This is a genomic window from Kitasatospora sp. NPDC101108 (genome assembly GCF_055584725.1).
Window position 1 is genome coordinate 113947 of record NZ_JBVJLM010000003.1, and the last position, 57171, is coordinate 171117.

General features: G+C 72.2%; 46 protein-coding genes, 2 tRNA genes and 1 riboswitch (2 of these 49 cut by a window edge). Of the genes, 23 read left to right on the forward strand and 25 right to left on the reverse strand.

Going from position 1 to position 57171, the window contains the following annotated elements:
* Positions 1-913 carry the 3' portion of an RNA polymerase sigma factor SigF gene (locus tag ACZ6Z8_RS08855; protein WP_465607666.1) on the forward strand. Its footprint begins 80 nt before the window's first position, so the window shows 913 of its 993 coding nt (coding positions 81-993); its start codon lies beyond the left edge, outside the window; its stop codon occupies positions 911-913.
* 92 nt (positions 914-1005) lie between these two features.
* Here the strand turns inward: ACZ6Z8_RS08855 and ACZ6Z8_RS08860 are convergent, their stop codons facing one another.
* Complete coding sequence (locus ACZ6Z8_RS08860; RefSeq protein ID WP_465607667.1) at positions 1006-1422, reverse strand: hypothetical protein; 417 nt, start codon at positions 1420-1422, stop codon at positions 1006-1008.
* A 50-nt stretch (positions 1423-1472) separates the two neighbouring features.
* On the opposite strand from ACZ6Z8_RS08860, the gene ACZ6Z8_RS08865 reads away from it, so the two are divergent.
* Entirely contained in the window at positions 1473-2444 is a 972-nt protein-coding gene (locus ACZ6Z8_RS08865) for a diacylglycerol/lipid kinase family protein (protein WP_465607669.1), read from the forward strand.
* A gap of 371 nt (positions 2445-2815) precedes the next feature.
* Entirely contained in the window at positions 2816-3067 is a 252-nt protein-coding gene (locus ACZ6Z8_RS08870; protein WP_014138019.1) for a WhiB family transcriptional regulator, read from the forward strand.
* Between the two features lie 483 nt (positions 3068-3550).
* On the opposite strand, the gene ACZ6Z8_RS08875 is transcribed toward ACZ6Z8_RS08870, so the two are convergent.
* The 7 genes from ACZ6Z8_RS08875 to ACZ6Z8_RS08905 form a co-directional block, all read right to left on the reverse strand.
* Entirely contained in the window at positions 3551-5071 is a 1521-nt protein-coding gene (locus ACZ6Z8_RS08875; protein WP_465607670.1) for a sensor histidine kinase, read from the reverse strand.
* Positions 5072-5503: 432 nt separating this feature from the next.
* Complete coding sequence (locus tag ACZ6Z8_RS08880) at positions 5504-6562, reverse strand: SIS domain-containing protein (protein WP_465607672.1); 1059 nt, start codon at positions 6560-6562, stop codon at positions 5504-5506.
* 226 nt (positions 6563-6788) lie between these two features.
* On the reverse strand, positions 6789-8063 hold the full coding sequence (locus ACZ6Z8_RS08885; RefSeq protein WP_465608411.1) for an extracellular solute-binding protein: 1275 nt from the start codon (positions 8061-8063) through the stop codon (positions 6789-6791).
* A 372-nt stretch (positions 8064-8435) separates the two neighbouring features.
* Positions 8436-9989, reverse strand: coding sequence for a glycoside hydrolase family 3 protein (locus ACZ6Z8_RS08890; protein ID WP_465607674.1), 1554 nt, complete (start codon positions 9987-9989; stop codon positions 8436-8438).
* A 6-nt stretch (positions 9990-9995) separates the two neighbouring features.
* Positions 9996-10823, reverse strand: a complete 828-nt coding sequence (locus ACZ6Z8_RS08895; RefSeq protein WP_465607676.1) for a carbohydrate ABC transporter permease — start codon at positions 10821-10823, stop codon at positions 9996-9998.
* Positions 10820-11848, reverse strand: coding sequence for a carbohydrate ABC transporter permease (locus ACZ6Z8_RS08900; protein ID WP_465607678.1), 1029 nt, complete (start codon positions 11846-11848; stop codon positions 10820-10822). Before ACZ6Z8_RS08900 ends, ACZ6Z8_RS08895 begins: the two co-directional genes overlap by 4 nt.
* Positions 11849-11938: 90 nt before the next feature.
* Positions 11939-13222, reverse strand: coding sequence for an extracellular solute-binding protein (locus ACZ6Z8_RS08905; RefSeq protein ID WP_465607680.1), 1284 nt, complete (start codon positions 13220-13222; stop codon positions 11939-11941).
* A 337-nt stretch (positions 13223-13559) separates the two neighbouring features.
* On the opposite strand from ACZ6Z8_RS08905, the gene ACZ6Z8_RS08910 reads away from it, so the two are divergent.
* The 4 genes from ACZ6Z8_RS08910 (at position 13560) to ACZ6Z8_RS08925 (ending at position 17549) form a co-directional block, all read left to right on the forward strand.
* Entirely contained in the window at positions 13560-14348 is a 789-nt protein-coding gene (locus tag ACZ6Z8_RS08910) for a GntR family transcriptional regulator (RefSeq protein ID WP_465607681.1), read from the forward strand.
* Positions 14349-14651: 303 nt separating this feature from the next.
* Positions 14652-14915: a DUF3311 domain-containing protein gene (locus ACZ6Z8_RS08915; protein WP_465607683.1), complete on the forward strand. Its 264-nt coding sequence runs from the start codon at positions 14652-14654 to the stop codon at positions 14913-14915.
* On the forward strand, positions 14912-16522 hold the full coding sequence (gene mctP, locus ACZ6Z8_RS08920; RefSeq protein WP_465607684.1) for a monocarboxylate uptake permease MctP: 1611 nt from the start codon (positions 14912-14914) through the stop codon (positions 16520-16522). Before ACZ6Z8_RS08915 ends, mctP begins: the two co-directional genes overlap by 4 nt.
* A 154-nt stretch (positions 16523-16676) precedes the next feature.
* A complete protein-coding gene (locus ACZ6Z8_RS08925) occupies positions 16677-17549 on the forward strand; it encodes a histidine phosphatase family protein (protein ID WP_465607687.1) in 873 nt (290 codons plus the stop codon).
* Positions 17550-17556: 7 nt separating this feature from the next.
* On the opposite strand, the gene ACZ6Z8_RS08930 is transcribed toward ACZ6Z8_RS08925, so the two are convergent.
* Positions 17557-18501 (reverse strand): helix-turn-helix domain-containing protein, encoded by a 945-nt coding sequence (locus ACZ6Z8_RS08930; RefSeq protein WP_465607688.1) that lies wholly within the window; start codon positions 18499-18501, stop codon positions 17557-17559.
* A gap of 419 nt (positions 18502-18920) precedes the next feature.
* Here ACZ6Z8_RS08930 and ACZ6Z8_RS08935 point away from each other — a divergent pair, with 419 nt between their 5' ends.
* On the forward strand, positions 18921-19415 hold the full coding sequence (locus tag ACZ6Z8_RS08935) for a GNAT family N-acetyltransferase (protein ID WP_465607690.1): 495 nt from the start codon (positions 18921-18923) through the stop codon (positions 19413-19415).
* 22 nt (positions 19416-19437) lie between these two features.
* On the opposite strand, the gene ACZ6Z8_RS08940 is transcribed toward ACZ6Z8_RS08935, so the two are convergent.
* From ACZ6Z8_RS08940 to ACZ6Z8_RS08950, 3 genes are all read right to left on the reverse strand, one after another.
* On the reverse strand, positions 19438-21132 hold the full coding sequence (locus ACZ6Z8_RS08940; protein ID WP_465607692.1) for an ArnT family glycosyltransferase: 1695 nt from the start codon (positions 21130-21132) through the stop codon (positions 19438-19440).
* A gap of 144 nt (positions 21133-21276) precedes the next feature.
* The gene (locus ACZ6Z8_RS08945; protein ID WP_465607693.1) at positions 21277-22314 is read right to left on the reverse strand and encodes a LamG domain-containing protein; all 1038 of its coding nucleotides are present in this window, start codon (positions 22312-22314) and stop codon (positions 21277-21279) included.
* A gap of 361 nt (positions 22315-22675) precedes the next feature.
* Positions 22676-23899: a GH12 family glycosyl hydrolase domain-containing protein gene (locus tag ACZ6Z8_RS08950; protein ID WP_465607695.1), complete on the reverse strand. Its 1224-nt coding sequence runs from the start codon at positions 23897-23899 to the stop codon at positions 22676-22678.
* A gap of 436 nt (positions 23900-24335) precedes the next feature.
* On the opposite strand from ACZ6Z8_RS08950, the gene ACZ6Z8_RS08955 reads away from it, so the two are divergent.
* From ACZ6Z8_RS08955 to ACZ6Z8_RS08995, 9 genes are all read left to right on the forward strand, one after another.
* On the forward strand, positions 24336-25754 hold the full coding sequence (locus ACZ6Z8_RS08955; RefSeq protein WP_465608413.1) for a glycosyltransferase family 2 protein: 1419 nt from the start codon (positions 24336-24338) through the stop codon (positions 25752-25754).
* Between the two features lie 5 nt (positions 25755-25759).
* Positions 25760-26839, forward strand: coding sequence for a glycoside hydrolase family 26 protein (locus ACZ6Z8_RS08960; protein ID WP_465607697.1), 1080 nt, complete (start codon positions 25760-25762; stop codon positions 26837-26839).
* Complete coding sequence (locus ACZ6Z8_RS08965) at positions 26836-28533, forward strand: glycosyltransferase family 39 protein (RefSeq protein ID WP_465607699.1); 1698 nt, start codon at positions 26836-26838, stop codon at positions 28531-28533. Before ACZ6Z8_RS08960 ends, ACZ6Z8_RS08965 begins: the two co-directional genes overlap by 4 nt.
* A gap of 79 nt (positions 28534-28612) precedes the next feature.
* Positions 28613-28738: riboswitch (cobalamin riboswitch) on the forward strand.
* Positions 28739-28929: 191 nt separating this feature from the next.
* The gene (locus ACZ6Z8_RS08970; RefSeq protein WP_465608415.1) at positions 28930-31350 is read left to right on the forward strand and encodes a ribonucleoside-diphosphate reductase subunit alpha; all 2421 of its coding nucleotides are present in this window, start codon (positions 28930-28932) and stop codon (positions 31348-31350) included.
* Positions 31350-32366 carry a ribonucleotide-diphosphate reductase subunit beta gene (locus tag ACZ6Z8_RS08975; protein ID WP_396476938.1) on the forward strand — a complete coding sequence of 339 codons (1017 nt, stop codon included), beginning with the start codon at positions 31350-31352 and terminating at the stop codon, positions 32364-32366. The genes ACZ6Z8_RS08970 and ACZ6Z8_RS08975 overlap by 1 nt, the downstream gene beginning before the upstream one ends.
* 85 nt (positions 32367-32451) lie before the next feature.
* Complete coding sequence (locus tag ACZ6Z8_RS08980; protein ID WP_465607701.1) at positions 32452-32925, forward strand: hypothetical protein; 474 nt, start codon at positions 32452-32454, stop codon at positions 32923-32925.
* Between the two features lie 248 nt (positions 32926-33173).
* Positions 33174-34403, forward strand: a complete 1230-nt coding sequence (locus tag ACZ6Z8_RS08985) for a serine hydrolase domain-containing protein (RefSeq protein WP_465607702.1) — start codon at positions 33174-33176, stop codon at positions 34401-34403.
* 131 nt (positions 34404-34534) lie between these two features.
* Positions 34535-35785, forward strand: coding sequence for a serine hydrolase domain-containing protein (locus ACZ6Z8_RS08990; RefSeq protein WP_465607703.1), 1251 nt, complete (start codon positions 34535-34537; stop codon positions 35783-35785).
* Positions 35786-36060: 275 nt separating this feature from the next.
* Positions 36061-37122: a ferritin-like domain-containing protein gene (locus ACZ6Z8_RS08995; protein ID WP_465607705.1), complete on the forward strand. Its 1062-nt coding sequence runs from the start codon at positions 36061-36063 to the stop codon at positions 37120-37122.
* Between the two features lie 63 nt (positions 37123-37185).
* Here the strand turns inward: ACZ6Z8_RS08995 and def are convergent, their stop codons facing one another.
* The 8 genes from def to ACZ6Z8_RS09035 form a co-directional block, all read right to left on the reverse strand.
* On the reverse strand, positions 37186-37839 hold the full coding sequence (gene def / locus ACZ6Z8_RS09000) for a peptide deformylase (protein WP_465607707.1): 654 nt from the start codon (positions 37837-37839) through the stop codon (positions 37186-37188).
* A 27-nt stretch (positions 37840-37866) separates the two neighbouring features.
* Complete coding sequence (locus tag ACZ6Z8_RS09005) at positions 37867-38853, reverse strand: tetratricopeptide repeat protein (RefSeq protein WP_380412007.1); 987 nt, start codon at positions 38851-38853, stop codon at positions 37867-37869.
* A 298-nt stretch (positions 38854-39151) separates the two neighbouring features.
* Positions 39152-40507, reverse strand: a complete 1356-nt coding sequence (locus tag ACZ6Z8_RS09010) for an HD-GYP domain-containing protein (protein WP_465607709.1) — start codon at positions 40505-40507, stop codon at positions 39152-39154.
* Positions 40504-41925: an HD-GYP domain-containing protein gene (locus tag ACZ6Z8_RS09015; protein WP_465607711.1), complete on the reverse strand. Its 1422-nt coding sequence runs from the start codon at positions 41923-41925 to the stop codon at positions 40504-40506. The genes ACZ6Z8_RS09010 and ACZ6Z8_RS09015 overlap by 4 nt, the downstream gene beginning before the upstream one ends.
* A gap of 340 nt (positions 41926-42265) precedes the next feature.
* Complete coding sequence (rsrA, locus tag ACZ6Z8_RS09020; RefSeq protein ID WP_465607713.1) at positions 42266-42727, reverse strand: mycothiol system anti-sigma-R factor; 462 nt, start codon at positions 42725-42727, stop codon at positions 42266-42268.
* Entirely contained in the window at positions 42724-43374 is a 651-nt protein-coding gene (locus ACZ6Z8_RS09025) for a sigma-70 family RNA polymerase sigma factor (RefSeq protein WP_188303068.1), read from the reverse strand. Before ACZ6Z8_RS09025 ends, rsrA begins: the two co-directional genes overlap by 4 nt.
* A gap of 455 nt (positions 43375-43829) precedes the next feature.
* The gene (locus ACZ6Z8_RS09030) at positions 43830-44468 is read right to left on the reverse strand and encodes an alpha/beta hydrolase family protein (RefSeq protein ID WP_465607715.1); all 639 of its coding nucleotides are present in this window, start codon (positions 44466-44468) and stop codon (positions 43830-43832) included.
* A gap of 22 nt (positions 44469-44490) precedes the next feature.
* The gene (locus ACZ6Z8_RS09035; protein WP_465607717.1) at positions 44491-45243 is read right to left on the reverse strand and encodes an SOS response-associated peptidase; all 753 of its coding nucleotides are present in this window, start codon (positions 45241-45243) and stop codon (positions 44491-44493) included.
* A 138-nt stretch (positions 45244-45381) separates the two neighbouring features.
* On the opposite strand from ACZ6Z8_RS09035, the gene ACZ6Z8_RS09040 reads away from it, so the two are divergent.
* The 5 genes from ACZ6Z8_RS09040 (at position 45382) to hisN (ending at position 50079) form a co-directional block, all read left to right on the forward strand.
* Positions 45382-46104: a M50 family metallopeptidase gene (locus ACZ6Z8_RS09040; protein WP_465607718.1), complete on the forward strand. Its 723-nt coding sequence runs from the start codon at positions 45382-45384 to the stop codon at positions 46102-46104.
* Between the two features lie 232 nt (positions 46105-46336).
* Positions 46337-47692, forward strand: a complete 1356-nt coding sequence (aroA, locus tag ACZ6Z8_RS09045; protein ID WP_465607720.1) for a 3-phosphoshikimate 1-carboxyvinyltransferase — start codon at positions 46337-46339, stop codon at positions 47690-47692.
* A 15-nt stretch (positions 47693-47707) separates the two neighbouring features.
* Positions 47708-48763 carry a ribosome small subunit-dependent GTPase A gene (gene rsgA / locus ACZ6Z8_RS09050; protein WP_465607722.1) on the forward strand — a complete coding sequence of 352 codons (1056 nt, stop codon included), beginning with the start codon at positions 47708-47710 and terminating at the stop codon, positions 48761-48763.
* Positions 48764-48884: 121 nt separating this feature from the next.
* Complete coding sequence (locus ACZ6Z8_RS09055) at positions 48885-49208, forward strand: DMT family transporter (RefSeq protein ID WP_402818571.1); 324 nt, start codon at positions 48885-48887, stop codon at positions 49206-49208.
* 73 nt (positions 49209-49281) lie between these two features.
* Positions 49282-50079 carry a histidinol-phosphatase gene (gene hisN / locus ACZ6Z8_RS09060; protein WP_465607724.1) on the forward strand — a complete coding sequence of 266 codons (798 nt, stop codon included), beginning with the start codon at positions 49282-49284 and terminating at the stop codon, positions 50077-50079.
* A gap of 79 nt (positions 50080-50158) precedes the next feature.
* Here hisN and ACZ6Z8_RS09065 read toward each other — a convergent pair whose 3' ends face one another.
* The gene (locus ACZ6Z8_RS09065; protein ID WP_465607726.1) at positions 50159-51634 is read right to left on the reverse strand and encodes a catalase; all 1476 of its coding nucleotides are present in this window, start codon (positions 51632-51634) and stop codon (positions 50159-50161) included.
* A gap of 105 nt (positions 51635-51739) precedes the next feature.
* On the opposite strand from ACZ6Z8_RS09065, the gene ACZ6Z8_RS09070 reads away from it, so the two are divergent.
* Complete coding sequence (locus ACZ6Z8_RS09070) at positions 51740-52153, forward strand: Fur family transcriptional regulator (protein ID WP_465607728.1); 414 nt, start codon at positions 51740-51742, stop codon at positions 52151-52153.
* Positions 52154-52247: 94 nt separating this feature from the next.
* Here the strand turns inward: ACZ6Z8_RS09070 and ACZ6Z8_RS09075 are convergent, their stop codons facing one another.
* The 4 genes from ACZ6Z8_RS09075 to ACZ6Z8_RS09090 all read right to left on the reverse strand — a co-directional run.
* A complete protein-coding gene (locus ACZ6Z8_RS09075; protein ID WP_465607730.1) occupies positions 52248-54221 on the reverse strand; it encodes a tetratricopeptide repeat protein in 1974 nt (657 codons plus the stop codon).
* A 371-nt stretch (positions 54222-54592) separates the two neighbouring features.
* A tRNA-Met gene (locus tag ACZ6Z8_RS09080) sits at positions 54593-54666 on the reverse strand.
* Positions 54667-54736: 70 nt separating this feature from the next.
* Positions 54737-54810 (reverse strand) — tRNA-Met (locus ACZ6Z8_RS09085).
* A 66-nt stretch (positions 54811-54876) separates the two neighbouring features.
* Positions 54877-57171, reverse strand: the 3' portion of a protein-coding gene (locus ACZ6Z8_RS09090) for a UPF0182 family membrane protein (RefSeq protein ID WP_465607732.1). The gene runs 729 nt beyond the window's last position; only the last 2295 of its 3024 coding nucleotides appear in the window; its start codon lies off the right edge, out of view — the gene reads right to left on this strand; the stop codon is at positions 54877-54879.

The following is a 57171-nucleotide window of genomic DNA, read 5'->3' on the forward strand; positions in this document are numbered from 1 at the left end:
CAACGACGAAGCGCACCCGAAGGACGCCCACCGGATGAGCCACCCGACCGAGCCGACGTCCGAGCCGACGCCCGCCTCCGCTCCTCCGCCGGAACCGGCGGAGGAGGCCGCGGAGTTGCACGGCGCCGTGCCCGCCCAGGGCTCGCACCGCACCGGCGCCCCGGACCGGGAAGCCGCCCGCGCGCTGTTCGTCCGGCTGTCCGCGCTGCCCGAGGGCTCCCCGGAGCGCGTCGAGCTGCGCAACCAGCTGGTGCGGATGCACATCCCGCTGGTCGAGCACCTCGCCCGGCGGTTCCGCAACCGGGGCGAGCCGCTGGACGACCTGACCCAGGTCGCCACCATCGGGCTGATCAAGTCGGTGGACCGCTTCGACCACGAGCGCGGGGTCGAGTTCTCCACCTACGCGACGCCGACCATCGTCGGCGAGATCAAGCGGCACTTCCGCGACAAGGGCTGGGCGGTCCGCGTCCCGCGCCGCCTGCAGGAGCTGCGGCTGTCGCTCACCACGGCGACCAGCGAGCTCTCCCAGCGGCACGGCCGCTCCCCTACGGTGCACGAGCTGGCCGAGCACCTGGGCATCTCCGAGGAGGACGTCCTGGAGGGCCTGGAGTCCGCCAACGCGTACTCCACGCTGTCCCTGGACGTGCCGGACAGCGACGACGAGTCGCCGGCCGTGGCGGACACCCTGGGCGCCACCGACGAGGCCCTGGAGGGCGTCGAGTACCGCGAGTCGCTCAAGCCGCTGCTGGCCCAACTGCCGCCCCGCGAGCAGAAGATCCTGGTGCTGCGGTTCTTCCGGAACATGACCCAGTCGCAGATCGCCGCCGAGGTGGGGATCTCCCAGATGCACGTCTCCCGGCTGCTGGCGCGCACCCTGGCCCAGCTGCGGGACAAGCTCCTCGTGGAGGAGTGACCCCGAGCGGGAACACCGACGGCCGCCCAGCTCCCGCTGTGGCGGCCGTCCGGCTGTCCGGAGCGCTCCGGGGCCTCCCTGCGGCCCCGCGCTCAGCCCTCCCGAGGGGCGTAAAGGGCGGCCGTGGACTTCGGGTTGAGCAGCGCGCCGATACCCACCAGGCCGAGCAGGCCGACCAGCACGCCGACCGCGATCATCGCGCCGCCGCTCTGGACCATGTAGTAAGCGACCGGCAGGCAGATCGAGTTGGTCAGCACCGCCGGACTGCGGCCCCAGCGGCGCTCCTTGAGCAGCGCCCGGGCGGCCAGCACCGGCAGCACCCCGAGCAGCACGATGACCAGGCCTCCGAACTCGTTCAGGGCGAGCTGCTTGGCCTGGCCCGACAGTGCGGACACCATGTCCGAGACGCCGACGACGGCCAGCGCGGCGCCCTCCAGAGCGGTGATGGCGGCGCCCAGGGTGAGCGAAACCGGGCGAGCGGGTGCGGGGGCGGAGGTTTCTGCGGTCACTCCAGCAGGGTAGCCGCCGGCCGGTCCGTACCGCCCCGTAGGCTTTCCCCATGCGCGCTCTCCTGGTCGTGAACCACAAGGCCACCACCACCAGTGGCCGGACCAGGGACGTACTGATCCACGCCCTGCGCAGCGACCTCAAGCTGGACGTCGCCGAGACGCAGTACCGGGGCCACGCGCGCGACCTGGCCCGGGAGGCGGCGGCGGACGGCACGGTGGACCTGGTGGTGGCGCTGGGCGGTGACGGCACCGTCAACGAGGTGGTGAACGGGCTGCTGGCCCACGGCCCGGGTGAGAGGGTCCCGCGACTGGCCGTGGTGCCGGGCGGTTCGACCAACGTCTTCGCCCGCGCGCTGGGCCTGCCCAACGACCCGGTGGAGGCCACCGGCGCCCTGCTGAACGCGCTGGAGCAGGGGCACGAGCGGCCGATCGGGCTGGGCAAGGCGATGACCGAGGGCCTGCCGGACCGCTGGTTCACCTTCACCGCCGGCCTCGGCTTCGACGCCGGGGTGGTCGGCCGGGTCGAGGAGCAGCGCCGGGCCGGCCGCAGGTCCACCCACGCCCTGTACGTCGGGCAGGCCCTCCGGCACTACTTCACCCAGCGTGAGCAGCGCCGCTCGGGCCCCGTCACCCTCGAACTCCCGGGCCACGGAGCCGTTCCGGGCCTGGTGCTGGCCATAGTCAGCAACACCTCGCCGTGGACGTTCCTCGGCAACCGCCCGGTCTACCCCTCGCCCCTCGCCTCCTTCGACACGGATCTGGACGTCTTCGGCGTCACCCGGATGACGGCGTTCGGTACTGCTCGAACGATCCGTCAGATCCTGCGGTCGCACACGCCTTCGAGCGACGGCGCCCCGCCCGCCGGCCCGTCCGGAAAGCACGTCGTCTCCTATCACGACGTCAGACACTTCACCTTGGTTTCCCAGGAACCCGTGCCGTTTCAGGTCGACGGGGACCATCTTGGAGACCGGAGGCGCGTCAGTTTCACAGGCGTACGGCGGGCACTGCGTGTGATTGTGTGACTGGAAGGGGGGTTCGCCCTTCTTCTCGAACGCACAAGCCCCCTTCACTCCATAGAAGTACTGGCTGTGAGCTAGGCGACACCGAAGAATCAAAAATTCCTCGCCGAAGGGGGTTGTATCCGAGCCCGAGGTTTGCGAACCTCTACATGGCGATCGGGACACATCGCAGCGACGGCAACTCCGGAACCACAGGAGCGCCGACCGCGGAGTGTCCCTCGAATCGCCGAATCCCCCCTAGCGCAGACCACCCGGGCCCAGCGGGCCTTTGGTCTCTTTTGCTGTTGTGGGATTCGTGAAAGCGTTCACATTCACAAGCCACATTCGATTATGCCGATCGGGCCACCCCCCGCGGCAGGAGGAGTTGGACGACCATGGACTGGCGCCACCGCGCTGTCTGCCGCGAAGAGGACCCGGAGCTGTTCTTCCCGATCGGGAACACCGGTCCTGCTCTGCTGCAGATCGAGGAAGCCAAGGCCGTGTGCCGCCGCTGTCCGGTGATGGAGCAGTGCCTCCAGTGGGCTCTGGAGACCGGCCAGGACGCCGGCGTCTGGGGCGGTATGAGCGAGGACGAGCGTCGCGCGATGAAGCGCCGTGCCGCCCGCAACCGCGCCCGCACCGCCTGATCAGCAGCGTCTGATCACACGCCGTAGCACCAGCAGTAACCGCCGTACCGATCAACACATGATCAAAGGCTTCCCTGCACCTCCTGGTGAAGCCTTCCGCAGCAAGGGCCTTGCCCGGCGAGGTCCCGCGACACAGGACCGTCCAGCCACTTGATACTGTTCACTTAGAGCAATATTGTGGAGCTGTGACGCTCACCGTGTGCAACGCACATGTCAGGTGTCGCACCACCCAGAGCCCCCGTTCCGGCCGACTCCCCCCGACGGCCGGAACGGGTTGAGAGGCCCTGTCGACCCACCCCCCCCCGGTCGACAGGGCCTCGTTTCTGTTTCCGCCCCCGGGGTTCGGTGCACCGGGTTCCGTGCACCGGGTTCCGCACCCCCGTTTCCACGCCCGCTTCCACTCACCCGTCCCGCTCCCCGGCGCGCGGAGCGCGCACCCGGCGCGTCCGCCGAACGCACGCCCCGACCGTGCGCCGCAACGCGTCAACGCACCGGGATCTCCAGGATCACCTTGGTCCCGCCTTCGGGGCCGGCCACCATGTCGAAGGTGCCGCCCAGCTCGCCGGTGGCCAGCGTCCGGACGATCTGCAGCCCGAGGTTGCCGGCCGTCTTCGGGTCGAAGCCCTCGGGCATGCCCCGGCCGTCGTCCTGCACGGTGATCAGCAGGTACTCCTCCGGCCGGGCGCCGCCGTTCCAGCTGTCCGACCAGCCCATGCCGGTCGCCGGGGCCCGTCCGCGCAGCGCACTCACCTCCAGGTTCCCGGAGGCCGTCGGACCGAAGGCGTGTTCCAGGGCGTTCTGCAGCAGCTCGGTCAGCACCATCGACAGCGGGGTGGCCACCTCGGCGGAGAGGATGCCGAAGCTGCCGCTGCGGCGGGTCGCCACCCGGCCGTCCTGGGACAGCTCCATCACCATCGCCAGCACCCGGTCGGCGATCTCGTCGAAGGCCACCTGCTCGTCCAGCGCCTGGGAGAGCGTCTCGTGCACGATCGCGATCGAGCCGACCCGGCGCACCGCCTCGTCCAGCGCGGCCCGGCCGGACTCGGACTCCATCCGGCGGGACTGCAGCCGCAGCAGGGCGGCGACGGTCTGCAGGTTGTTCTTCACCCGGTGGTGGATCTCCCGGATGGTGGCGTCCTTGGTCATCAGCTCGCGGTCGCGCCGACGCAGCTCGGTGACGTCCCGGCAGAGCACCAGCGAGCCGGTGAGGGTCCCCTTGGGCTTGAGCGGGATCGCACGCAGGGTCACCACTCCGCCCTGCGCCTCCACCTCGGTCTGCCGGGGCGCCCAGCCGCTGGCGAGCTTCACCAGCGCCTCGTGGACGGCCGAGCGGGAGGGCGGGGCGAGGTCGGCGGTGGCCCGGCCGAGGTGGCTGCCGACCAGGTCGGAGGTGAGGCCGAGCCGGTGGTAGGCGGAGAGGGCGTTGGGGCTGGCGTAGGTGACGATGCCGTCCGCGTCCAGGCGGATCAGGCCGTCGCCGACCCGGGGGGCGGCATCCATGTCGGCCTGCTCCACGCCCGGGAACGGGAAGCTGCCGGCCGCGATCATCTGGGCCAGGTCGGAGGCGCTCTGCAGGTAGGTGAGCTCCAGCCGGCTGGGGGTGCGCACGGTCAGCAGGTTGGTGTTGCGGGCGATCACCCCGAGCACCTTGCCCTCGCGCCGGACCGGGATCGACTCGACCCGCACCGGCACCTCCTCGCGCCACTCCGGGTCGCCCTCGCGCACGATCCGCCCCTCGTCGAAGGCGGCGTCCAGCAGCGGGCGGCGCCCGCGCGGGACGAGGTGGCCGACCATGTCGTCCTGGTAGGAGGTGGGTCCGGTGTTGGGCCGCATCTGCGCCACCGAGACGTAGCGGATGCCGTCCCAGGTGGGGATCCACAGCACCAGGTCGGCGAAGGAGAGGTCGGAGAGCAGCTGCCACTCCGAGACCAGCATGTGGAGCCATTCCACGTCGGCCCCGGTCAGGGTGGTGTGGCGGCGGACGAGTTCGTTCAGCGAGGGCACATGGCGAGCGTAGCGCCGCCGGCCGGGGGCGGGCTCGGCGGACCGTGCGGTGCGGGGGACGACTGTCCGGGGTTGTTTAGACCAATTTGCCAGGAGGCCTGGACAACCCGGATTGGTCTAGTCCACAATGGGAGGGCACCAAGGAGAGGCCGACCGCGCAACTGCCCTGACCGCGCGCGGCTTCCCCTCGGTCGGACGCCACCGGTCGGGGACCCCGCACAGTCCTCGATCGACACCGGTGCCCGACGACAGCTCCGGGCTGCGGTGCCGCACGGGTTGAGGGTCCCGTGTCGGCGCCGTGGCCCGTAGTGCTTTCCGGCCCGTTTCGGTGGCCCCCCGAACCACGTTCCGCCGCTCAACGGGCAGGCTCTCGTCCACAGCCTGTGGACGAGAGCCTGCCCGCTCGCGCCGCGAGCCCCGGCGGGGCGGGCCTCAGTGGGTCTCGGTGACCTTGGCCAGGGCGCGCGGAGCGTCCGGGTCCTGGCCCCGGGCGATGGTGACCTCGTAGGCCAGCTGCTGCAGCGGCAGGATCTCCAGGACCGGCTGCACCTCCTCCGGCACGCCGGCCGGCAGCGCGAAGCCCGCCGAGGCGGCCTCCACCTGGGCCCGCTGCCCGATCACCACCAGGTCCGCGCCACGGCCGCGCAGCCGGTCCAGCACCGGCTGGAGCGCCTCGCCGCCCTTGCCGTCCGGGACGATCGCGATCACCGGCGAGACGTTGTCCACCATGGCCAGCGGGCCGTGCAGCAGGTCCGCGCCGGAGAACGGGGTGGCCGGGATGTACGTGGTCTCCATCAGCTTCAGCGCCGCCTCCCGGGCGGTCGGGTAGCCGTAGCCGCGCGAGGTGATCACCAGGCGCTGGGCGAAGCGGTAGCGCTCGGCCAGCGCCCTCACCTCGGCATGGCGGGCCAGCACGCCGGCCGCCAGGCCCGGCAGCTCCTTGGCGGCCGAGCCGTCCCCGCCGCGCAGGCCCTCGACCAGCAGGTAGAGCGCCAGCAGCTCGGCGGTGTAGGTCTTGGTGGCCGGCAGCGCCTTCTCCGGGCCGGCCAGCACGTCGATGTGGAACTCGGAGACCTCGGCGAGCGGGGAGTCGGGGTTGTTGGTGACGGCGAGGGTGATCGCCCCGGCCTCGCGGGCGGCCTTGGTGGAGGCCACCAGGTCCGGCGAGCCGCCGGACTGGCTGACGGTGATCACCAGGACGTCGGTGAGGTCCGGCCGGGCGCCGTACGCCGTGGTGGTGGACATCGAGGTCAGGCCGGCCGGCTTGCCGAGCAGGATCTCGACCAGGTACTTGGCGTAGAGCGCCGCGTTGTCGGACGTGCCGCGCGCGGTGAGCAGGACGAAGCGGGGGCTGCGGGCGGCGATCCCGGCCGCGATCTCGCGGATCCTCGGCGCTCCCTCGTCGAGGATGCGCCGGAGGACGGCCGGCTGCTCGGCCATCTCCGCCGCCATGATCCGGCCGGGGACGGAACCGGTGTGCGGGTCGGACATCTGGATGCCTCCGATGGAACGGGTCGACCCCGCCCGGGCGGGTTGCCGGACGGGGACCTCCACGGCGGCGAGTCCGCACACTCGCTGCGCTTCTTCGCGGGCCATCCTACGAGCGCGCCCCCGGCGCGGCACCCCCTGCGCGGCGCCCCGCACCCCGCCCCGCCGGGCAGGGCCGGGGGGCGGCCGGAGGGGCGGCCGGGGGCGCTCGGCGTACGGATCCGGCCGGTCAGGACGGGTTGTTGATCAGCCGGTCGATCGCCGCGTCGGCGTCCTTGGTGGCCTGGTCCACCGACTTGCCCTTGAGGATCGCGGTCAGCATGTCGGGGATGATCTTCTGCTTCTCCACCGCGCCCCAGCCGGGTGCCAGCGGGGTGAACCAGGCGTCCGGGACGGCGTTGGCCGCGGCGGCCGTGGTGGGCTTGCTCTTCAGCGGGTTCAGCTGGGTGAGGTTGTTCGGCAGGATGTCCTTGTCGGCGAGCGCCTGCTCGGACCTGGAACTGGTGAACATCCGGATCCAGTCGGTGGCCGGCGCCACCTGCTGGGACTTGGCGGTGACGGCGAGGTCGGAGCCGCCGATGAAGGTCGGCAGCGGCTTGCCGTCCGGGCCGGGCATGGTGGCCACCTTGACGGCGTCCTTGAGGCCCGGGTCGCCGGTGACCGGCGCGGTGACGCTCGCCGCCTCGAAGCCGTTGCCGTAGAAGGACGCGGCGTGCCCGCGGGCCATCGCCTCGTACTGGTTCTGCTCGTTCTGCGTCAGGTCGCCCTTGTTGTACTTGCGGACGAGGTCGACGAAGTGGCTGATGCCCTGCTGGGACTTGGCGTCGTGCAGGGTGCCGTGCCAGTTGCCGGAGCTGTCGAACTTGGCGATGCTGCCGCCGTACGCGGCCACGTAGCTCATCGCGGCGTACCAGTACGGGCCGGGCAGGTAGAGCGGGGAGAAGGTCCGGTCGTTCCGGTTCCTGTCGGAGATCTTGTCCAGGACGGTCAGCAGGTCGCCCTCGGTCCTGGGGAACTCGGCGCTGCCGGTGGCCTGCTGGAAGGCGGAGGAGTTGTAGATGGCGACCCGGGCGCCGGCGTAGTACGGGACGCACCACAGCTTGTCCTGATAGGCGCAGGTGTTGGCGAGCGCCTTGATCCAGCTGTCGGAGTTGTCGAAGGTGGTGCGGTCCACCGGGGCCAGCGCACCGGAGAGCACGTACTTCATCGTCTCGGTGTTGCCGAGCTCGACCACGTCGGGGGCGCTGCCGTCGGCGAGGGCCTTGTCGAGCTTGCCGACCTTGTCGGCCCAGCCCTGGTACGCCAGCTTGAGGCTGACGCGCGGGTACTTGGCCGCGAACTCGTCGTTGACCCGCTGGACCAGGTCGGGCCAGTTCTTCTGGGCGTCGTCCATCAGCCAGACGGTCACGGTGCCGGTGGCGGCCTTCGGGTCCGCGGCCGCGCTGCCGCCACCCGAGGGTGATCCGGACGAGGAGCAGGCCGTCAGCCCGGCCGCCAGGGCCATGATTCCGAATGCGGACACGAACTGACGCTTCGTCACGTCATTCTCCGAGGTGCTAGGGCCGAGGGCGGTGCCGGGAGGGATCGGAGTGGACTTTGGCCTAGACCAACGGTGGTGTCAACGCCCAACTCCCCTTTCTGCCAAGGCCGTTGCTGTTCCGTTGTACCCCGCCGGAGTTCGGTGGCGATCGGTCGTCGGCCTGTCACCCTAAGTCGTGCTTAAGCACGATTTAGGGCTCTCTTGAGGGAACACGGTCATCCGGTGGAAGCGCGGGTCGACGGCCGGAGAACGGGACGGGCCCGCCATGCGACATGCGCATGACGGGCCCGTCGGCCGACGCCTCCCGGTCACGGCCGGTGACGTCTCCCCCGCGGTTCAGCCGATCGCTCCCGGCTGTCCGGTGAGCACCTCCACGGCCGCCAGCCCGCAGACCCGGGCGGCGCCGTGGGTGGCGATGTACAGCGCGCCGACCGGCTCGGACTGGGGCAGTCCCATCTCCACCACGGCGGCGTCCGGCCGGGCCGCCACCAGGCGGCGCAGCGCGGCGGCCATCCAGGCGTGCCGGTGCGCGTCCCGCACCACCAGCACCAGGCGGCGGCCCTCGGCGCCGGCCACCAGCTCGGCGACCAGCGCGTCCAGCAGCTCCGGCGCCGCCTGGTCGGCCGACACCTCGCGGGTGCGGCTGCCCGGGAAGCGGTCGGCCAGCATCGCGGCCACGCCCCACGGGGTCACATCGCCGACCGCGATGTTCGGCTCGTCCGAGAACGAGGCCACGTACGGGCGCTCGCTCACCGGCAGCACCTCTCGGCCCGGCGCCCGGACCACCTTCAGCGCCCGGCGGGCGGCCCGCAGGCCCACCGCGAGGTCCGGCTCGGGCTGCTCGCCCTGGGCGGCGATCCGGCCCCAGCTGCCCAGCGCCCGGACCCGGTCGGCGGCGTCCGCCAGCCGCTCCTCGCCGAGCCCGCCGGAGCGCACGCCCGCCACGATGGCGTCGCGCAGCATCAGCACGGTCTCCTCGTCGGCCAGCCCGCCGCCGACGCAGATCGCGTCCGCGCCGGCCGCCAGCGCGAGGACGGTGCCCTCGCCCATGCCGAAGGTGTCGGCGATGGCGCCCATCTCGATCGCGTCGCTGACGATCAGGCCCTGGTAGCCGAGGCCGCCGTCGGCCGGGGCGGCGCGCAGCAGGTCGCGCAGCACGGTCGGGCTCAGGGTGGCCGGCAGCTTCGGGTCCAGCGCCGGGACCATGATGTGGGCGGTCATCACGGCCTTGGTGCCGGCCGCGATCGCGGCCTGGAACGGCACCAGGTCGCGGGCGCGCAGCACGTCCAGGTCGACGTCGATGACCGGCAGGCCGTGGTGCGAGTCCACCGCGGTGTCGCCGTGCCCGGGGAAGTGCTTGGAGCAGGCGGCCACACCGGCCGACTGCAGGCCCTCCACCCAGGCGGCGGTGTGCCGGGCGCACAGCTCCGGGTCGGCGCCGAAGGAGCGGACGCCGATCACCGGGTTGCGCGGGTTGGAGTTGACGTCCGCGGTGGGCGCCCAGTTGTAGTTGACGCCGGCCGCGGCCAGCGCCCGGCCCAGCTCGCGGGCGACGTCCCGGGTCAGCGCCGGGTCGTCGATCGCGCCGAGGGCGAGGTTGCCCGGCCAGGAGGAGCCGGAGCCGGCCTCCAGCCGGGTGACGTCGCCGCTCTCCTCGTCGATCGCGATCAGGAGGTCGGGGTTCTCCGCGCGCAGCGCCCGGGTGAGCGCGGAGAGCTGGTCGAGGTCGACCACGTTGCGGTCGAACAGCGCGACCGAGCCGAGCCCGGCGGCCAGGTGGCGGCGCAGCCAGGCGGGCGGCTCGGTGCCGACGAAGCCGGGCTGCAGGACGGTCAGGGCGTCCCGGTGCAGCTGGTCGCTGGCCGGGACGGTGGGTACGAGGATGCTCACGGTGGCTCAGCCCTTCACGGCGCCGTCGGTCAGACCGCCGACCGCCTTGCGCTGCAGGAAGACGAACAGGATCAGCACGGGGATGGCGAACATCGTGGAGGCCGCCATGGTCGCGCCCCAGTCGTTGCCGAAGGCGGTCTTGAAGGAGGACAGCCACAGCGGGAGGGTCTTGCCCTCCTCCTTGTTGACGATCAGGACGAGCGGGAACTCGTTCCACGCCGTGATGAAGCCGAACAGCGAGGTCGACATCAGCCCGGGCGCCAGCAGCGGGAAGATCACCTTCACGAAGGCCTGGGTGCGGGTGCAGCCGTCCACCATGGCCGACTCCTCCAGCTCCTTCGGCACCGCGGCGATGAAGCCGCGCAGCGTCCAGATGGTGAAGGGCAGGACCATCATCATGTAGAAGAAGGTCAGCGGCAGCAGGCTGTTCAGCATGTCGTTGTCGCGGGAGATCATGTAGACCGCGATGGTCATGACCTCCCAGGGCGCCATCTGCGCCGCCATGATGACCAGCACGAAGGTCTTGCGGCCGCGGAACCTCATCCGGGCGACGGCGAAGGCCGCCAGGGTCGCGATCACCAGCGAGATCACCACCGCGCCGACCGTGACGGTGAGGCTGTTGGTGACGTACGTCCAGAAGTCCGGCGCGTCGACCGCGGTGGTGAAGTGCTCGAAGGTCGCGTCGAAGGGGACGAAGACCGGCGTCTTGCTGATGATGTCGCGGTCCTGCTTGAACGCGGTCGCGATCATCCAGTAGACGGGGAAGATGAAGAAGACGATGAGGACGACCGCGATCACGTTCGGCCAGGTACGTCCGAAGAGAGAGCGCCTCACAGCTCGTCCTCCTGCTTGATCATGATGCGGAAGTAGTAGGCCATCAGCGCTCCCAGCATCAGGATGGTGAGCACCGCGATCGCGGCGCCGACGCCGTAGTGCTGGCTGCCCGAGCCCTCCAGGAAGGCGTGCACGGGCAGGGTCCGGGTGAGGTTCTCGGGGCCGCCGCCGTTGATCGCGTAGACCTGGGTGAAGGACTTGAACACCCAGATCACTTCGAGGAAGGTCGTGGCGAGGAAGAACGGCTTCAGGTTCGGGAAGATCACCGAGCTGAAGATCTTGAGCGAGCCGGCGCCGTCCATCCTGGCGGCCTCGTAGAGCTCCCTGGGGATGGTGGTCAGACCGGCGTACATGTTGAACGCCACGAAGGGGATCGACATCCAGACGACCAGCAGGATGACGACGAAGAAGGTCGAGTACTCGTCGCTCATCCAGTTGTAGTCGGCCATCGAGTGCCAACCCAGCTGGTCCAGCAGCCAGTTGACGACACCCCACTGCTGGTCGAACAGCCAGGTGTAGACGGTGGTCGCGGCGACCACCGGCATGGCCCAGGCCATCAGCAGCGCGATCGACAGCGCCAGGCGCATCTTCTTGCCGAGGTGGTTGAGCAGCAGGCCGGTCAGGGTGCCGCCGATCATGATCAGCACCACGTTGATCAGGGTGAAGGCGACGGTGCGCCCGGTGACCGCCCAGAAGTCCGGGTCGGTCAGCTGCTCCTTGTAGTTGTCGAAGCCGGTCCACTCGGTCAGATGCATGACCAGCTGGCGCCGGTTGAGGTTCTGGAACGACAGCAGGACGGTCTTCAGCAGCGGCCAGCCCAGCAGGGCGAGGGTCGCCACGGTGGCCGGCAGCAGCAGCAGGTACGGGGCGAGGCGGGAGCCGATGCCCGGTCCGCCCGCCGGTCTGGTGCGCTTCGGCGCGGTGCCCTCGGCCCCGCCGCCGGCGGCACTGGTGTCGATCTCGGCCGCAACGGCCACCCCTGACTCCGGGGACGGTGTCTGCACCCGCTCCGAATGCACAGCCATCGTTCTCACTTCCTCACAACCCGGCCACGACGGATGGCGCCGCCCACCGGCCCCCCGCCGGGGGCCGGTGAGCGACGCCGCTCACAGTGCTTAGTTCTTCTCGTTGAGCCGCTTGGCGATCTCGTCGTCGTACTTCTTCGCGGTGGCCGCGTAGTCGCCGCCCTGGAGGGCCGCGGTCAGGAAGTCCTTGATCGGGTTCGGCTTGTTCTCGACGCTGGCCCAGTTCGGGGTGTTCGGGGTGATCCCGCCGACCGCGGTGGCGGCCTGGGCGGCCTTCGCGAAGTCACCGGTGAGCTGGCTGTTCAGGGCCGGCTTGTTCGGGATGTTCCCGGCCGCGGCGACCAGGCCCTCGTTCTTGTCGTTGAGGGCGATCTTCAGGAAGTCCTTCGCCATCTCGGTGTTCTTGCTCTGCGAGGCGATCGCGAGGTTCGAGCCACCGATGAAGACGCCGGACGGCTTGTCGGCGGTCTTGCCCGGGAGCGGGAAGAAGCCGATCTTGTCCTTCGGCATGTCCTTCTCGGCCGGCAGCTCCCAGCCGAGGGCGATCATGGCGCCGACGTTGCCCTTGGCGAAGACGTCCTTCTGCTGCGGGGTGGCCTCGTCCTTGTCCTTCGGACCGGTGACCGAGTAGCCCTGAAGCTTCTTGTAGGTCTCGAAGGCCCGCTGCGCCTCGGGCGACTCCAGGCCGCCGACCCACTTGTCGCCGTCCTTCTTGGCGATCTTGCCGCCCTCACCGGTGAGCAGGCCGAAGTAGGTGTACCACTCCTGGCCCGGCAGGTAGATCGGGTCGGCGACGCCGGGGGCGGCCTTCAGCTTGTCCAGGTCGGTGTAGAACTCGTCCAGGGTCTTCGGCGCGTCCGTCAGGCCGGCGGCCTTCCAGAGGTCCTTGTTGTAGGCGACCACGCGGTTGGAGACCCACCACGGGGCGGCGTACTGCTTGCCGTCCAGCATCGCGGCCTCGTTCTGGTTGGCGGCCCAGCCGTCGCCGCCCAGCGCGGACTTGTCCTTGGTGAGGTCGAGCAGACCGCCGGTGGCGGCGTAGCCGGAGGTCTGGGTGTTGCCCAGCTCCAGGACGTCGACGGAACCCTCGGACAGCGCGGCGGTGATCTTCGGGCCGATGTCGGTCCACTCCTGGGTCTGGAAGTCGACCTTGGAGCCCGGGTAGGTGGACTCGAACTCGTTCTTGACCGAGTCGGTCCAGCCCTTGGGGGCGGAGCCGGTCATCGTCCACACCTTGAGCGTCTTGCCCTTGTACCTGTCGGCGGACGTGGAGGACGCCTTCGAGTCACCGTCCTTCTTGCCGTCCGAGCCACAAGCCGCGAGACCGACGACCATTGCTGCGACGCCGACCGCCGCGATGAGCTGACGCTTCACGCCATCCTCCTGAGGGATGCCTGGGTTACCCCCGTCGGGCGGTAGCGGCATACCCACGCAAAGCGGGAGAAGTGGCGCCGCGGACCCCTTCGAACGGGTGGGGGGATTCATCGATACCGGCCTAGTGGTGTAGACCAGATGCCTGGAGCTTGGCCTAGACCAATGGGCCTGTCAACGGCTGTTCGACCGATCCCGACCACCCGTTATCAAGCCGACACCGCACATCGTTCATCGCGTGATGAGGTATTCGTTCCACAGCCATACATGCAACGATGTGATCCGTTAACGATGTGGCGGGGCGGCAGAAGGCCCCGCGAGAAGCGGGAGAACAGGTCCGATGAGCAGCGACGGGGGAACCACCGCCCAGGCCGACGACCCCGAGGTGAGCAACCTCCCGACGCAGAGCGCCGACCCGACCGCCCGCGTCCCCAAGTACTACGGCCTCAAGCGCCACCTCCTCCAGCTCACCGAGACCCAGCCCGCGGGCACCCCGGTCCCGCCCGAGCGCGCGCTGGCCGCCCAGTTCGACACCTCGCGCACCACCGTCCGCCAGGCCCTGCAGGAACTGGTCGTCGAGGGCCGGCTGGAGCGCATCCAGGGCAAGGGCACCTTCGTGGCCAAGCCCAAGGTCGCCCAGGCACTGCAACTCACCTCCTACACGGAGGACATGCGCGCCCAGGGCCTGGAGCCCACCTCCCGGCTGATCGAGATCGGCTACATCACCGCCGACGACCGGCTCGCCCCGCTGCTGGACATCAAGCCCGGCGGGCGGGTGCTGCGGATCGAGCGGCTGCGCCTGGCCAACGGCGACCCGATGGCCATCGAGGTCGCCCACCTGTCCGCCAAGCGCTTCCCCGCCCTGCGGCGCAACCTCGCCAAGCACACCTCGCTGTACGCGGCGCTGCGCGAGGTCTACGGGGTCACCGTGGCCGAGGCCGAGGAGACCATCGAGACCACCCTCGCCAACCCGCGCGAGGCCGGGCTGCTGGGCTCCGACCTCGGCCTGCCGATGCTCCAGCTCTCCCGGCACTCCTTCGACGGCGAGGGCGACCCGGTGGAGTGGGTCCGCTCGATCTACCGCGGCGACCGCTACAAGTTCATCACCCGGCTGAAGCGTCCGGAGTAGTCGGCGCCGCCGTTCCACCACGGGCACCGGCGCGCGCGACCCGCGCGCCGGTGGTACCCCTGCCCCGGGAGCGGGCGAGCGACGAGCGGCAGCGTCCGGATGGCGGGAAGTTGCGCCAATCCCGGTGACATGGATCACTCCATGCCCTAGATTGCGCAGCCGTACTGACTGCCGATCACCGATGGTGCTGCTCGGCGGGCTCGTGGGGGCGCGCGGCGCTTCCGGGGGCTGCGGCGCCGACGGGGAGAACCCTCCGGAGCGGAGCCGAAGATGCCCTCTGACCCATCCCCCGACCAAGCTGTCATGCCCGAGCCGACCGGGGACCCCGTCCCGGCGGTGACCCCCGAGCGGGTACTGGCCGGACTCGCCCTGCTCGTGCCGATCGTCGCGATGCTCTGGGTGTCCTCGTACGACAAGTCCGACCCGGCGGTGGCCGGGACGCCCTTCTTCTACTGGTACCAGCTGCTCTGGGTGCCGGTGTCGGCCGTCTTCACGGTCGCCGCCTACCTGCTGATCAACCGGGACGAGAAGGCCCGCAAGGCGGCCCGGAACGGCGGTGCGCGATGAAGGACGTCAACGTGCCGGCCCTCGTGGTCTTCGTGCTGTTCTTCCTGCTGGTCACCGTGATGGGCTTCCTCGCCTCGCGCTGGCGGCGCGCGGACGACGCGGCGCACCTGGACGAGTGGGGCCTGGGCGGGCGCAGCTTCGGGACCTGGGTGACCTGGTTCCTGCTCGGCGGCGACCTCTACACCGCGTACACCTTCGTGGCCGTCCCGGCGGCGGTCTACGCGACGGGTGCGGCGGGCTTCTTCGCGGTGCCGTACACGATCATCGCCTACCCGCTGGTCTTCCTGTTCCTGCCGCGGCTCTGGTCGGTCTCCCGGGTGCACGGCTACGTGACCCCGGCCGACTTCATCCGCGGCCGCTACGGCTCCCGGCCGCTGTCCCTGGTCGTCGCCCTGACCGGGATCCTGGCCACCATGCCGTACATCGCCCTGCAGCTGGTCGGCATCCAGGCCGTGCTGGACGTGCTCGGCGTCGGCGGCGGCGAGCACGCCAACTGGTTCGTCAAGGACCTGCCGCTGTTCCTCGCCTTCGGCGTGCTGGCCGCCTACACCTACTCCTCGGGCCTGCGCGCCCCGGCGCTGATCGCCTTCGTCAAGGACGCGCTGGTCTACATCGTGATCATCGTCGCGGTGATCTACATCCCGATCCGCCTCGGCGGCTACGGGCACATCTTCAGCGCGGCCGCCGACCACTTCAAGCAGGCCAAGGCCGGGTCGATGACGATCCCGGACAACAAGCAGTGGACGTACGCCACGCTGGGGCTGGGCTCGGCGATGGCGCTGTTCATGTACCCGCACTCGGTGACCGGCGTGCTGGCCTCCAAGTCCCGCAACACCGTGCGCCGCAACATGGCGATCATGCCCGCCTACTCGCTGATGCTCGGCCTGCTGGCGCTGCTCGGCTTCATGGCCATCGCGGCGGGCGTGGGCAGCGGCGTCAAGGGCTACAACTCCCAGCTGTCGGTGCCGCAGCTGTTCGCGAGCATGTTCCCGGACTGGTTCACCGGCGTGGCCTTCGCCGCGATCGGGATCGGCGCGCTGGTGCCGGCCGCCATCATGTCCATCGCGGCGGCCAACCTGTTCACCCGCAACGTCTACAAGGAGTGGCTGAAGCCCGCCGCCACCCCCGCCGACGAGACCCGGATCGCCAAGCTGGTCTCGCTGCTGGTCAAGGTCGGCGCGCTGGTCTTCGTCCTCGGCATGGACAGGCAGGCCGCGATCAACCTCCAGCTGCTGGGCGGCCTGTGGATCCTGCAGACCTTCGTGGCGATCGTCGGCGGCCTGTTCACCCGCTGGTTCCACCACTGGGCGCTGTTCGCCGGCTGGGCGGCCGGCATGGTCTACGGCACCTGGAAGGCGTACGGGCTGGCCAGCCCGGCCACCAAGCACTTCGGCGGCAACGCGGCCGAGATCCCCGGCATCGGCGAGATCGGCTACATCGGCCTGACCGCCTTCGCGCTCAACCTGCTCGTGGCGGTGGCGCTCACCCTGGTCCTGCGGGCGGTCAAGGCACCCGACGGCCCGGACGAGACCAAGCCCTCCGACTACAGCGCCGAGGCCGGCGACGACGAGCTGAAGAACGCGCCGGAGCCCGTAGCGGCGCACTGATTGGCCGTGCACGCGCCCTGTGATCGCGCCGCCTTCTCCGTGAACACTGGAGGAGGCGGCGCGATCATATGTATGAACAGGCGTGCACGCCGGGCACCACCAGACCGGACCGGCATCCGGCCGGAACCTGATCGACCACGGGGAGCTCGCGGCCATGGCAGAACTCGGAATCACCCTGAACGGCCAGCACAAGTCCACCCAGCACCAGCCCAACCTGAGCGCGGTGACCGCCGTGGGCACGGTCGGCGCGAACGGGGCTGTCAGCGCGAACGGCGCCGTCGGCGCGAACGGCTCGGCGGGCGCTGCCGGCGGCCCGGCGGCCACCCGGCTGCCGTCCGTCCTGATCGCCACCCGGCACGGCGAGTCCACCGCGAACGTCGAGTTCCAGCTGGCCGAGGCCGCCGGCGCGCTCAGCGTCCCGATCAGCTGCCGCGACGCCGACATCCCGCTCTCGCTGCGCGGCCAGCAGCAGGCCCAGGCGCTCGGCCGCTGGTGGGCCGCCCTGCCCAGCGCCGACCGGCCGCGCAGCGTCTGGTGCTCCCCGTACGTGCGCACCGCCGAGACCGCCCGGATAGCGCTCGCCCAGGCCGCCGGGCTGGGCGCCGTACCCGTCACCCTGGCCGTCCGCTACGACGAGCGGCTGCGCGACCGCGAGCTCGGTGTCCTGGAGATGCTGCCGAAGGCCGCCATCGAGGCCAAGCACCCGGAGGAGGCCGCCCGGCGGCGCAAGATGGGCGAGCTGTACTACCGCCCGCCCGGCGGCGAGTCCTGGGCCGACGTCGCCCTGCGGGTGCGCAGCCTGCTGCGCGACCTCTGCGAGGAGGAGGCCGGACGGCCCGTCCTGCTGGTCGCCCACGACTGCACCGTGCTGATGCTGCGCTACGCCCTGGAGCGGCTCACCGAGGAGCAGCTCACCGGGCTCGGGCCGGTGCACAACTGCTCCACCAGCCTCTGGCGCTCCCAGGAGGGGCGGCTGCGGCCGGACGGCTGGAACGGCGTCGCCCACCTCGGCGCCGGGACGGACTGACCGCCCGTCACCCGCCGCCGAAGCAGCGCCGGTAGGCCAGCGGCGTGGTGCCCAGCCGGCGCCCGAAGTGGTGCCGCAGCGCCGCCGCGTTGCCGAACCCGCAGCGGGCGGCGATCGCGTCCACCGACTCGGTGGTCGACTCCAGCAGCCGCTGCGCCAGCAGCACCCGCTGCCCCACCAGCCAGCGGTGCGGGGTGGTACCGGTCTCCTGCTGGAATCGCCGGGCGAAGGTACGCGGCGACATGTGCACCCGGGCGGCCAGCTGCTCGACGCTCGCCTCCTGGTCCGGGTGGTGGCGCATCCAGTCCAGCAGCGGGGCCAGCGAGTCGCCGCCCTCCGGCAGCGGGCGGTTCACGAACTGCGCCTGCCCGCCCTCCCGGTGCGGCGCGACCACCATCCGGCGGGCGATCCCCCGGGCCACCTCGGCGCCCTGCACCTTGCGCACCAGGTGCAGGCAGGCGTCGATGCCGGCCGCCGTACCGGCCGAGGTGATCACCGGGTCGTCGTCCACGTAGAGCACGTCCGGCTCGACCACCGTCTTCGGGAAGCGCTCGGCCAGCTCGTCGCTGTGCCGCCAGTGGGTGGCGGACCGGCGGCCGTCCAGCAGTCCGGCGGCGCCCAGCACGAAGGCGCCGCTGCAGATGGACAGCACCCGGCCGCCGTCCGCCACCACCGCGCGCAGCGCCTCCAGCAGCGGCTCCGGGTAGTGGGTGCGGATCGCCGAGGCGGTGACCACCGCCAGGTCCGCCCCGGCGAGGCGCTCCGGGCCGTACGGGACGTCCACCGCGAAGCCCGAGTGGGTCGCGTGCGGCCCGGGCCGGGCGCCGGCCAGCGCGAAGTCGTACGCCGGCAGCCCGTCCGTGGTCCGGTCCAGGCCGAAGACCTCGCAGGCCACCCCCAGTTCGAAGGGGTGGACCTCCTCCAGCACCACCGCGACCACGTTCTTCAGCATGCCGCCCAGGATGCCCCGCCGGTCCCGACCCGGGGAAGGGTCCGGGCTGGCAGGATTTCGCGGCAGGACGGCATTCCTGCCACTCGTGGGCCCCCGGGTCGCCCGGCCACAGTGGTGGCCATGGACAGCGACACCCTCGCCGGCGCACTCGGCCTGGTCGGCGCGGTCGGCGGCTTCGGCCTGCTCGGCACCCTGATCGGCCGCGAACTCTCCCGCGGCCCCGCCGCCGGCCGCGACAACCACCACCGCCCCGGCGGCTACCCGGCCGACCCCGACCGCGCCGACCGGCTGTACGGCACCCTGCCGGCCGCCTCCCTGCGCCCCTCCGCCGACCCGGCCACCCTCCCGGCCTCCCCTTCCCGGCACCCCCGAAAGCCCCCCGAAACCAGCACCCCCCACGGCTCCGGCACACTGGCCCGATGGACTACCTCATCCGCCACGCCCTCCCCCAGGACCTCGAAGAGGCCGGCCGGATCACCGTCGACGCCTTCGTCGGCGACGGCTTCACCGACCCGGCCGGCAGCTACGTCCAGCTGCTGCGCGACGCCGAGCGCCGCTCCCGCGAGGCCGAGCTCCTGGTCGCGGTCGACGCGGCGGACGAACGGCTCCTCGGCTGCGTGACCTTCGCCGTCGGCGGCACCGAGTGGGCCGACATCGCCACCCCGCGCGAGGGCGAGATACGGATGCTCGCCACCGCCGCCGCCTCCCGCGGCCGCGGCGTCGGCGAAGCCCTGGTCCGCGCCTCCGTCACCCGCAGCCGCGACCTCGGCCTGGCCGGCATGGCCTTCTCCACCCGCCCCGAGATGACCACCGCCCACCGCATCTACCAGCGCGTCGGCTTCCGCCGCACCCCGGAACGCGACTGGGCGCCCTTCCCCGGAATGGACCTCATGGTCTACACCATGGCGTTCTGAACCCGCGCGTTCCGGCCGCCCGTCACGGCCGCTTGTCGTACCCGGGAGCCACGTAGACGGTGTAGCGGCCGTGCTCGCCGCTCTTCACCACGGTGGCCACCCGGTAGCCGGCGGCCTTCAGTGTCGGCTGGATCGCCCGGTCGATGGCGCCGGTCTGGGTGAAGTCCAGCACCACCACCTTCCACTCGTGCGCCTCGATCCCGGCCTGGATGGCGGGCACCCCGTTCTGCATCTGGCCGGTGGCCGGATCCCGGCGGAACACCGCCACCAGGTCGTGCCACTGCTGCCAGTTGCTCTGCTTGCGCAGGTAGTAGGCGGGGACGTTGTAGTTCTCCACCAGGTAGCTGTCGTCACCCTTGACGATGTAGGGCTCCAGCACTGCGACGAACTCCTTCGAGTTCGACCACTCACCGAACATCTCCCGGCCCTGAGCCGCGCCCTCCCAGGCCAGCGGCCCCACCACCAGCGCGGCGGCCACGATCCCGGCCGTGACGTGGAAGCGGCCCCGCAGCCACAGCACCGCGCGGGCCAGCACCGCGCCCACCACGACGCAGGAGAACCAGGCGCCGAAGTCCACGTGCTTCTGCAGCGACAACCAGGTGTGGATGCGGATCTGGTTCACCGGCGCCAGCAGGCCGGCCACCAGCAGCAGCGCGGCCAGCCAGAACTCCGTCCAGGCCTCGCCGCCGCGCCGGCGCGCCAGCACCAGCTGCGCCAGCACTCCGAGCAGTGCCACCAGCAGCAGCGGGCCGACCCAGCGGGCGGCCTCCCCGGCCACGTAGGAGTAGGCGTCATGGCCCGGGGCGCGCTGGAGCGTGGTGTGGTTGAAGCCGTCGACGTACCGCTGACCGGCCGCCAGGACCGCGGCTCCGACGGCCACCGCGAAGGTGAGCAGGAGCAGCAGTCCGCGCCGCCAGCGCGCCCAGGCGCGCACCGGGCCGCCCGTCCCGGCCAGCACCGCGATGCCGCACACCACCGGCACCCACAGCAGTGCGGCGTATTTGGTCGCGCCGGCCAGGGCCAGCAGCAGCCCGGAACCGACCAGGCTGGGGTACCCGCCCCCGGTCGTCAGCCGCACCGCCAGGTAGCCGGCCCAGGCGAGGACCGCCAGCGCCATCGCGTCGTAGGTGGCCAGGCCGCCCAGGAACTGCGTCGGGCCGAGCGCCGCGAACGCGGCCGCCGCGCAGAAGGCGGCGAGCGAGCCGTGCAGCCGCCGGGTCGCCAGGTGGACGGCCGCGGTCGCGGAGAGCATGAACGCCAGGCTGAGCAAGCGGGCGCCGTTCAACCCGCCGGCGAAGTCCGCCAGGGCGACGACAACCGGATAGATCAGCGGGGAGCCGGAGAAGAAGGTCTCGTACGTCGACACCGGAGTGCCGTGCCGCAGGTGCGCGATCTCCTGGTACCCGGAGTAGATGTAGGTGCCCTCGTCGATGAAGGCGGTGTTGCTGAGGATCAGGTGGTACGAGAGCGCGCCCTGCACCAGCAGCACCGCCAGCAGCGGCAGCCAGTCGGCCCGCAGCGCCGGCCGGGGCGGTTGCGGCACTCGGGGCAGCCCGGGCTTGCGGCGCCGCCGGTCGGTCGAGGACGGCGACGGCACCACCGCGGCCGCACGGTCGGGCTCACCCAGCGCCACGCGTCCGCCGGGACGGGCCCCGGCGGGGCCCAGAACGGGCTTGCGGGTGGACTCGGGCCGGATCCAGCGACCGTCCGCGCTCATCAGTACTGCTCCTATCTGGGGCTCTGCGCCCGGATGCGCCTCAGGGCGCGACACGCTCCGGGGCGTGCGGCAGCCGCCCCGCACTGCCGTGGCGGTGCGGGGCGGCGGCTCGGCGTTCTCGGACCGGACGGGCTCCGGGCCGGTTCAGCCGTTCAGCCAGGCGCCGGCCGGCGGGACCGACGGGGGCGAGCTCGGGCCCGCCACGATCTTGACGATGTCGGCCTCCGGCAGCACCTGGCCCCACACCTGGATGTCGGCCACCGCGCCGTGCCAGGGGTCGGACCACTGCGAGTTCGAGCTCAGCCGGCCGATCTGCAGGTTGTTGTTGCCGGACGGCTGAACCCCGGCCGACTTGGCCGAGGACTGCGGAGCTCCGTTGACGTACAGGGTGAGCTGTTGCGCCGAGTCGTCGTACACCCCGGTCAGCAGCACCCACTGGTTGACCGTCGCGTCGGCCTTGGACCAGGCGATCGCCGAACCACCGCCCGGGATCTGGACCTTGAAGTACCACTGGTCGTGCCCGTTGTTGCTGGCCCGGCCCAGCGAGTACGCGTAGTACTGGCCGTCGCCCTGGCTGATCGCGCTGCGGTTGCCGTCGGGCTTGTCGACCAGCACCCGCGCGGACACGGTGAAGCTCTTGCTCACGTCGACGACCTGCCCCGAGGTCGAGGCGAAGGAGTCCTGGCCGCTGGGCAGTTTGAGGACCTGTCCGGAGAAGCCGCTCATCGTCCCCGGCTTGGCGTCGGCACCCAGGTTCAGCGCCGGGCCCTTCTTGGCCGGCAGGGTGCCGACGGTCGGCGGGCTGTCGATGCCCTTGGCCGGCGGGGCGCTGCTCGCGGAGGAGGACGGGCCGTTCGAGGCGGACGTGCTCGCCGAGACGACGGAACCCGGTTTCTTGTCGCTGTCCTTCTTGTACAGCCAGAAACCCGCACCGGCGCCGGCCACGACCACGACGGCGGTCACCGCACCGATCAGCTTGAGCCGGCGGCCGCGCTTGGCGGCCTTCTCGTTCTGCTCGGCCAGCGCCTCCCAGTCCGGCGTGCCGGCCTGGGAGTTCGGCGACGGGAAGCCGGACTGCTGCTGCCACTGCGACGCGGGCTGCTGCGGCTGGACGGGCTGCGCCTGCGGCGGGAAGGCCTGCGGCGGTTGGAAAGGCTGCGGCGCCGCAGGAGCGGGTGCCACCGGACCCGGCTGCACCGGCCCGGGCTGCACCGGGCCTGCTCCGCCCGGCTGCGGCACCGGCGGCACCGGCTGCGAACGGGGCGTCGTCTGCTGGGGAGGTGGGGCAGGTGCTGCACCGGGCGGTGGCCCGAAGCCGGTCGCGGGGCCGAATGCACCGCTCGGAGACTGCGGTGGCACACCGGTGGCCGGAGCGGCCCCCCCGGCCGGTGCCTGCTGCGGTGGCGGGTAGGGCTGCCCCGGCTCGCCACTCGGTACCGGTCGATCGCTCATGGCCGGAATGCTAGGGCATCGGCCCGGTCCCGCCCATGGGGGGTGCGCGGAGGAACCGTCGGTGCTGCCGGGGCGGCGACGAACCGCCGCCTCACGCAACCCCGTTGTACGGAATCCTCCAGCGCTGCGAGATCACGTCCGCGCACGGGCGCAGCTGCGCCGCCGTACCGTCCGCGAGCGCGCCGCCCGTGGTGCCCAGGCACAGGCCCGAGTCCTGGTGCATCAACCGCCCTCCGGTGGTGGGCGCCCAGCGCTGCCCGGAACCGCCGGTGCAGTCGGCCAGCGTGACCGAGGAGCGGTCGGCACCCGGCGCCAGGCAGGCCGCTCCCCCGCGCAGCGATCCGTCGTTGCCCACCGTCCAGCTGGTCGAGGAGCCCGGGTCGCCGCAGGCCCCGACGCTCACCGCGCCGCCCGCCCCGCCGCCCGCCGGGCCGCCACCGTGCCGCAGGCAGATCCCGGGTGCCCCGGCCGGGATCTCCCCGACCGGCAGGCCGACCCGGTTGTGGAAGGCGAAGGACTCGCTGCGCAGGCCGGTGCCGCCGCTCCACACCTCGAAGCCCGCCTGCACCCGGCACAGGTAGGAGCCCTTGGGGACGTAGCCGCGAGCCATCGCGTCGGCGGTGAACAGCCGCAGGTTGAGGCCCCGGGTGGTGTGGGTCGGCGTGGTGCGCACGTAGCTGATCACGCTGTGCGGGCCGGTGATCGGCGCCTGGAACACGTTGTACGCGGCGTCGCCGAACGGCTGGGCGTCGGCGACCTTGTCCCCGGCCGGGCGCACGCTGTCGGTGGCGTCCAGCCACACCATCAGCTCGGCGCTCTCGCCCGGCAGGCAGTTGTCCGGGCTGGAGCCGTACCAGAGGTCGAAGGACAGGTTGAAGGAGCCGCTCACCCGGCCGTTGGCGTCCCAGTCGGCCGTCGCGTCACCGAGCGCGCTGACCGGAACCGGCAGTCCGCTCGCGCCGGGGGCGGTGGAGACGTTGGGGTAGGCGCCGGGGGCCAGCGGGTTCTTCGGGACGAAGTCGCGGATCCGGGACACCGTGAAGCCGGTGTCGCCCACCGGGTCCACGCAGATGGTTCCGGCGGTGTTCCACGGGTTCGGTTCGAGGATCTTCGACCCGCCGTCCAGCGCCAGCTTGGGGAAGGGGTCCTGCGGGGTCGGGCACAGGCTCGCCGCCGCCGCGGTGGCGGCCGGCGGCTGTTCCACCGCCCCCACCCGGCCGCTGCACCCGGCCAGCAGTGCGGCGACCGCGCCGAACGCGGCGACCGCCCGCAGCCTCCGCGCCGCGCGCCCGGCCCCACCGACCTCGTTGTTCATCACGCTTCCCCGAACCGTCCTCGCCCACCTGGGCGGACAACCGTACACAAGTGCTCCGCAGGCACCTCCGTGCACATCACGATCGGAACTCGATATCGGTTCCGGACGGCCGGTGGAAGAGGGGGGAGCGAATTCGCCGCGATCGGTCCCGTACGATCCTCGCGTCCCCCGCAGCCCGACCGGGCAACGGCCGACACGCGGGGAGGGTTCATCCAATGACGGCTTCGGGGGAGTAGAGCACGTGACTGTCACCGAGAGCACGCGACTCGCGGGCAGCGGTCAACCACCCGTCTCACGTCGCCGGAGCCGGCGCGACCCGGCCGCCCGCAACCAGTGGGGCCTGCTCCCCCAGCCCCCGGACAACACCGAGAAGTACCTGTACGCGCGCACCCACCTGTGGGTGCTGACCTGCTTCTCCCTGGTCAGCTTCGGCTGCATGGTGGCCAGCGAGATCGGTCTGCTCAAGGCGACGCCGTGGTTCCTCGTCTTCGTGCCGCCGCTCGCCTTCACCATCGTCTACTACCTGATATCCCGTTGGGTGCACGGCTTCAACGAGACCTTCGACCTCGCGGCGCACCGCGCCCTGGTCAAGTCCTGGCGGCCCGAGCACTACCCGACCGTCGACATCTTCCTGCCCGTCGCCGGCGAGCCGATCGAGGTCCTGCACAACACCTGGACCCACGTCGCCCGGCTGCGCGACCAGTACCCGGGCGAGGTCACGCCGTACGTCCTCGACGACAGCAACAGCCCCCAGCTCGCGCAGATGGCCGTCGACTTCGAATTCGTCTACGGCACCCGCAACAAGCTCGGCTGGTTCAAGAAGGCCGGGAACCTGCAGTTCGGCTTCCGCAACTCCGACAGCGACTACATCCTCATCCTGGACGCCGACTTCGCGCCCCGGCCGGATCTGCTGGACGAGATGCTCCCCTACATGGCGGCCAACCCCCGCCTCGGCATCGTCCAGTCCCCGCAGTTCTTCCGCATCCTCGACTCGCAGAACTGGATCGAGCGCGGCGCCGGAGCCGTCCAGGAGCTGTTCTACCGGACGGTCCAGGTCTCCCGGCAGCGCAACGACGGCGCCATCTGCGTGGGCAGCTGCGCGATATACCGGCGGGCCGCCCTGGAGGAGAACGGCGGCACCACGCTGATCGGCCACTCCGAGGACGTGCACACCGGATTCGACCTGCGCCGCCTGGGCTGGGACCTGCAGTACATACCCGTCGCCCTGGCCACCGGGGTCTGCCCCGACAACGTCGGCGGCTTCTTCAACCAGCAGTACCGCTGGTGCACCGGCTCCATGAGCCTGCTCGGAAGCAAGAAGTTCTGGCAGGCCAAGCTGCGGCCGGTCACCCGGGCCTGCTACCTGTCCGGGTTCTTCTACTACATCCACACGGCGCTGTTCACCATCGTCTCGCCGCTCGTCCCGATCATCCTGCTGTTCGCCCGCCCCGACCTGGTCCGCTGGCAGAACACCGCCCTGGTGCTTCCCGGCCTGATCTACGCGACGGTCATCTTCCCGCTCTGGCACCGCAACCCCTACCGGCTGGAAGCCTGGGCCGCCCGCATGATGTACGGCTGGGCGCACGTCTTCGCCATCTGGGACATCGTGCGCCGCAACCGGATGGCCTGGCAGCCGACCGGCTCCAGCGGCGCCAAGAAGAACAAGACCCGCCGGTTCTGGATCGGCGTGATCGTCTGGGGCGGCGGGACCGCCCTGCTCTGGGTCGGCACCAGCATCTGGCGGATGCTCACCATGGGCCCGCTGAACTTCGCTCTCGTCCTCGCCTCCGGTCTCTTCTACGCCACCATCGTCGGCCGGGTGCTCGTCCAGCCGCGCCCCACGGAAGCAGGGTGATCGCCATGTCCGCCCATTCCCGACGGGCCGGCCTGCGCCGACTGGCACTCCCGCTGCTCACCGCCGCCCTGCTGCTCGTCACGGCGTGCGGCCCCGCCGACCCGGGCTTCGCGCTGCAGGAGGACCTCGCCCAGCCCGCACCGACCGCCACCGGCCCCGGCGCCGGCACCGGCACGGGCACCCCGGCCCCGAGCGCCCCGGCCACGACCAAGCCCCGGCTCACCGGTGTCCCCTACGACGTCACCCCGCTGCTCAAGCCGGGCCGCAAGTACCTCGGCGCCGCCCTGGCCGGCGTGCCCGCCTCGATGGACGCCCTGCCCGGCTACACCTCCGCGATCGGCAAGCAGCCCAACGTCCTGGAGTACTACGCCCATTGGAAGGGCGGCTTCGACACCGCCGGTGTGCGCAGGATCTACGACACCGGGGCGCTGCCCTTCATGGCCTGGGAGCCGTACGACCACTCGCTGGCCTCGATCGCGGCCGGCGACACCGACGACTACGTGCGCGGCGTGGCCAAGTCCGTCGCCAAGCTCGACCTGCCCATCGCCATCAGCATCGCGCACGAGATGAACGGCGACTGGTACCCGTGGGGCCGAAAGACCGCCAGCCCCCAGGACTTCGTCGCGGCCTGGCGCCGCGTCCACGACATCTTCGACAAGGCCGGCGCCACCAACGTGATCTGGGTGTGGAGCCCCAACATCACCGTCCCCGCGCCCAACACCCGCCTCGCGCCGTACTACCCGGGTGACGACTACGTCGACTGGGCCGGCATGACCGGGTACTTCACCAACGACGGCCCCAAGACCTTCGAGACCCTGTACGGCCCGACCATGGCCGAGATCCGCACCTTCAGCAAGAAGCCCTTCTTCATCAGCGAGACCGCCACCGAACAGGGCAGGCACCAGCGCGACTTCGTCGACCAGCTGTTCTCCGGGATGGAGGCGCACGACGACATCGTCGGCTTCATCTGGTTCAACATGATCAAGCGGGCGGACTGGCGGGTCGAGACCGTTCCGGACACCCTCGCCGCCTTCAAGAAGCGCGTGTCCGCCGCCCGCTACGGCTTCGACATCCGGAACCCATGATGAGCACTGAGCCCGAGTTCTCCCCCGCGCCGAAGATCCCCACCCAGCAGGCCCCCGGCGCCCGGACGCCGGCGGCGGACCCGCCCGCGAATGACCGCGCAGCCGCGGCCGTGGCGGTGGACGTGACCGTGGCCGTGGACAACCCCGACGCCGTTGAGCTGGCCCCGTACACCATCCCGCAGGTACCCGCGATCGGCTGGGACCCCGCCTCCAGCCCCCGGCGCCGCTGGATCGCCCGCGGCCTGCTCGGCGCCGTCCTGGCCGTCCAGGCCGCGCTATCGCTGCGCCTGCTCGCCGCCGCGCACCCCGACGAGGCCGTCGCCATGGTCGCCGGCCGTCAGCAGCTCGCCCACCTCCTGCACGGCACCCCGGTCACCACCGACCTGGTCGACCGCATCCCCGGCTCGCCGTGGCTGTACCCGCCGCTGGCCGGCGCAGCCGCGAACGCCGGGGGCATCTGGGGCACCCGGCTGCTCAGCCTCGGCTTCGGACTGCTCACGACGGTGCTGCTGTACTCGCTGACCCGAAAGCTCTTCAACGAACGGGTCGCCATCTGCGGCATAGCCGCCTACGCCGTGCTGCAGTCCACCGTCGTGGGCGGTTTCTACGGCGCCCCCGAGTCCCTCGCCGTCCTCCTGGTCGCCCTCGCGGCCTGGCTCACGGTGTTCACCGCCCGGCGCTCCCCGGCCCTGGTTCTGACCGCCGCCCCGCCCGTCGCCCTGGCCTGCGCCGTGGCCCACTCGGCGGTCTTCGCGGCCCCCGCCCTGGTCCTCCTGGCCCTGGCCGGTGCCTGGCCGCACCGCCGGCCCGGCCCGGCCGCGCTGCGCGCCCTGCTGCTGGGCGCCGGCACCGTCCTCCTGCTGCTGCCCTACGGCCAGCTGGGGAAGGTCGCCCACTGGTCCCCCGCGCACGGCAACGCCCCCGGCTCGACCGGCTCCATCCTGCTAGGCACCCTCCAGTGGAGCGGCCTGTTCACCCTCCTCGCGGTGGCCGGCACGGTCTCGTACGTCCGCCGCGAGCAGATGAACGAACACGAGTCGCCCGAGAATGACGGCGCCGCCACCACCCGGGGCCAGCGCGTCCTGCTCGGCACCGTCCTGACCTTCACCGCACTGCTGATCCCCGCCGCCCACCTGTGGACCGGTACCTCCGGCGCGCTGTTCCGCCACCTCGGCTACGGCATGCTGCTCGCCGCCCCGCTCGCGGGGCTCGGCCTCACCCGGCTGGTCGGCGCCCACTTCCGCCACCCTCAGCTGGGCATCCTGGTCTGGGTCGCGCTCCTGGCCCTGGGCATGGAGCAGTCCGCCCTGCGCTACCAGAACGGGCCCGATTCCGGCCGCCTGCTGGCCGTCCTGAGGGCGCACGCCGTCCCCCAGGGCCACTACCTCACCGAGGTCGACGGACTCGCCGAGTACTACCTCGGCAGCGTCAGCAAGCCCGAGCAGTGGATCTCGGCGCAGGCCGGGACGGACTACCGCGATGACGCCGGAGTGCAGCACCGCGGCACGGACGGCAGCACGGCCGCGATCCGGAACGGCTGGTTCACCATGGTCGTTCTGGACAGCACCGCGCCGGAGGCCACCGACCGCGCGCTCAGCGCCGCTCTGACCGCCAGCGGGCACTACCGGCTGATCGCCCAATTCACCTCTCCGACGGGTGATTCGAGCACGTACAAGGTGTACCTGAAGCACTGATCGGCCGCCCGGCCCGTCGACACGCGCAACACGACAGGCACAACATATGGTGCCGCCGCAGTCAGCCGGCACTACATGTATGCTCACTCCTGCTGTCGATGCAGGGGAACCCGGTGGGAGTCCGGGACTGCCCCGCAGCGGTGTGCGGGCGGCTCCAGCAGCTGCGCCCGCGAGTCCGAGTACCTGCCGACAGCGTGCGCCACGGCCCTCCCGCAGAGGCCGCGCCGGCACTGAGCACCACCCCTCCGGGCCTCGCGGGCGGGCCGGGGAGACACCTCGCGCGGCGCTGTTTGCGTCCGCGCCGTGCTCCCCTGCCCAGATCGGCCCGGGTGACCCCGATCACGCCGCCGATCGCCGCCAGGAGAGAGCGCCTTGACCACCGCTGCCTCAGCCACCCTGCCCGCCCAGGGCTCCGGTTCCGCCTTCACCGACCCGACGGTCTCCGACCCCGGGGGCGCGCTGCTGCGGCTGCTCACCGACCGCAGCGCCGACCTCACCGAGGTCGACCCCGGCCATGTCGCCGCCGCCGCGCTGCGCGGCCGCCACGCCGGCTCGGACTTCGCCGAGCTGCGCGGGCTGGCCGTGGACGCCGCCGCGTCGATGATCGCCGAGGACCCCCAGTACTCGAAGCTCGCGGCCCGCCTGCTCGCCCTGGAGATCGTCGACGAGGCGAACAGCCAGGGCTCGGTCTCCTTCTCCGCCTCGATCGCCGTCGGCCACGCCGAGGGCCTGATCGGCGACACCACCGCGGCCTTCGTCGCCAAGCACGCCGCCGCCCTCGACGCCCTGATCGACGCCCAGGGCGACGACCGCTTCGAGTACTTCGGCCTGCGCACCGTGCAGTCCCGCTACCTGCTGCGCCACCCGATCACCCGCAAGGTCATCGAGACCCCGCAGCACTTCCTGCTCCGCGTCGCCTGCGGCCTGGCGGTCGGCGACTCCGAGCAGTCGGTGCGCGAGGTGGCCGAGCTGTACGGCCTGATGAGCCGCCTGGAGTACCTGACCTCCTCGCCGACGCTCTTCAACTCCGGCACCCGGCACCCGCAGATGTCCAGCTGCTACCTGCTCGACTCGCCGCTGGACAACCTGGACTCGATCTACAACCGCTACGCGCAGATCGCCCGGCTCTCCAAGCACGCCGGCGGCATCGGCCTGTCCTACTCGCGCATCCGCTCGCGCGGCAGCCTGATCCGCGGCACCAACGGCAAGTCCAACGGCATCGTCCCGTTCCTGCGCACCCTCGACTCCTCGGTCGCCGCCGTCAACCAGGGCGGCCGCCGCAAGGGCGCGGCCTGCGTCTACCTGGAGACCTGGCACGCGGACATCGAGGAGTTCCTGGAGCTGCGCGACAACACCGGTGAGGAGGCGCGCCGCACCCACAACCTCAACCTGGCCCACTGGATCCCGGACGAGTTCATGCGCCGGGTCAACGCCAACGCCGACTGGTCGCTGTTCTCCCCGGCCGACGTGCCCGAGCTGGTCGACCTGTGGGGCGAGGAGTTCGACGAGGCCTACCGCAAGGCCGAGCTGGCCGGCAAGGCCGTCCGCACCATCCCGGCGCAGACCCTCTACGCCCGCATGATGCGCACCCTCGCGCAGACCGGCAACGGCTGGATGACCTTCAAGGACGCCTCCAACCGCGCCGCCAACCAGACCGCGCTGCCGGGCCGCACGGTGCACTCCTCCAACCTGTGCACCGAGATCCTGGAGGTCACGGACGACTCCGAGACCGCCGTCTGCAACCTCGGCTCGGTCAACCTCGGCGCCCACGTGGCTGCCGGCGCCTCGGCCGACGACCTGCTGGGCGCGATGGACTGGGAGCGCCTGGACGCCACCGTCCGCACGGCCGTGACCTTCCTCGACCGCGTGGTGGACATCAACTTCTACCCGACCACCGAGGCCGGTACGTCCAACTCCCGCTGGCGCCCGGTCGGCCTCGGCGTGATGGGCCTGCAGGACGTCTTCTTCAAGCTGCGGATCGACTTCGACTCGGCCGAGGCCAAGCAGCTGTCGACGCTGATCTCCGAGCGCATCATGCTCACCGCCTACGAGCGCTCCGCCGACCTGGCCGAGCAGCTGGGCCGCCACGAGGCCTACGGCGAGACCCGCGCCGCCCGCGGCGAGCTGCACATCGACCACTTCCCGACGGCCGCCCCCCAGTGGGCCGACCGCTGGACCGCCCTGCGCGCCCGCATCGCCGAGACCGGCCTGCGCAACTCGCTGCTGCTCGCGATCGCGCCGACCGCGACCATCGCGTCCATCGCCGGTGTGTACGAGTGCATCGAGCCGCAGGTGTCCAACCTGTTCAAGCGCGAGACGCTCTCCGGCGAGTTCCTCCAGGTCAACCCGTACCTGGTGCGCGAGCTCAAGGAGCTCGGCGTCTGGGACCAGCAGACCCGCGACGCGCTGCGCGACGCCAACGGCTCGGTGCAGGAGCTGGGTTGGCTGCCCGCCGAGGTCCGTTCGCTGTACCGCACCGCCTGGGAGCTGCCCCAGCGCGCGCTGATCGACCTGGCCGCGGCCCGCATGCCGTACCTGGACCAGAGCCAGTCGCTGAACCTGTTCATGGCGGCGCCGACCATCGGCAAGCTCAGCTCGATGTACGCGTACGCGTGGAAGGTCGGTCTGAAGACCACCTACTACCTGCGTTCGCGCCCGGCGACCCGCATCGCCCAGGCCGCCTCCGGCGCCGCGCGCGCGGCCGCGCCCGTGCCCGCCGGCACGATCCCCGTGGGCACCCCCGCCCTCACGCCGGAGCAGGAAGCCGCCATCGCCTGCTCCCTGGAGAACCCCGAGTCCTGCGAGGCCTGCCAGTAATGACCGCCGACGACCGCAAGATGCTGCTCGACCCCGGCTTCGAGCTGACCCTGCGCCCGATGCGCTACCCGTCGTTCTACGACCGGTACCGCGACGCGATCAAGAACACCTGGACCGTCGAGGAGGTGGACCTGCACTCGGACGTCGCCGACCTCGCCAAGCTGAGCGAGGGCGAGCGCCACCTGATCGGCCGCCTGGTCGCCTTCTTCGCGACGGGTGACTCGATCGTCGCCAACAACGTGGTGCTGAGCCTCTACAAGCACATCAACTCGCCCGAGGCACGGCTGTACCTCTCGCGACAGCTGTTCGAAGAGGCCGTCCACGTCCAGTTCTACCTGACGCTGCTGGACACCTACCTTCCGGACCCGGAGGACCGCAACGCGGCCTTCGCGGCGGTGGAGAACATCCCCTCCATCCACCAGAAGGCCCAGTTCTGCTTCAAGTACATGAACGCGGTCGACCACATCGAGTCGCTGCGGACCAAGGAGGACCGGCGGGCCTTCCTGCTGAACCTGATCTGCTTCGCGGCCTGCGTCGAGGGTCTGTTCTTCTACGGCGCGTTCGCGTACGTGTACTGGTTCCGGTCGCGCGGTCTGCTGCACGGTCTCGCGACCGGCACCAACTGGGTGTTCCGCGACGAGTCCATGCACATGGACTTCGCGATGTCGGTCGTCGACACCGTCCGTGAGGAGGAGCCCGACCTCTTCGACGACGAGATGGCCAAGCAGGTCACCGAGATGCTGGAGGAAGCCGTCGCGGCCGAGCTCCAGTTCGCCCAGGACCTGTGCGGTGACGGTCTCGCCGGCATGAACACCGACTCCATGCGCCAGTACCTGGAGGCCGTCGCCGACCAGCGCCTGGCCCGCCTCGGGATGCCGATCCGGTACGGGTCGACCAACCCGTTCGGGTTCATGGAGCTCCAGAACGTCCAGGAGCTGACCAACTTCTTCGAGCGCCGGGTGTCGGCGTACCAGGTCGCGGTCGAGGGCTCGGTGTCCTTCGACGACGACTTCTAGGTCGAATATCGTTCAGCAAAAACAGCGGAGCTGCCGTTCACGGCAGCTCCGCTGTCGGTTCTCGGTGTTCGGGGGAAGCGCAGATATGTCCAAGCTCCAACAGCGTGTGGTCGACGGCCCGTTCGGGCCGATACAGGTCAGTCACGACCGCTGGCCGTCCGTCGTGGCACGGGTCCAGGGGGCGGGGATGCCCACCGTCACGGTGGTGCCCGACCGCGACCACGGCGCGATGAACATCAACGGCCACAACGTGCCGACCACCCGGAAGGCACGCACCCGCACGGCGGTGCTCGGCGACCGCAGCTACGAACTGAGGTCGACCAGCCTGCGCAGGGCGGAGCTGCGCCGCAACGGGACGGTCATCGCCCACGCCCGCGGCACGTTCCGCTCGTACGCCCCCGGCCGCACCATCCCCGGCCTGGACGCGAAGGTGACGTGGTCCCAGGGCATCGACCCGACGGATGTGGCGGTCGGCCAGGCCATGGTGATCGCCTTCGGCGCCGGCGGCCCGGGTGTACTCCTGCGCACGCTCTTCTTCTGGTACGACAACCTCAGCTGAGCGAACAGCGGTGCCCCGCCCGGGGCACCGCTGTTTCATCGGTCGGTCGAGAACACCCCACCCTTGACCCCGGCGAGAAAGTCGGCCCACGCCTCACCCGTGAACAGCAGAACCGGCCCTTGGTGCCGTCGGGGGCGCCTCAGGGGCGGATCGGGGTTGATCCCGATACCGAACCGGCCTGCCACCGAACACGATTGATCATGTCGCTGAGGCCCGCTCAGCCGAGCTGATCCCACGGGGTGCTCCACATGAAGCCGTTCGTCCGTCGTGCCGCCGCCCTCGGGCTGGCCTGTTCCGCCGTCGTCGGCCTCACCGCCGCCGTCGGCGCCCAGGCCTTCGCCGCAGACAGCACAGGCGCGGGCTCCACCGCCGCGACGGCCTTCCCGCCGCTGGATCCCGCCGCGCTGCAGGCCGCCATCGAGACCCGGCCCTCCGACGACTCCGCCGGCGCGGTCGCCCTGGTCGCCGAGCCCGGCCAGATGTGGAAGGGCTCCACCGTGGACAGCCAGACCGGCCGGAAGATCCCGGAGAACGCGCACTTCCACGCCGGCAGCATCTCCAAGGTGTTCGAGACCACCGTGATCCTGCAGCTCGCCGCCGAGGGCCGGATCGACCTCGACCAGACCGTCCAGCACTACCTGCCGGGTCTGCTCCCGGACACCTTCGACCCGATCACCGTCCGCCAGCTCGTCAACTACACCAGCGGCCTGCCGAACGTGGACGAGGGCAAGCCCCCCATGAGCGCCGACGAGACGATCGCCGACCGGTACGACTACCGCACCTTCGACCAGATCATCCAGGACACCCTGCACCCCGACGACGGCCGCCCGGCGCCCGGCCCGCACTTCACGCCCGGCACCAAGCAGGAGTACAACTCCCTCGGCTTCCGCATCGCGGGCAAGCTCATCGAACAGACCACCGGCAACTCCTTCAGGGACGAGGTCACCGCCCGCATCCTGAAGCCCCTGCACCTGAACCAGACGTCGGTGCCGGAGGACGACCCGGTGATGCCCCGCCCCTACCTGCACGGCTACATGACCGACGACAGCGGTCGGGCGGTCGACACCAGCGAGCAGGGCGGCGACCCGTCCAACATGATCTCCACCACGGCCGACCTCGACCGCTTCCTGACCGCGCTGCTCCAGGGCCGCCTGCTGCCCGCCGCGCAGCAGAACGAGCTGTTCACCCTGCCCAAGGACAACGAGGGCAAGCTCGTCCCGTTCATCGGCGGCACCTCCTGCAACAAGGTGGCCTGCTTCGGCGCCGGCCTGATGTCCACCCCGCTGCCGAACGGCACCCTGCTCTGGGGCAAGACCGGCCACGACGACGGCTACGCCAACGGCATGTTCGCCACCCGCGACCTGTCCGTCCACGCCGTGTACTCGACCTCCAACCTCGGCCTCGACTTCGGCGCCCCGACTCCTCTCGCCAACCGCCTGCTGACGGCGGTCCTGGCCCCCTCCACCTCGCACCACTGAACTCCCCCACACGCTGCAGCGGGCGCGGTCCAGTCGGCCCGGAAGCCGAGCCGGAATCAGGGATGGATCGGGGCGAGTTCGGGGGTGATCCCTGATTCCTCGCACCGCGACCGTGCGGCACGGTCATCGGCATGACTATCGAGCCGACTTCCTCCAATGCCCCGACCACGACGGGGGTCCGCCGACGCAGGCGGGTGCCGATGGCGGCGCTCGCCTGCGCCGTGCTCACCGCGGTGACGCTGGGCACGGCCGTCCCGGCGATGGCTGCTCCCGCCGCCCGGCCGGCAGCAGCGGTCGACCGCACCGACGACCGGTTGCCGAAGCTGGACCCGCAGGCCCTGCGGCAGGCACTGGCGAGTGCGCCCGACCGCACCACGGGCGTGCTGGCGCGCGTGAGCGGGCCGGACGGCCACTGGACCGGGACGTACGGGACCGCCGACCTCGCGACCGGGGCACCGGTGCCGGTCGACGGCCGGTTCCGCCTCGGCAGCGTCACCAAGACGTTCATCGCCACCGTGGTGCTGCAACTGGCCGCCGAGGACCGCCTCGACCTCGACCGGCCCGTCCAGCACTACCTGCCGAACGTCCTGCCGGACAGCTACCCGCCCGTCCCCGTCCGCACCCTGCTCAACTTCACCAGCAGCCTTCCCGAACTGACCCCGGACGACCTGCCCACCACCCCGGACGGCATCGTCGAGCACCGATTCGACGACCACCCGCTCGCCGAACTGGTCGCCAAGGCCGTCCGGCACGAGCGCCCCTTCAGCGACCCCGGCAGCACGCAGGTCTACGGCGCCACCGGCTACTACGTCGCCGCCATGCTCGTCGAGAACCTCACCGGACACACCTACCAGCAGGAGATCACCACCCGGATCCTGCAACCGCTGCACCTGCGCGACACCACCGCCCCGGAGCGCGACACCACCATCCCCGGCCCCCACTCCCACGGCTACATCGCCGTGCCGCAGCCGGCCGGCGGGACGCGGCTGGTCGACATCACCGAACAGAACCCGGGCGCCGGCGGCATGATCTCCACCACGGCCGACCTCGACCGCTTCCTGACCGCCCTCTTCCGAGGACGGCTCCTCCCCCCGGCCGAGCAGGCCGAACTGTTCGACGTCCCCGACGTCCCCTACCTCGGCGGCGGCGACCACGACCCGGGCCACGGCCGCGCCTACTACAGCGCCGGCCTGCTGCGCGCCACCCTCCCCGACGGAGTGACCGTCTGGGGCAAGACCGGCAGCACCTTCGGCTACACCGACGGCATGTTCGCCACCCGCGACCTGCGCCGACGCCTGGTGTACTCCTTCAACCCCACCACCGGCGGCGGCAACGACCTCGCCCTGGTCAACCGGATCCTCTCCGGCACCTTCGCCCCGTGAGAGGGACCACCAGGCCGGGGTGCCACTCACCGGCAGGGCTGCGCAGGTCCGGGCCGCCCGAACGGCGCACCGCACCCCGGCCGGCCGCTCCGACAGCGCCCACGGCCGCCAACTCCCCTGTCCCCGACCGGCATTCGAACCGACCCGGGGCGGGCACGCCCGGTCCGCACTCCACCCGTCCGGCTGAACTCCCGAGCCACACCGGCATCACACGCATACGCACGACCCGATCCCCGCTACGGTCCGGCGCACAGCCGAACGGAAGGGGCTCGCCCGTGACCACCGGAATCCTCGACTACGAGAGCGACGCGATCGTCCAGCTCATGAGCATGGCGGAGGAGGACTGGACCGAGAAGGAGCTCAAGGACGCCCTCCAACGGGCGATCATGCTGGAGCTCTCGACCATCCCGCCCTACGCCACCGCGCTCTGGTCGATCACCGACCCCGACAACAGCAAGCCGGTCCGCCACACCATCCGCGAGATCGTCTTCGACGAGATGTCGCACTTCGGCCTGGTCTGCAACATGCTCACCACCATCGGCGGGACGGTCGTCCTCACCGACCCCGCCACCGTCCCGAAGTACCCGGGCGAGCTGCCCGGCGGCGTCAACCCCGGCCTGACCGTCTACCTCAGCGGGCTGACCCGCGAGTCCGCCGCACTCTTCTCCGACATCGAGAAGCCCGAGGACCCGCTCGCCTTCGCCGCCGGGGGCAACACGATCGGCGCCTTCTACCAGCGCATCGCCAATGTCTTCCCCACCTTCGCCCACCTGATCACCGGGCAGCACCAGATCAGCTTCCCGCTCGGGTCCAGCCACGGCGCCGGCAACGACATCGTCCCGATGAACACCATCGACGACGTCCTGAAAGCCATCGACATCATCCGGACCCAGGGCGAGGGCACCACGGCCTCCCCGGACAACCCCTTCCCCGGCGCCCCGGGCGAACTCGCCCACTACTACGCGTTCAAGGAGATCGCCGTCGGCAGGAAGCTCGTCCAGAACCCGACGACGAAGAAGTACGAGTTCACCGGCCCCGACGTCCCCCTGCCGGACACCTACCCGGTCGCCCGCGTCCCCAAGGGCGGCTGGGCCGACGACCCCGGCAACAGGCCCGACCGGGCCACCGCCGCCCTGCTGAACGACTTCAACACGTCCTACAGCGACATGCTGCGCGCCCTCGAAGCGGCCTGGGGCGACGGCGGCGCCGCGTCGCTCGGCGAGGCGATCGGCCACATGGGCGAACTGCGCGGTACGGCGCAGCAGTTGAGCGGCATCAAGCTGCCCGCCGATCCCCGCTTCAGCTACGGCCCGGAGTGGCTGTTCGTCCGGCAATAGCCTCCGAGCAGCACGAAGGCCGGTGCGGTCCACCCGCACCGGCCTCCAACGTGCAAGCGGCCGTTACTCGTTCGGCACGGTCGCGTACTTCGCGGTGCCCTCGGCCATCTGCTTCAGGGCGTCCTTGCGGTCCCGCTTCGACAGCTTGTCGATGTAGAGGGTGCCGTACAGGTGGTCGGTCTCGTGCTGCAGGCAGCGGGCGAAGAACCCGGTGCCCTCGACCCGGATCGGCTGGCCGTCCTTGTCGACGCCGGTCACCGCCGCGTAGTCCGGACGCGGCAGCTCGGCGTAGGCGGTCGGGACGGACAGGCAGCCCTCGTTGCCGTCGTCGAGCACCCGGCGGCGGTCGGCCGGGTACTCCTCCAGCCGCGGGTTGATCACGTGGCCGATGTGGCGCACGCCCTCGTCGTCCGGGCAGTCGTAGACGAAGACCTTGAGGTCGACGCCGATCTGGTTGGCGGCCAGGCCCACGCCCTCGGCGGCGTACATCGACTGGAACATGTCGTCGATCAGCGCGGAGAGTTCGCCGTCGAACACGGTGACGTCCTTGACCTCGCGGTGCAGGACGGGGTTGCCGACCACGGTGATCGGGCGCGCGGTGCCCTTGCTGAGGTCGGGCTCCTCACCGATCACCTTCACGGGGGCCTCGGGCGCCGCCCCCTCCACGTCGTGCTCGTGCTCGTGGTCGTGCTGCTCCGCCATGTCTTCCGCTTCCATAGGTCTACGCGTACCTCACCAGGGTACTCAGCAGACTTCTTCGAGATCCCGGTAAGCCCGGGTTCCAGGGGCGGCCGCGACCCAGCGGTCCAGCAGCACCCGGACCAGGTGCGCCGGGGCCGCGATCCCGCACTCGCGCTCGACCAGCCAGGACATCCCGGCCGCGCCGCCCTGGCTGAGGTGGCTGAGGTGCCCGGGGTGGGCGGCGTCGCCGTCGTCGTGCGGGTCGTGGTGGGCGACGACCCCGTCGTCCGAGGCCATCCGGCTCTCCGAGCAGGCGCGGCACAGCAGCCGCACCGAGGAGGTCCAGTCCTCGGCCGCGTACCCGGCCTCGGCGACCAGCCGCTCCAGGGCGTCCCGGTCGCCGGCGGTCGCGGCCTGCAGCAGCACCACGTACGTCGGCACCGGGGAGGGCGCCCACAGCTCGATCTCGTCGAAGACGGGGTAGGCGACGCCGTCGGTGACCCGCTCGCCGTGCGGGGCGCCGTCGTGCAGCACCACCTCGCCCCAGCGGCGGCCGGAGGAGGGCAGCGGGATGGACAGCACCTCGATCCGGGCGGGGTCGAGCCGGCGGCCCCACACCACCTCGGACTCGCCGTCCGGGGACAGCCGCACCGGGGTGGTGCCGAGGTCCAGGCTGACCGGGCCGTCCCCGCCGGGGCCGCCGGGCAGCTTCAGCCCGTACGCCTGCCAGGCACGGCGGGCCAGCGGCCAGTCCTGGAGGGCGGTGGCGGTGATGCCGAGGTTCCACCAGTCCGGGGCGCCGTGCTCGCGGTCCAGCAGGGCGACGGCGCGCAGGCCGGCCGAGCGGGCCTGCTCCCAGTCGCGGCGGAACTTGTGCAGCAGGGCGAGGTTGAACCAGGAGTCGGACAGCCAGGGCTCCAGGTCGGCGGCCATCACCAGCAGGGCGCCGGCGTCCTCGTAGCGCCCGTCGCCGATCAGCGTGAAGGCCCGGTCGGTCGTCTGCCGCCAGGTGGCGGACGGCCGGTGCCGTGCCCGGTGGAAGATCCTCACGTTCGTCCCTGCCGTCGTCGTCCGCTCAAGTCCCGTACCGCCGGGCCCGTCCCGTCCTCGACGGAGGCCGGGTCCCGGTGTTCCGGGTCGGTGTTCCACGCTACGACCGCATCCAACCACGCCCGCCCCCACCCGCGCTCCCCACCGCCGAGGTTGGGGCCCGCCCCTCCCCAGCCTGCCCGCCGCGGCGCGCCTCCTCAACCCCGGACGGCCGCCGCCCGACCGGCACCCCCGGGCCGGGCGCGAAGGTACCCGCCCGGCCCCGCCGTGTCCCGCCCCGGCCCGGAGGGCCCCCGTCTCAGCCCCGGCCCTGCCCGCCGACCCGGGCGAGCGCGTCCACCACCCGGGCGTCGTAGACCCGCCCCCGCCCCAGGCGCAGCACCTCCAGCGCCTCCAGGCGCCCCACCGCCTCGCCGAGGCCCCGGCCGCGGGCGGCGGTCAGCAGGTCGTCGTGGGCGTTGGCGACCCGGATGATCCGGGCGGCGAGCGGCACCGGCCGCTCGCCGCCGGCCGGCCCCTGGCAGGGGTCGGCCAGTCGGGCGACCTGCTCGGCGACCTGCCGGGGCACCCCGGTACGGCTGATCACCTCGCTGCCGAGCCGGGCGATGCGCTGCTGCTCGGCGCAGGACAGCAGCGCGGTGGCGCCGTCCGGGACCGGTTCGACCAGGGACAGCTGGCCGACGTCGTGCATCAGCGCCGCGTACTCCAGCAGGGCGAGCTCGCGGGTGCCCAGCCCCAGCTCGCGGCCGAGCGCGCACGCCGTGTCCGCGACCCGGCGCGCGTGCCCGTGCGGGGTGTAGCCGGCGACCTCGGTGGCCCGGGCCAGGCTGGCGATGGTCTGCCCGGTGGTGGCCCGCACCGCCGCGGCCCGCCGGAAGGAGATCTGGGCGAGCAGCAGCGGGGTGCAGAACAGCGGCAGCGCCCACAGCCCGACCTCGCCGGCCGCGAGGCTGACCAGCATCCCGGTGGCGACGATCGCCGAGCCGATGCCGAACAGCGAGCGCAGCTCGTCGTCCAGCGCGGCCGGGAACCGCAGCCCCTTGGCGGAGGCGCGCAGCAGCGCGGCCAGGGTCGCGTCGCAGAGCGCGGCCAGCGCGGCGACGGCGGTCAGGAACGCCCCGTACGCCGGGCCCTCGGGCGAGAAGCGGTCGACCAGGCCGCCGTTGTAGAGCGGCTGGAAGACGGCGGCGGCGAAGCCGACCGCGAGCAGCCGGCGGGCGGCGCTGTCGCGGCGGGCCGGGTCGGCCCAGGGCGGGCGCCGGTGGGGGCGCCCCGGGAGGTGCGGGGCGAGGCCGGGCAGCCAGCCCAGCAGCAGGCCGACCCCGGTGACGGCGACCACCTGGAGGGTGCCGTGGGCGGTCGGCACCCCGCGCAGCGGTCCGAGCAGGGCGTACGCCAGCGCGCCGGCGGCGCCGATGGGCGCCTGCTCCCGGTCCCCCGGAAGGGTGATCCGGACGCACTCGCCGAGCGCGATCAGCGCGGCGAAGGCCAGCGCGATCCGCGGTTCGGCGACCCCGCGCTCCGCGACCGCGCCGAGTGCGAGCACCAGCAGCCCGGCGGCGGCCGCGTACACCGCGCGGGCGGTGCTCCCGCGCGGTGCACGGGCGCGGACGGTCCGGCCGACGGGCGGCACCGCGCGCCCGGGGCCGGTCACGACTGCCCGGCCACGGCGGCGGTCCCGCCCTGGGCGGGCACCCGGCCGGGCGCGGCCCGCACCGGCTCGGGCACCCCGAGCGGGATGTCCGGCACAGCCCGTACGCAGTCCTCGGAGGGCACCACGGGCTGCCAGTCGTGCACGGCCAGGGCGTCGATCAGCGCCCGCACCATCACCGGGTCGAACTGGCTGCCGGAGCAGCGCTCCAGCTCGGTGACCGCCTCGGTGACGGGGCGGCCGCGCCGGTAGGAGCGGGTGGAGGTCATCGAGTCGAAGGCGTCGGCGACGGAGATGATCCGGGCGAACTCGGGGATCTGCTCGCCGGCCAGCCCGCTCGGGTAGCCGCGCCCGTCCATCCGCTCGTGGTGGTGCAGGATCCCGGCGTGCGCCTCGCCGAGGAAGTCGATCCCGCGCACCAGCTCGTACCCGTACACCGGGTGGACCTCCACCGCGCGGCGTTCGTCCTCGCTGAGGGGACCGTTTCTGCGCAGCAGCTCGGTGGCCACCCCGAGCTTGCCGACGTCGTGCAGGATCCCGGCGAACCGCAGGGTGCGCAGCCGCTCGGGCTCCATGCCGAGCTGAGTGGCGATCAGCACCGAGGCCCGGCCGACCCGTTCGCTGTGCCCGCGGGTGTACGCGTCCTTGATCTCCACCGCCTGCACCAGCGACTGCACCGTGGCCTGGTGGGCGTCCCGCTCGCGCTGGCCCTGGGCGAACACCCAGGCCGAGATGGACAGCGGCAGCAGCGCCAGCAGCGCGGCGAACGCCCCGTACGGGCCCTGCCAGAGCACCGCGACCATCAGCCCGCCGGCCGCGTGCACCAGCACCGGCAGCCCGCACACCGCGCAGGCGCCGCGCAGCACCTCACCGGCCCGCCGGCCCTCGCTGAGCACCACCATGACGCCCACCACCAGCCCGTTGACCAGGCAGAACGCGGCGACGGCGGCGAAGCCGGGCAGCAGCGCGGCCGGGAAGCGGGAGCCGAGCAGCAGCTGGGGGCCGTGCAGCAGGTGGAAGGCGACGGAGGCGGCGAAGGCGCACAGCGCGAGCTGGGAGCCGTTGAACAGCTGGCGTCCGCGGCAGCCGGGGCCGGTCGGGCCGCCGAGCAGCGCGGCCGGGGCGGCGACCAGGGCGGCGGCGGCCGGCGGCAGCATCAGCACCCCGGCGAACAGCACCGGGAAGAAGGCGTTCACGCCCGGACGGGCGGGCGCCCGTCCGGCGGGCACCGGGCGGCGCAGCAACCGGCGCAGCAGGAGCGAGCAGGGGGTCGGCAGTCCCTGGGCGAGCGACTCCCAGCAGCCGTGCAGGAAGCCCAGCAAGCCGACCTTGGGCCAGTCCACCGGGTGGCCGAGCCAGTGCGGCACCCCGGGCGTGACGGCCTGGGGCAGCAGCGGCAGCAGGCAGCACAGCGCCGCCACCGGAACGGTCGTCAGGTAGCGCGCCGCCCCCCGCGGCAGGGTCGCGCCTCCACTGTCGGTAGCGATCTCGACCTCCCGCGTCCGGGCCCCGTGTTGCCTCAGCGCGCCGGGGGTGCCCGGCGGTGAGCGTCCGTCAGGAGGATAGGCCGCCGCCCGGGTGCGGGGACGCATGATCACGCAATGGCGCAGTTGGCGCACCGCCAACTCACTCGAACGAGTGAGGGCGCATGCGAGCAGAACGGGAGCGGCCCCGGGAGCGCACGCTCCCGGGGCCGCTGAACTCCCGGACCGAACCGTTTCGCCCGCCCTCGTCGGCGGACCGCCCGGGCCGCCCGCCCGACTACTCCGCGGGGGCTCCGGCCTCGACCGGCGCACCGGGGCGCGCGGCCGGTTCCTCGGACGTGTCGTCGTCGTCCTGCGCCGGGGACTGCGCCCCGCCCTGCGACCGCTTCTGCGCTCCGTCCGGCCTGGGCGCCGGACGGGCCGACTCGCCGTGCACCTCGACCGAGGCGTCCACCGCGACGACCACCGGCTCGCCCGAGTGCTGCCCGGACCGGATCGAGTCGATCCTGGCCAGGACCTTGCCGCGCAGGTCCGCCGGGGTGTCGTCGCAGCCGCAGGACCGCTTGATCAGCGCCTTGATCGCCTGCTCCAGCCCGTACTGCTTCAGGCACGGCGAGCACTCCTCGAAGTGCACGCGCAACTTGGCGCAATCGCCCTCGGCCATCTCGTTGTCGAGGAATTCATAGAGGTGGTCGAGGACCTCGCCACACTCGGTTTCGTGCGGATCGCCGCAGCTCATGAGCCCGAGCCCTTCGCTTCCTGCCCTGCCCCGCTGCCGGCCGGGACCAGCCCGCGCTCACGGGCGTAGTCCTCCAGCATGCCGCGCAGCTGCCGGCGGCCGCGGTGCAGCCGGGACATCACCGTACCGATGGGAGTACCCATGATGTCCGCGATCTCCTTGTACGCAAAGCCTTCTACGTCCGCGAGATAGACGGCGATCCGGAATTCCTCCGGGATGGCCTGGAGCGCGTCCTTCACATCGCTGTCGGGGAGGTGGTCGAGCGCCTGGGTCTCGGCCGAGCGCAGACCGGTCGACATGTGCGACTCGGCCCGGGCCAGCTGCCAGTCCTCGATCTCCTCCGCCGCGGTGCGCTGGGGCTCGCGCTGCTTCTTGCGGTACGAGTTGATGAACGTGTTGGTGAGGATGCGGTACAGCCAGGCCTTGAGGTTCGTGCCCTCACGGAACTGGTGGAACGACGCGTACGCCTTCGCGAACGCCTCCTGGAGCAGGTCCTCCGCGTCCGCGGGGTTGCGCGTCATGCGCAGCGCCGCGGAGTACATCGGGTCGAGGTACCCCAGGGCGTCGCGCTCGAAGCGCTCCCGCCGGGTCTCCTCGGACTCCTCGGCCGACACCCGGAAGGTGTCCTCACCGATCGCCTCGGCCAGCTCCTCACCGGTGAGCGCCTCGCCCGCAGGCAGGGCCTCGTCCGGGCCACGGCCCGGATCGGCCTCGTGCTCGGTCCCGACGACCGGACCCACCTCCTCGGCAACACGCGCGCGGCCCACGGCGGGCCGCCCAGAAATGGAGGATATCGGGCTGACGGGCTTCTCGCCCGCGTCAATCCACTCCGGCCAGGAGGGAGCGAACGCCACGGCGGCCTCGCGCTCCTCAGGCCGTTCGGGGCACGCGATCGAACCCATCTGCCCTGCCTCTCACCGGTGACTCGTGCTGACGGACACGACAACCACCCCGGCCCCGCCCGCATTCCCGCCCTGCCCCACCATTCACTCGCACGAGTGAGCGAGTGGAAACGCCCTGCTCACAGCGGGGGACCCGAGCAGCGGATCTCGACGGCGAGCCCACGACGGCAGGTCGCGGCGGCACGGTCGCGGCGGCGCGGTCACACCAGCCCCAGCACCCAGTCCCCCACCGCCGAGCAGATCAGCCCCAGCACCTCGTCCTGCCCCACCGCCGCCCGCTTGGGCACCTCGAACCCGTGGTTCCCGTACGGCAGCCCCACCAGCTCGTGCCCCTCCGGCAGCTCCGGGAACTCCTCCGGCCCGCCGAACGGATCCGCCGCGCCCTGCACCACCAGCGTCGGCAGCCCCGACCCCAGCAGCTCCTCCGCCCGGCTCCTCTCCGGCCTGCCCGGCGGGTGCAGCGGGAACGCCAGCGCCACCACCCCCACCGCACCGCTCGCCGCCCCCGTCCGGCAGGCCACCCGCGCCCCCGCGCTGCGCCCGCCGACCACCAGCGGCAGCCCCTGCCCCGCGAGCAGCTCCGCGACCGGCCGCCAGCCGAGGTCCAGGGTCTTCGGCGCCGGGCCCAGCTTCCGGCCCGCCACCCGCCACGGCTGCTCGACCAGCGCCACGGTGATCCCGCGCGCCGGCAGACGCTCGGCCAGCGCCACCAGGTCCCGCGCCCCGATCCCGCCGCCCGCGCCGTGCCCCAGCGCCAGCACCGCCCTCGCGGCGTCCGACCGGTGGTAGGTGATCCGGGCGTCCCCGGCCTCCGTGGCGACGAGTTCGGAGGTGGTCATCTCAGCGGCTCCCGTGCGGCGTTCAGAAGAGTGTGGTCTCGTACTCGACCTCGACCCACGGCTCCTTGAGCTCCGGGCCGTTGTTGCGGATGTTGCCCACCGCCGGCGACACCGGCGTGGCCAGCAGCGCCCCCGGCGGCGGGGGTATCAGCAGCCGGCGCAGCTCGTCCGGGTCGTCCAGCCCCGGGTCCAGCCACTCGCCCCACGACTCCCGGTCCAGGAACAGCGGCATCCGCTCGTGGATCGGCGCCAGCGCCTCCTCGGCGTCCGTGGTGACGACCGTGAAGGTCACCAGCCAGGCCCGCGGATCCCCCGGCGGCACCGTCCGGTCGCGCCAGAACTCGTACAGCCCGGCCAGCGCCAGCGGACCGCCGTCCACCCGGGAGACGAAGAACGGCTTCTTGCGCGCCTTCCCCCGCTCGCCCGGCACCGTCTGCCACTCGTAGTAGCCGTCCACCGGCAGGATGCACCGGCGCGAGGAGAAGGCCTGCCGGTACGCGGGCTTCTCGTGCACCGTGTCCGACCGCGCGTTGATCATCTTCACCGCCGTCTCGGCGGAGTTCGACCACTGCGGCACCAGCCCCCAGCGCAGCGCCCGCAACTGCCGCACCGGCCGCGCCGCCCCCTTCGCCGGCCGCTCCAGCACCACGAAGGCGCTGTTGGTCGGCGCCACGTTCCAGTTCGGGTCCAGGGACTCCTCCGGATCCCAGAACTCCACGTCGAACAGCTCGACGAGGTCCTCGGGCTTGCTGCTGGCTGCGAAGCGACCGCACATGCGGGCCAGCTTGCCACGCCGCCCGCCCTCACCACTTCCTCATCCACGGACCAGAACCGCCCGCTCCCGCCCACCCGTCCCCGCATGGGAGGCTGCCCCGAACGGCCCAACACAGCGAACGGAGGCGCAGACCCCCCGATGAACCCGAACAACCAGAACCTCGGCGAACTGTGGGACCGGGTCACCGGCACCCAGGCCGCCCCGCCCGGCTGGCTCGTCCTCGCCACCGGCTGCGCCGCCCTGCTCACCGTCCTCGCCCGGCCCCTGTGGCACGTCGCCCGCAACGCCGTCACCATCGCCCACGAGGGCGGCCACGGCCTCGCCGCGCTCGCCACCCGCCGCAGGCTCGCCGGCATCCGGCTGCACTCCGACACCTCCGGGCTCACCCTCTCCTACGGCCGCCCCACCGGCCCCGGCATGATCCTCACCGCCGCCGCCGGCTACACCGCCCCCGCCCTGCTCGGCCTCGGCTGCGCCGCCCTGCTCGCCGCCGACCGGATCACCCTGCTGCTGTGGCTGGCCGTCGCCCTGCTGCTGGCCCTGCTCGTCCGCATCCGCAACGCCTTCGGCCTGTTCGTCGTCCTGATCGCCGGCGGCGCCTTCTTCCTGGTCTCCTGGTTCGGCAGCGCCCAGGTCCAGGCCGGCTTCGCCTACCTCGGCTGCTGGTTCCTGCTGTTCGGCGCGGTGCGCCCGGTCCTGGAGCTCCAGCACCAGCGCCGCATCGGCTGGGCCCGCGACTCCGACGCCGACCAGCTCGCCCGGCTCACCCACGTCCCCGCCCTGGCCTGGGTCACCGTCTTCCTGCTGATCGCCCTCGCCTGCCTCGCCCTGGGTGCCAGCTGGCTGCTCCAACCCCTGTAACCCTCACCGTGCGGCCGTCGCGGGGTCCGTTCCGGTACGGCCCTTCAGGGGTCGTCCCCGGCCTCCCGTCCGTGGGGCGACGCCGGGGCACGCGCCTCGCCGCGTTGTCGCCGGTCGCCGACACTCCGCAGTGGCCCCCTCCTCCGCCCTGCGACGCACGCACCCCGACGCCGCCCCGCCCGCCCTCCGGGCGGACGACGGGAGGCCGAGGACGGCCCCTAGACTGGCCCCCATGACCGAGACCCCGTGGCCCGCCCCCGTCGCCACCGCCCCCGTCGACGCCACCGTCACCATCCCCGGCTCCAAGTCGGTCACCAACCGGGCCCTGGTGCTGGCGGCACTCGCCGACGGGCCCGGCTGGGTACGCCGGCCGCTGCGCAGCCGGGACTCCCAGCTGATGGCCGACGGCCTGCGCGCCCTCGGGGTCACCATCGAGGAGAAGGTCAACAACGACTCCGGCGGCACCGGCGGCGGCGAGGCCTGGCGGGTCATCCCCGCCCCCGTGCTGCACGGCCCCGCCAACGTGGACGTCGGCAACGCCGGCACCGTGATGCGCTTCCTGCCCCCGCTCGCCGCCCTCGCCGACGGCCCGGTCCACTTCGACGGCGACCCGCGCAGCCACGAGCGCCCCCAGCACGGCGTGATCAACGCCCTGCGCGCGCTCGGCGCCCGGATCGACGACGGCGGCCGCGGCAGCTTCCCGCTCACCGTCCACGGCACCGGCGGCCTCGACGGCGGCCCGGTCGAGCTGGACGCCTCCTCCTCGTCCCAGTTCGTCTCCGCGCTGCTGCTCTCCGGCGCCCGCTACAACCACGGCGTCGAGGTCCGGCACGTCGGCGGCCCCGTCCCGTCGCTGCCGCACATCCGGATGACCGTCGAGATGCTGCGCCTGGCCGGCGCCCAGGTCGACGCCCCCGAGGACGGCGGCGAGAAGGACGTCTGGCGGGTCACCCCTGGCGCCCTGCTCGGCCGCGACCTGGTGGTCGAGCCCGACCTGTCCAACGCCGCCCCGTTCTTCGCCGCCGCCCTGGTCACCGGCGGCCGGGTGACCGTGCGCGACTGGCCCAAGCACACCACCCAGCCCGGCGACCAGCTGCGCGACCTCTACACCCGGATGGGCGGCGCCTGCGAGTTCACCGACGAGGGCCTGCAGTTCACCGGCACCGGCCGCATCCACGGCATCGAGGCCGACCTGCACGACGTCGGCGAGCTCACCCCGGTGATCGCCGCCGTCGCCGCCCTCGCCGACTCCGAGTCCCACCTGTACGGCATCGCCCACCTGCGCATGCACGAGACCGACCGGCTCGCCGCCCTCGCCAAGGAGATCAACGACCTCGGCGGCGACGTCAGCGAGACCGAGGACGGCCTGCGGATCCGCCCGCGCCCCCTGCGCGGCGGCGTCTTCCACACCTACGAGGACCACCGCCTGGCCACCGCCGGCGCGGTGCTCGGCCTCGCCGTGCCCGGCGTCGGGGTGGAGAACGTGGCCACCACCGCCAAGACCCTGCCCGACTTCCCGAAGATGTGGGCGGAACTGCTCGGCGAAGGTGAAGGCGACGGCGACGGCGGAGCGGCGAAGGACGCCTGAGCGGAGACTGGAGCCATGCGCCGCTACGGCAAGGACGCCGACGAGGACGACATCCGCAACCGCCCCGCCCGCCGGGGCTCCCGGCCGCGGACCCGGATCCGGCCCAAGCACGAGGACGCCGCCGGGGCGATGGTGCTGACCGTCGACCGCGGCAGGATCACCTGCCTGGTCGACCCGGGGACCAAGCAGGAGCGCCAGGTCGTCGCCATGAAGGCCCGCGAGCTGGGCCGCAAGGGCGTCGTCGTCGGCGACGTGGTCAACCTGGTCGGCGACCTCTCCGGGGACACCGACACCCTCGCCCGGATCGTCCGGGTCGAGGAGCGCAGCTCCGTGCTGCGCCGCACCGCGGACGACGACGACCCGTACGAGCGGATCGTCGTCGCCAACGCCGACCAGCTGGCCATCGTCACCGCGCTGGCCGACCCGGAGCCGCGCCCCCGGCTGATCGACCGCTGCCTGGTCGCCGCCTACGACGCGGGCATGGAACCGCTGCTGGTGCTCACCAAGTCCGACCTCGCCCCGGCCGAACCGCTGCTGGAGTCGTACGCCCCGCTCGGCATCAACTACGTCGTCACCCGCCGGGACGAACTGGAGACCGCCGGCGCCGAGGCCGTCCGCGAGCACCTGCGCGGACTGTCCACGGTGTTCATCGGCCACTCCGGCGTCGGCAAGACCACCCTGGTCAACGCCCTCGTCCCGGACCGCCGGCGGCAGACCGGCCACGTCAACGCCGTCACCGGCCGCGGCAGGCACACCACCGTCTCCGCCCTCGCCCTGCGGCTGCCCCCGCCGCCCGGCGCCAAGGCCGGCTCCCGCAAGGCGCTCGACACCGGCTGGGTGATCGACACGCCCGGCTTCCGCTCCTTCGGCCTCTCCCACATCGACCCGTCCCGGGTCATCCACGCCTTCCCCGACCTGGAGCCCGGCACCGTCGACTGCCCGCGCGCGTGCAGCCACGACGAGCCGGACTGCGCCCTGGACGCCTGGGTCGCCGACGGCCACGCCGAGGCCGCCCGGCTCTACTCGCTGCGCCGCCTGCTGTCCAGCAAGGAGGCCCGCGAGGGCGACTGACGGGCCCGCCGTCCCTCGCGGGTTCGTGGCCCGTTCGAGGTGTCGGAGCCGCCCTCCCTGGTGATCATAGGAAAGTCGGGCCGGGCACGGCCCGTCCGTCGATCGACTGGGAGGGCACGCGATGGCATGGGCCCTGGTGGTCCTGGCCGGCCTGCTGGAGACCGGCTTCGCGATCAACCTCAAGCTCAGCGAGGGTTTCACCAGGCTCTGGCCCACCATCAGCTTCTGCGTGTTCGCGCTCGGCAGCTTCGGGCTGCTCACCCTCTCACTGAAGAACCTGCCGGTCGGTCCCGCCTACGCGGTGTGGACCGGCATCGGCGCGGCCGGCACCGCGATCTACGGCATGGTCTTCCTGGACGAGACCACCTCGGTGCTCAAGCTGGTCTCCATCTCCCTGGTGATCGCCGGCGTGATCGGCCTCCAGCTCAGCGGCACGGCCCACTGACCCGCCGCGCGTTCCGGCACCGGCGCGCCCTTCTGCCCAGGGCGGCCCGGGTCACTGAGCTAGGGTTTCCGACATGGCCGACTACCACGACGATCTCCGACTCGCCCACGTCCTCGCCGACTCGGCCGACTCGGTCACCCTGGAGCGCTTCCGCGCCCTCGACCTCAAGATCGAGACCAAGCCGGACCTGACCCCGGTCAGCGACGCCGACAAGGCCGCCGAGGAACTGGTGCGCAGCGTGCTCCAGCGCGCCCGCCCGCGCGACGCCGTCCTCGGCGAGGAGTTCGGCCTCCAGGGCTCGGGCCCGCGCCGCTGGGTGATCGACCCGATCGACGGCACCAAGAACTACATCCGCGGCGTCCCGGTCTGGGCCACCCTGATCGCCCTGCTGGAGGACGGCCCGGACGGCGTCGAGCGCCCGGTGGTCGGCATCGTCTCCGCCCCTGCGCTGCAGCGCCGCTGGTGGGCGGCCAAGGGCCTGGGCGCGTACGCGGGCCGCAGCCTCGCCAAGGCCTCCCGGATCCACGTCTCCGGGGTCTCCCGGATCGAGGACGCCTCCTTCTCGTACTCCTCGCTCACCGGCTGGGAGGACCGCGGCCGCCTCGACCCGTTCCTGGACCTCACCCGCGCCTGCTGGCGCACCCGCGCCTACGGGGACTTCTGGTCCTACATGATGGTCGCCGAGGGCGCCGTGGACGTCGCCGCCGAGCCCGAGCTCTCGCTGTGGGACATGGCCGCGCCCTGCATCGTGGTCGAGGAGGCGGGCGGCCGCTTCACCGGCCTGGACGGCGTGCCCGGCCCGGGCGGCGCCGACGCGGTGGCCAGCAACGGCCTGCTGCACGGGGAGGCCCTGCGGCGCCTGTCCGTCTGAGCTTCGCCCCGACGCACATGGTTGCGGGCCCCTCGACCAGTGGGAGCTGGTCGAGGGGCCCGCCGCTTTCCCGGTCCGGCTACTGCTTGCGCAGTTCCCGGACCGCCGCCTCCAGCCGCTGCCCGTAGTCGGCGTCGGCCTTGCGGAAGTTGTCGATCGCCCGCTCCACGATGTCCTCGCGGTCGGCCGAGACCTTGGCGATGAAGCCCGCCAGGTTGGCGATCAGGCGCTGCTTCTCCTCCTCGGAGTACAGCCGGTAGAGGTTGCCCGCCTGCACGAAGTCGTCGTCCTCGGCGTGCGAGGGCGCCGCGTGGGTGCCGGTGTACCCGTCGAGCGCGGTCGCCGCCCACAGCGGACGGCCGGTCTGCACCGGGCCGCCGAAGCTGTTCGGCTCGTAGTTCTTCTGCCGCCCGTGCCGGCCGTCGTACAGGTGGCCGTCGCGGCTGTTGGTGCGGGCCTCGGTGGCGTGCGGGCGGTTGACCGGCAGGTGGTCGGCGTTGATGCCGACCCGGTAGCGGTGGGCGTCGGCGTAGGCGAACAGCCGGCCCTGGAGCATCTTGTCCGGGGACGGGCCGATGCCGGGCACGAAGTGCGCCGGGGAGAACACCGACTGCTCGACCTCGGCGAAGACGTTGTCGGGGTTGCGGTTGAGCTCCAGCCGGCCGATCTCGATCGGCGGGTAGTCGGCGTGCGGCCAGACCTTGGTCAGGTCGAAGGGGTTGAAGCGGTAGGTGGCCGCGTCGGCCGCCGGCATGATCTGGACCTGCACCGTCCAGCTGGGGAACTCGCCGCGCTCGATCGCCTGGCGCAGGTCGCGCTGGTGGCTGTCCGGGTCCTCGCCGGCGAGCTTGTTGGCCTCGGCCTGGGTGAGGTTGCGGATGCCCTGGTCGGTCTTGAAGTGGTACTTGATCCAGAAGTGCTCGCCGGCCTCGTTCTGCCACTGGAAGGTGTGCGAGCCGAAGCCGTCCATGTGCCGGTAGCTGGCCGGGATGCCGCGGTCGCCGAACAGCCAGGTCACCTGGTGGGTGGCCTCGGGCGACAGGCCCCAGAAGTCCCAGACGTTGTCGGCCTCCTGCGAGCCGGTGTACGGGTCCCGCTTCTGGGTGTGGATGAAGTCCGGGAACTTGATGGCGTCCTTGATGAAGAACACCGGGGTGTTGTTGCCGACGAGGTCGTAGTTGCCCTCCTCGGTGTAGAACTTCAGCGCGAAACCGCGCGGGTCGCGCACCGCGTCGGCCGCGCCGAGGTTGCCGGCCACGGTGGAGAAGCGCAGGAAGACCTCGGTCTGCTTGCCGACCTCGGACAGGAAGGCCGCGCGGGTCCAGGGGGTCACGTCGGCGGTCACCGTGAAGGTCCCGTACGCGCCCGCGCCGCGGGCGTGCACCACGCGCTCCGGGATCCGCTCGCGGTTGAAGTGCGCGAGCTTCTCGAACAGCAGCTGGTCCTGGATCAGGGCCGGGCCGCCGACCCCGGCGGTCTCGGTGTTCTGGTTGTCGGCGACGGGGGCGCCGGCCTCCGTGGTGAGGGTCGGGCGCAGCTCGTCCTGCGTGGTCATAGCGGGTCGCCTCCGAGGGATCCGGTCGTGATGACACGATCCTAACTTGGACTTTGTCTAAGTCAACACTGGCACCAATCTCAGAGCGTGACTTACTCTGATTCCATGAGTGACCTGCTGGAGAGACTGCGCGGACGCGGCTGGCGGCTGACCTCGCAGCGCCGGGTGGTGGCCGAGGTCCTCGACGGCGAGCACGTCCACCTCACCGCGGACGAGGTGCACGCCCGCGCGGCCGGCCGCCTGCCCGAGATCAGCCGCGCCACCGTCTACAACACGCTCGGCGAGCTCGTCGCCCTCGGCGAGGTCCTTGAGGTCGCCACCGACGGCCGCGCCAAGCGCTACGACCCCAACGCCCACCGCGCCCACCAGCACCTGGTCTGCTCGGGCTGCGGCACGATCCGCGACGTCCACCCCCACGGCGACCCGCTCGCGGCCCTGCCCGCCGCCGAGCGCTTCGGCTTCGCCGTCGCCACCGCCGAGGTCACCTACCGCGGCCTGTGCCCCGACTGCCGGCCCTGATCAGCCGCGCCCTGGCCCACCGATCCTGACCCGCCGGCGGCCGGACCGCCGCCCCTGAAGCCCCGGGAGCCCGGAAACCCCGCCCGGGGACCGGCTACGCGCTCAGCTCCGCGTGCAGCGCGCCCAGCAGCCGCCCGGCCCGCTCCGCGACCTCGGCCGGCCCGTAGTCGATCGCCCGCCGGCACCAGTTCTCCGCCTGCACCGGCTCGCCCCGGCGCAGCGCCAGCAGCGCCAGCCGCAGCGCCGCCCGGCCGTGCCCGGCGTCGGCGGCCCGGGTGTACCAGAGCATCGCCTCCGCCTCACTGTCCTGCCGGGCCAGCAACAGCCCCAGGTTGAACGCGGCGCTGCGGCTGCCCGCCTCGGCGGCCCGCCGGTACCAGCTCTCGGCGATCTCCAGCGCCCCGCGCTCGGCCGCCCGCACGCCCATCCGCACCTGCGCCCGCCGGTGCCCGGCGTCGGCCGCCAGCGCGTACCAGTGCTCGGCCTCCGCGTCCGCGTCCCCGCGCCGGTCCAGCACCGAGGCCAGCCGGAACGCGCCCTCCGCCGAACCCCCGGCCGCCGCCTGCCGGTAGCGCTCCAGGGCGCCCGGCAGGTTGCCGCGCTGCTCCTGCGCGACCGCCAGCTGCAGCGCCGCCTCGCCGTGGCCCTCGGCGGCCGCCCGCGCGTACCACTCCTGGGCCTGCCGTGCCTCGCCGCGCCCGGCGTGCAGGACGCCCAGGTTGAAGGCGCCGTCCACGCTGCCGGCCTCGGCGGCCTTGGAGAACCACGGTTCGGCGCCGGACTCGTCGCCGCGCTGCAGCAGCACCACGGCCAGCGCGTTGCAGGCCTCCCGGTGCCCGGCGTACGCGGCCCGGCGGTACCACTGCTCGGCCTGCTGGTCGCGGCCGGTCCCGGCGCAGAGCAGGCCGAGGTTGAAGGCGCCGTTCTGGTCGCCCGCGTCGAGGGCGGTGCGGTACCAGTGCTCGGCCTCCTTGGCCTCGCCGCGGCTCGCGTGCAGGGCGCCGAGCGCGTTGGCGGCGTTGCCGTCGCCGGCCTCGGCGGCCTGCCGCCACCACTCGGCGGCGGCGGCGACCTCCCCGGAGTCGCGCAGCAGGAAGCCGAGCGCGCAGGCCGCGCGCGGCTCGCCGTTCTGGGCGGACTGCCGGTACCACCGGGCCGCCTCCTCCAGCAGCGACCGGTCGGTGCGGGCGCGCTCCTCCAGCAGCACGCCCAGGCGCAGCGCGGCGCGGGCGTGGCTGCGGGCCGCCGCGGTGCGGTACCAGGCCTCGGCGGTCTCCTTGTCCCCGGCGGCCTCGCGCATCCGGGCCAGCCGGTAGGCGGCCTCCCGGTGCCCGGCGTCGGCGGACACCTTGAACCAGCGCTCGGCCCGCACGTCGCGCCGGTGCTCCATCAGGTCGCCGAGCGCGTAGGCGCCCAGCGGGTGCCCGTGGTCGGCGGCGAAGTGCAGCCAGTACTCGGCGGCCTCCTCCTCGCCCTGGTCGCGCAGCTGGAGCCCGAGCGCGTGCGCGGCGGGGGCGCTGCCCGCCACCGCCGCCTGGTGCCACCACTGGCCGGCCTCGGCGCGGTGCCCCTGCTGGTGCAGCAGGACGCCCAGGTTGTTGGCGGCGGCCCGCACCCCGGCGGCCGCGGCGGCGCGCAGGTAGGGCTCGGCGTCCTCCAGGTCGCCGCGGCGCAGCAGCAGGGTGCCGAGCCGGCCGGCGGCCTCCGCGTCCCCGCCGTCGGCGGCCTGCCGGTGCCGGGCCTCCAGGGCGGCGGACTCCCGGGCGGCCAGCGCGGTCTCGAAACTGGTCGGGTCCAGCCCGGCCGGGTCCAGCGCGGCGCCGGAGGGCGCTTCCTCGCCGCCCGCCCCGTACGCGCCGACGGCGGCGGAGAACTGACGGGTGGACACGTGGACGAGGCTGTCGGGGCCGAAACCGCCGGCCGCGGGGCGCTCGGACAGTCCACTGGTGCGCTGGGCGGGCAGGGCCCCGAGCCGCTCGTCGGGGCTCTCGGCGCTCTCCGCCCAGGCGTCGGTGTCCGCCTCGACGGCCGCACCGGACTTGGTGCCTGACTTGCCGATCAGCCTCATGCCGACTCCCGCTCCCCCAGAGTGTCGCGGCATCGTGCCCCGGCCGACGGCCGGGGGGACTTCTCCCAGGAGAGGCGCCGGACCCGACGGCCCATCAGCGGCCGTGCACCGTCCCCCGTGTGTCCCATCGTCGCATCACCCGCTACCCGCGTACACCAGCCCCGGCCGAATTCGAGCGGGGCAGCCTTGAAGCCGACGAAATTGCTTCGGCGCTTTGTCGATTTCCCGACACTTCAACCCCACAAACCCCGGTGCCGTCCCCGTTGGCGACGGTCGATAGTACCGGAGCGGTTCCCCCCGCTTCCGGACGGAAACCTGACCGGAAACACCAGAGGCCCGGAGGAATGATCCTCCAGGCCTCTGACACTGAGTAGCGGGGACAGGATTTGAACCTGCGACCTCTGGGTTATGAGCCCAGCGAGCTACCGAGCTGCTCCACCCCGCGTCGGTGATCAAACAATAGCACGAAACACCAGGGGCCCGGAGGAGTGATCCTCCGGGCCCCTGGCACTGAGTAGCGGGGACAGGATTTGAACCTGCGACCTCTGGGTTATGAGCCCAGCGAGCTACCGAGCTGCTCCACCCCGCGTCGGTGAGTGAACCGTAGCACGGACACGGGGTGGAACCAAAAACGGTTACCGCAGCTCAGCGGGGACTACGGGCGCGGACTGGGCGCCCCCGACCCGGTCGGCGCCGCCGTCGGCACCGGCGCCGGGCTGCCGCCGCGGGCCGCGTCGGCCGCCTTCAGGGCGTCCCCCAGCGCCTTCTGGGCGTTGCCGTAGGCCACCCAGTCGCCGTTCTTGAACGCGGTCTGGCTGTCGTTGTACGCCTTCTCCGCGTCCGACAGCGCCTTCTGCAGCTCCGGCGAGATCGTCCCGCCCGGCGCCGGGGTGCCCGGCCCGGTCGGCGCGGACGTGGGCGACGGCGCCCCCGGCGCCGGCGTCGCCCCGCCGCCCGGCGTCGCGCCGCTCCCCGGGGACGTCCCGTTGCCGGGGGCCGTCCCGCCGCCCGGGCTGGACGGCGCCACCGGCGTGGCCGGCGGGGCCTGCCCGGCGAACAGCTTCTTCAGCGCGTCCTCCAGGGTGTTCTCGAACGCCACGTTGTCGTCCCCGTACACCGCCAGGACCTTCTGCAGCGTCGGGTACTTGGCGCCGCGCCCGCGCACGTACACCGGCTCGACGTTCAGCAGCCCGCCGCCGACCGGCAGGGTCAGCAGGTTCCCGTACTCCAGCTCGGTGTCACCGCCGGTCTTCAGCGCGTAGATCTGCGAGGCCACCTCCTGGCGGGAGTTGAACTTCGACTGCACCAGGCCGGGGCCGGGCGCCCCGCTCTCGCCCGTCATCTTCAGGATGCGGATCTTCCCGTAGTCGTCGCCCGGGTCCGCGTTGACGGACATGAAGGCCGCCAGGTTGGGCCGCTGGTTGGGCACGAAGGTGCTGGTCAGCGAGAAGCTCGCGGCGGCCGCGTCCGGCGTGCGCACCGTCACGTAGTACGGCGGCTGGACCTGCCTGGTGTCACTGGTCGGGTCCACCGGGACCTGCCAGATGTCACTGCCGTTGAAGAAGGAGTTGGCGTCGGTCACGTGGTACTGGCCGAGCAGGTCGCGCTGCACCTTGAACATGTCCTGCGGGTAGCGCAGGTGCGGCAGCAGCGACGCCGGGATGTCCGCCTTCGGCTCGACCGTCCCCGGGAAGGCCTTCATCCAGGTCTTCAGCACCGGGTCCTTCTCGTCCCACTGGTAGAGCTTCACCTCGCCGGTGTAGGCGTCCACCGTGGCCTTGACCGAGTTGCGGATGTAGTTGACCTGGTTGGCGACGGTCAGCAGCTCACCGCGCTGGTTGGTCAGCGAGTCCTTGGTCGCGGTGCCCAGCGTCGTCTTCGACGAGAACGGGAAGCCGTCCGAGGTGGTGTAGCCGTCCACCACCCAGACCACGCGGCCGTCCTGCACCACCGGGTACGGGTCGGCGTCGATCGACAGCCACGGCGCGACCTTCTCCACCCGCTCCTTCGGCGTCCGGTTGTAGATCACCTTGGCGCCGTCGGTGATCGCCCCCGCGTACAGGATCTGCGGCTCGGCGAAGCGCACCGCGTACGCGGCACGGGTGATCGGGTTGTCCAGCGAGACTCCGCTGTCACCGGTGTACGTGTACTCCACGTTCTGACCGGTCTTGACGTCGGTGTAGTCGATCTCCTTGTTCGAGCCGCCGACGATCGAGTACGTCGACGTCTTCTCGCCGTAGTAGATCCGCTGCTCGTAGTCGCCCAGCGCACCGGTCGTCGGCAGGCCGGACTCGGTGAACACCGGGCCGCCCTTGTCGTCGACCTGGTTGCCCTTGGCGACCGCCGCGCCGTAGCCGTGGGTGTACTTGAAGTGGTCGTTGATCCAGTTGCGCTGCACCCCGTTGAGGTCCAGCTCGCGCAGACCGATCACGGTGTCCTGCTTGTCCGCGCCGGTGCCGTACCGGTCCACCGACAGCGTGCTCGGGAACGCGTAGTAGTTGCGCTGCTGCTCCAGCGACTGGAACGTCTGCGAGACGATGTTCGGGTCCAGCAGCCGCACGTCCGCGATGGTCCGCGCGTCCGGCTTCAGCGCGTCACCCGTGGTCGAGCCCTGCGGGCTGTACGGGGTGGTCTTCGCGTCCGCGATCCCGTACGCCTGCCGCGTCGCGTCGATGTTCTTCTGGATGTACGGCGTCTCCTTGGCCTGCTCGTTCGGCTTGACCTGGAACTGCTGCACGATCGCCGGGTACAGGCCGCCGATCAGCACCGCCGACAGCACCATCAGCCCCAGCCCGATCAGGGCCGGCGCCCAGGTGCGGCGGATCGGCGTCAGGAAGAACAGCACCGCGCAGATGATCGCGACGAAGAACAGGATCGTCTTGGCCGGCAGGAACGCGTTGGCGTCCACGTAGCGCAGGCCCGTCCAGCCCGACACCCCCTTGTAGGAACC

Excerpts from the sequence above, each read along its gene's own strand:
- ACZ6Z8_RS08910 (WP_465607681.1), top strand. The coding sequence starts at position 13,560 with ATGAGCAGCGACGGGGGAACCACCGCCCAGGCCGACGACCCCGAGGTG.
- rsrA (WP_465607713.1), bottom strand. The coding sequence starts at position 42,727 with ATGAGCTGCGGCGATCCGCACGAAACCGAGTGTGGCGAGGTCCTCGAC.
- ACZ6Z8_RS09070 (WP_465607728.1), top strand. The coding sequence starts at position 51,740 with ATGAGTGACCTGCTGGAGAGACTGCGCGGACGCGGCTGGCGGCTGACC.
- ACZ6Z8_RS09030 (WP_465607715.1), bottom strand. The coding sequence starts at position 44,468 with ATGACCACCTCCGAACTCGTCGCCACGGAGGCCGGGGACGCCCGGATC.
- ACZ6Z8_RS08955 (WP_465608413.1), top strand. The coding sequence starts at position 24,336 with ATGGTGGCCAGCGAGATCGGTCTGCTCAAGGCGACGCCGTGGTTCCTC.
- hisN (WP_465607724.1), top strand. The coding sequence starts at position 49,282 with ATGGCCGACTACCACGACGATCTCCGACTCGCCCACGTCCTCGCCGAC.
- ACZ6Z8_RS09035 (WP_465607717.1), bottom strand. The coding sequence starts at position 45,243 with ATGTGCGGTCGCTTCGCAGCCAGCAGCAAGCCCGAGGACCTCGTCGAG.
- ACZ6Z8_RS08870 (WP_014138019.1), top strand. The coding sequence starts at position 2,816 with ATGGACTGGCGCCACCGCGCTGTCTGCCGCGAAGAGGACCCGGAGCTG.
- ACZ6Z8_RS08990 (WP_465607703.1), top strand. The coding sequence starts at position 34,535 with ATGACTATCGAGCCGACTTCCTCCAATGCCCCGACCACGACGGGGGTC.
- ACZ6Z8_RS08915 (WP_465607683.1), top strand. The coding sequence starts at position 14,652 with ATGCCCGAGCCGACCGGGGACCCCGTCCCGGCGGTGACCCCCGAGCGG.
- ACZ6Z8_RS08950 (WP_465607695.1), bottom strand. The coding sequence starts at position 23,899 with ATGAACAACGAGGTCGGTGGGGCCGGGCGCGCGGCGCGGAGGCTGCGG.
- ACZ6Z8_RS08960 (WP_465607697.1), top strand. The coding sequence starts at position 25,760 with ATGTCCGCCCATTCCCGACGGGCCGGCCTGCGCCGACTGGCACTCCCG.
- ACZ6Z8_RS09075 (WP_465607730.1), bottom strand. The coding sequence starts at position 54,221 with ATGAGGCTGATCGGCAAGTCAGGCACCAAGTCCGGTGCGGCCGTCGAG.
- ACZ6Z8_RS08980 (WP_465607701.1), top strand. The coding sequence starts at position 32,452 with ATGTCCAAGCTCCAACAGCGTGTGGTCGACGGCCCGTTCGGGCCGATA.
- ACZ6Z8_RS09065 (WP_465607726.1), bottom strand. The coding sequence starts at position 51,634 with ATGACCACGCAGGACGAGCTGCGCCCGACCCTCACCACGGAGGCCGGC.
- ACZ6Z8_RS09055 (WP_402818571.1), top strand. The coding sequence starts at position 48,885 with ATGGCATGGGCCCTGGTGGTCCTGGCCGGCCTGCTGGAGACCGGCTTC.
- ACZ6Z8_RS08880 (WP_465607672.1), bottom strand. The coding sequence starts at position 6,562 with ATGTCCGACCCGCACACCGGTTCCGTCCCCGGCCGGATCATGGCGGCG.
- ACZ6Z8_RS08940 (WP_465607692.1), bottom strand. The coding sequence starts at position 21,132 with ATGAGCGCGGACGGTCGCTGGATCCGGCCCGAGTCCACCCGCAAGCCC.
- ACZ6Z8_RS08925 (WP_465607687.1), top strand. The coding sequence starts at position 16,677 with ATGGCAGAACTCGGAATCACCCTGAACGGCCAGCACAAGTCCACCCAG.
- ACZ6Z8_RS08930 (WP_465607688.1), bottom strand. The coding sequence starts at position 18,501 with ATGCTGAAGAACGTGGTCGCGGTGGTGCTGGAGGAGGTCCACCCCTTC.
- ACZ6Z8_RS08900 (WP_465607678.1), bottom strand. The coding sequence starts at position 11,848 with ATGGCTGTGCATTCGGAGCGGGTGCAGACACCGTCCCCGGAGTCAGGG.
- ACZ6Z8_RS08935 (WP_465607690.1), top strand. The coding sequence starts at position 18,921 with ATGGACTACCTCATCCGCCACGCCCTCCCCCAGGACCTCGAAGAGGCC.
- ACZ6Z8_RS08985 (WP_465607702.1), top strand. The coding sequence starts at position 33,174 with ATGAAGCCGTTCGTCCGTCGTGCCGCCGCCCTCGGGCTGGCCTGTTCC.
- ACZ6Z8_RS08865 (WP_465607669.1), top strand. The coding sequence starts at position 1,473 with ATGCGCGCTCTCCTGGTCGTGAACCACAAGGCCACCACCACCAGTGGC.
- ACZ6Z8_RS08885 (WP_465608411.1), bottom strand. The coding sequence starts at position 8,063 with ATGGCCCTGGCGGCCGGGCTGACGGCCTGCTCCTCGTCCGGATCACCC.
- def (WP_465607707.1), bottom strand. The coding sequence starts at position 37,839 with ATGGAAGCGGAAGACATGGCGGAGCAGCACGACCACGAGCACGAGCAC.
- ACZ6Z8_RS08975 (WP_396476938.1), top strand. The coding sequence starts at position 31,350 with ATGACCGCCGACGACCGCAAGATGCTGCTCGACCCCGGCTTCGAGCTG.
- rsgA (WP_465607722.1), top strand. The coding sequence starts at position 47,708 with ATGCGCCGCTACGGCAAGGACGCCGACGAGGACGACATCCGCAACCGC.
- mctP (WP_465607684.1), top strand. The coding sequence starts at position 14,912 with ATGAAGGACGTCAACGTGCCGGCCCTCGTGGTCTTCGTGCTGTTCTTC.
- ACZ6Z8_RS08965 (WP_465607699.1), top strand. The coding sequence starts at position 26,836 with ATGATGAGCACTGAGCCCGAGTTCTCCCCCGCGCCGAAGATCCCCACC.
- aroA (WP_465607720.1), top strand. The coding sequence starts at position 46,337 with ATGACCGAGACCCCGTGGCCCGCCCCCGTCGCCACCGCCCCCGTCGAC.
- ACZ6Z8_RS09040 (WP_465607718.1), top strand. The coding sequence starts at position 45,382 with ATGAACCCGAACAACCAGAACCTCGGCGAACTGTGGGACCGGGTCACC.